The organism is Aliiglaciecola sp. 2_MG-2023 (genome assembly GCF_030548145.1).
Lineage (GTDB): Bacteria > Pseudomonadota > Gammaproteobacteria > Enterobacterales > Alteromonadaceae > Aliiglaciecola > Aliiglaciecola lipolytica_A.
In genome coordinates, this window is the sequence record NZ_JAUORY010000002.1 from 346030 (window position 1) to 403700 (window position 57671).

Genomic DNA, 57671 nt, shown 5'->3' on the forward strand with positions numbered 1-57671 from the left:
AATCCGCATAATTTCTGTTGCTAGCATTATTCCGATTTTGTAAGAATAGTTTTAGGTGTTGTTGGTTTTTGAATCAATAATTAACCTCATATTTTACTGAAATGTGCTATAAATAAGTTGAGGTAACGATTGGAACTTTCGAAATACGAACAGATTCCAAGTGGCTCCAGTTATGGATGTAGATTACAGAGCACAATAAAAAATGGTTTTAGAAAATAGTAGGGTTAAAAAAGCATTAGCCTTCCTCACAGTAATAATCTTTCTATTTTCAGTTGTTATGATTTGGAGTTTCTTTAAGCTCGACAAAAGTAGCCACTTCCATCAACTGAACATTCGTCATTTTAAACACACACTTGAATTGAATGGGTTAATTTCAGTTCCAAAACGCTTAGCGTCTGCAGGTAGCACGGCTGATATGACTGAGATTCGCTCTGTGATTGTGCGTATTCGTCAACAACCTTTTGAATGCCTTGAAATGGTTGGAGCTTCCGAACAATTTTTTATGGGCCTAATTGGCACCGATGAAGTCATTGCATTGTGTGAGAAGGATTTGGAGGTTGCCAACCAAACCCTGCAGGTAATAAGCCAATATGAAAACGGTGAGATTACGTCACAAAACGTGCAAGATCAGTTAGTTTTCGCCCTCAATGAATTTCGTAATAATTCAATTCTATTCGAACAGCCTGTTGAAAAAACGGTTGATTTCATCTCCCAAATTACCATTTTACTAATTGTGTTCACATCGATGATAGTGTTGTTTTTTACACATATAATTTCAAAGGCCGTAACTGCTGTTCTGAATAAAAGAGAAGAGGCAATGAAGGCCCTTGCAAAAAGCGAAGAACGCATAAAACAGCTAGCCTATAACGACTCTTTAACTGGTTTGCCCAATAGAAACTTATTAGAACACACGATTAACGCCGCAGTTGCTAAAGCACATAGAAATAAAGCTCAATTCGCTGTGATGTTTATCGATTTGGATCGTTTTAAAGATATTAATGATACCCTTGGGCACTCAGTGGGCGACAAATTGCTAGTTGAAATGGCCGAACGCATAGCGCATACCGTTCGCGAATGTGATTCAGTGTTGCGTTTTGGTGGTGATGAATTTGTTGCCGTAACGGATTGCTTCGAATTAGTTGAGACAATTGATAATATAGCCCACAGAATCATAGAAGCCGTTCGCCAACCAATCAAATTAGCCAACATGGAATCTTTTATTACCGCCAGTATTGGGATTGCCTGTTACCCTCAAAATGGTGAAGATACCAACTCACTTTTAAAGCATGCTGATGCCGCCATGTATCAGGCGAAAAATGCAGGAAAGAACCAATTTCAATCTTACGATATGCAATCTGGAAGTAAATTAAATCGCAGATTAACCTTGGCAGCGCAACTTCATCAAGCTATTAACAATGAGGAGCTAAGCCTTGTTTATCAACCTATAGTGGCTCTTGCTGATAATCGTACTGTAGGAAGTGAGACGCTGTTGCGTTGGACTAATGCAGAAAATGGAGCTGTTGGACCAGACGAATTTATTCCAATTGCTGAAAATGCGGGGCTAATTATTGATATCGGAAGTTGGGTGATGGAACAGGCTTGTCAGCAATGTAAAATTTGGCAAGACGCAGGCGCTACTGAGCATGCCATGGCAATTAACGTTTCGACTCTTCAATTGAAAGATAAACGTTTTAGTCAGCGCCTGTCTGATACGTTAAGTCGGCTAAATTTAGCTGCCGATTCTATCCATATTGAAATCACTGAAAACAGTGCAATCACAGAAGATAAAGTTAGTGTTCAGACGTTATATGAATTATCTGAATTAGGAGCCAAATTGTTACTGGACGACTTTGGCACAGGTTACTCATGTTTAAGTTATTTAAAAAACTTGCCGTTTGATGTATTAAAAATAGATAAAAGTTTTATGCCTGCAAATAACACTATTGCATCAACAATCATCGCTATGGGTCACGAATTGAATATGGAAATTATTGCTGAAGGTATAGAAACATATCAATGCTATCAATTTTTGCGTAACTTGAAATGCCAGTATGGTCAGGGGTACTTTTTCCAAAAGCCAGTTCCGGTAAATCAGTTCGATATTTTTAAAAATTTCACCGCTCAAGCAGTGTGACACACAATATTCCGGATTTTCTACTTTAAAATGACCTTTGACTAGAGTTGGCTAATCAGCATAGGTGTATTGATTGTGTCTGTTTCCTCAACGTTATTTTGGACATAAAAAAGCCCACTAGTAAGTGAGCAAGGGTGCGTTGGGAATTACACCAAAAATATAACGTACTGCGGATTTTCACATTTTGTGGTTTGTCCGCAGTGAAGTTTGAGATTTTTTGTACTAAGACGCCTGTTCAATCGTAATTAAGCCTTGTTTGTCCATAATCGAAGCGATTTCTGTGACACTTTCTGGATCATCAATAGTAGAAGGGATGTTATAAGATTCCCCTGCAGATATCTGGCGTAATAATTTACGCAGAATTTTACCTGAACGTGTTTTAGGTAAGCGTTGTACAACAATAGCACGGCTGAAACAGGCTATAGGCCCTATCTCGTGTCTAACATTTGCAATCAACTCTGCTTGCAGCTTAGCTTCATCGATATCGACACCGTCTTTGAGAAGCACCATACCGATAGGCACTTGACCTTTTAAACTATCGTGAACACCAATCACACTGCACTCGGCAACTGCCGGGTGGGCGGCTAAAATTTCCTCCATTTCTCCGGTAGAAAGTCGGTGACCAGCAACATTGATGACATCATCTGTTCGACCCATGATGAAAACGTACCCATCTTCATCTTTGTATCCACCATCACCAGAGCAATAATATCCTGGATTTTGCGTAAGGTAACCGGCGACGAAGCGATCCTGATTGCCCCATATCGTTGGTAAACAACCTGGTGGCATTGGCAATTTAATAGCGATTGAACCTTGTTTGCAAGGAGGCATTTGATTGCCCTCATCATCTAAAATCTGCACGTCGAAACCTGGTACTGGTAAGGTTGCAGAGCCGGGTTTTGCTGGCTTGCTTTCAATTCCCAGCATGTTTGCACAAATCGCCCAGCCCGTTTCTGTTTGCCACCAATGGTCAATAACTGGCTTACCGGTTTTTTCGCAAGTCCATTGATAAGTCGGGGGATCGAGTCTTTCTCCGGCCATAAAAATAGTTTGAAGATTTTGCAACGGAAAATCGGCTAATAATGTTGCTTCTGGATCTTCTTTACGAATAGCTCGAAACGCCGTTGGTGCGGCAAATAAGGTTTTCACATTATATTCTTGTGCGACGCGCCAAAAAGCGCTGGCATCTGGTGTTCTGATTGGTTTGCCTTCGTAGACAATAGTCGTGCAACCTTTTAAAAGCGGTCCATAGACAATATACGAATGACCTACTACCCAACCTACATCAGATGCAGCCCAAAAAACCTCGCCTTGCTTCATGTTATAAACCGCATCCATTGAGTAATGCAAAGCCACAGCATGTCCGCCATTATCTCGAACTACGCCTTTGGGTTTGCCGGTGGTACCGGAAGTGTACAGAATATACAATGGATCTGTGCCTTTCACCGGCACACATGAGGCTGGTGTCGCTGCTGAGATGGCAGTGTGCCAATCTAGGTCACGACCCGCTATCAGTTCTGCTTTTGACTGTTCTCGTTGTAGCACGATACAGTGCTCAACTTTATGTTTCGCTTGTCGAATAGCTTCGTCAACATAAGGTTTATATTCGATAATTTTTGATACTTCGATTCCGCACGAAGCCGTTACCAACACTTTAGGCTCAGCATCGTCAATCCGCATTGCTAACTCGTGAGGGGCAAAACCACCAAACACGACTGAATGAATTGCTCCTAAGCGAGCCACTGCTAACATTGCAATAACGGCCTCAGCAACCATTGGCATATATATAACCACACGATCGCCTTTTCCTACGCCTTGTTCGGCTAAAACCCCAGAAAATAGCGCAACTTCGTCTCTAAGTTGACGATAGGTGTAACTGCTTTTTGAATTTGTGACGGGGGAATCGTAGAAGATCGCAATTTGCTCGCCTAGCCCTTGCTCTACGTGGTAATCCACTGCCATATAACAGGTATTCATTACGCCATCTTCAAACCAGCGATGAACCCCGTTGTTATCCTTGCTCAATATGTTTTTGGGCTGGTTGTACCAAGGTAACTTCGATGCTTTTTCCATCCAGAATTTTTCTGGTTGAGTAATAGATAGGTCGTATTCACTTTTATAAGACATTTTGTTTCTCGCATTTGTAAGTTAACTCGTATCTTCTTTTCTACTTCTCTTGAAATTTGATTTGTAAGTCATCTTGAAAGTTTTCAGTTGTTAGATCATACAAGGGCAGGGAATTAAAGTAGATAAGACCTTGGGCGTATATAAGTCGTAATTTTACTGCGACGTTTTGATTATTAGGCTAACCGAGGGGGATTCGAGCTGAAAGTACGCCCGCCCTTAGATTGTTGACTTTAAGCTTTTGCTGTGGCGCGTTCCTATGATTAGACTCAAGTCATTTTCGCGACTGAAAAATAAATAGCTAAGATGATTTTATGCTGGCGCTTATAGGTTTTGTAGTCACAAGTAGTCGTGTAACGTCTAATTTTTTGAAGTTTGTGTTGAAAGTTTACGGTTTCTATTACGGGTTGTGCTTTGGTGAGCAAGGGACACACAATAACCCAGTCTTTTATACAATATTTTCCATAGGAATTAGGTATAATGCATTGCTTATGTCCTATCCTATTCCAGCAAAAATCACCGAACAGACCTATGAGGTCAAAAAGAGCAAGTTTATCGCCTGTGCTAGTTTCGCAAACAGTCGAGAGCAGGCTATGGAGCAACTTGCGTTAATAAAATTGCAATATCCCGATGCCCGCCATCATTGCTGGGCATACTTATTAGGTAACCCTGATTCACCTGCTAGTGTTGCTATGTCTGATGATGGGGAACCCAGTGGAACGGCTGGAAAACCAATTTTGAATGTACTCCAGCATAAAGGTATCGGCGATATTATGCTGGTTGTTACTCGTTACTTTGGTGGCATAAAACTAGGTGCTGGCGGGTTGGTAAGGGCTTACTCTAATTCTGCCCAACAAGTAATCGAAGCATTGCCCATTCAAGAGCAAATAGTGTTATTGCCTTTGCATCTGCTAAGCGACTTTAAACATGAACAATTTATACGGCACCTTACAAACCAGCATCATGGTGTAATCGATGAATGTGAATATGCGGAAATGGTGCGAATTCAGGTTTCCCTTCCTGATGCTGAAATACCTGCTTTTATTGCAAGTTGCCACAACGTAGGAATTCAAGTTATTCAATCATAAGAAAAAGTTATCCCAATGTATTTATAAATGTGTTTCAAATAGAAAACCAAAATCGAATTATTTAGTGAATATTTTAACTGCTTAATATGTATAAATAGCCTGTCCAATATAATTCCTCGTCGCCCTATATCCCTTGCTATCACTGCCCTTAGATGTAATTTGTCGTAATAATTGTGTTGTTCATCTCATGAATTTATTAAGAGTAACTTATCAATTTGATATTCTATATAAACAATATGAATAACTATTTCACAACATATACGGGCATAGTATCTACATTAAATCATTTAAATTAGGAGAGGGTATATGCCTGTTATTGCTTTTCCAGCTGAGTGTAAGCCTGGTGAGAAGCGTTGCTCAGTAATGCCAATCAACGTAAAAGCTTATACGCTATTAGGTGCTGATGTCTGTGTCCAGTCGGGTATAGGTGAGGCGATTCACATTCAGGATAGTGATTATCAAGACGCTGGTGCAGAAGTTATCACTGACCGAGATGAATTGTTAAAAAAAGCAGATATTGTACTTAGCCTACATAAACTTACAGCAGATGAGATTAGTTTGTTAAAACCAGAAGCGCTCATTGTTAGCTATTTGGACCCTTTCAATGAACAGAGTTTTGTAGATAAGTTATGTTCAGCCAATATTACTAGCATCAGTATGGAAATGATCCCCAGAATCAGTCGCTGCCAAAAAATGGATGCGTTGAGCTCTCAGGCGAGTTTAGCTGGGTATGTCATGATAATGCAGGCAGTTAATACACTCGACACAGTATTACCTATGATGATGACTCCGGCTGGTACTTTGAAGCCAGCCAAAGTGTTTGTGATTGGTGCTGGAGTGGCGGGTTTGCAAGCAATCGCCACTGCGAAGCGTCTAGGCGCTAGTGTGACCGCATTTGATACTCGCTCAGTTGTAGCTGAACAGGTTCAATCGTTGGGCGCTAAATTCCTTGATATAGATCTGGGGCAAACTGGCGAAACCGGTCAAGGGTACGCGCAAGCATTAACCCCTGAACAGATGCAAATTCAACAACGTGAACAAGCTAAATGCATAGCCGATTCAGATATCGTTATCACTACTGCACAATTGTTCGGTCGTAAACCTCCACAATTAATCGATGACGCTACTATAGCAATGATGAAACCCGGTAGCGTCATTGTTGACATGGCTGCGGAAACCGGTGGCAATGTCGCAGGATCAGTGGCTGGAGAAGTAGTTGTTAGACATGGGGTAAGTTTGGTTGGAACTGGCAATTGGGCTAATGGAGTGGCTAAGCATGCCACGCAAATGTATGCCAGCAACTTATATAATTTAATCAGTGAGTTTTGGTCAAAAGAAAACAACCGATTTGAATTGGATGTTGAAGATGAAGTCCAGTCTGGTTGCATCATTACCCACCATGGGAATGTTGTAAATAAGATGATTCAATCGTTCTACGAACAAGCTAGCAACCAGCAGGAGAAAGCATAGTGGAAGCCATATATTTATTATTTATTTTATTGTTGTCGATTTTTGTTGGTTTCGAATTAATTCAAAAAGTTCCGGCTACTTTGCATACACCTTTGATGTCTGGTGCTAATGCTATTTCAGGGATTACTTTAGTCGGCGCATTGGCCTTGGCTGGAGATGACAGTTTAGGTCAGTACGCTGAATTTTTAGGGGCGTTCGCGGTTTTTCTAGCCACGATTAACGTGGTCGGTGGTTATTTAGTTACCGATCGCATGCTTGCCATGTTCAAGAAAAAAAATTGATCCCAACTGAAGATTAAGAGGACTTTAAAATGATAGAAACTACTTCGACTTCAGCGTTGGTAATTAATCTTACTTATGTACTGGCAGCCGCGTTATTTATTTTTGGATTAAAACTTTTAGGTCATCCATCATCTGCACGAAAAGGTAACTTACTCTCAGCGGTAGGGATGCTTTTAGCCATTGTTGTCACCTTGTTTGACAAGAATATAGTCAGTTTTGAATGGATCGCTATTGCGATTGTTGCCGGCAGTATTGTTGGCTTCTTTGCCGCAAGATTAGTCGCGATGACGTCGATGCCAGAACTGGTTTCATTGTTAAATGGCATCGGAGGACTTGCGAGTGTGTTTGTGGCGTGGTCAACAGTGGAATCAAATGGCCAACTTTCTGGCTTCGTGATGTTGGTTACTTTTCTTGCGTTATTAATTGGTGCAGTAACCTTTTCCGGAAGTTTGGTGGCTTGGGCAAAACTAAGTGAGCGGATCACAGGCAGAGCGGTAACCTTTAAAGGACAGGTGATTTTCAATTTACTGTTAGTCACAGCCATTTTATTTAGCGGGTATTTATTTATTGCGCAGCCAGAGTTTTCACCTGGTTTTACCTTGGTGTTGTATAGCGTGATGGGCTTAGCTCTGCTGTTCGGTATTATGCTAGTTCTGCCTATTGGTGGAGCAGATATGCCGGTGGTTATCTCGCTGTTAAACAGTTATTCGGGTTTAGCGGCCTGTGCTGCAGGATTCGCACTGCAGAATAATATTCTCATTGTAGCCGGATCCTTAGTTGGGGCCAGTGGCATAATTCTGACCAGTATTATGTGTAAAGCGATGAACCGTTCATTATCAAACGTCCTATTCAGTGGTTTTATGCCGGTTGTAGAGTCAACTATGGTAATTGAAGGCGAAGTAAAACCTTTATCTGCAGATGACGCTTATTACGTTTTAGAAGCAGCGCAGTCAGTGGTTGTTATTCCTGGTTACGGTATGGCTGTGGCTCAGGCTCAACATGCGATGAAAGAATTACAGGTGTTACTGGAAGAAAATGGAGCGGAAGTGGCTTATGCCATTCACCCTGTTGCCGGCCGTATGCCTGGACACATGAACGTACTTTTGGCTGAAGCTGACGTTTCTTATGAGCAATTATTCGAAATGGATGAAATCAACAAACGTATCGAAAATTTTGATGTGGCAATGGTAATAGGCGCAAATGATGTGGTTAACCCCGCGGCTCGCGAAATGAAGGGCAGCCCTATTTATGGTATGCCTGTTATTAACGCTGATTTGGCTAAAAACGTCTTTGTACTGAAACGAGGTATGGCATCTGGTTTTGCTGGAGTTGATAACCCGTTGTTCTTTAAACCAAATTGCCGCATGGTATTTGGTGATGCTAAAGAAACCTTAGGTGCCATCATAAGGCAGTTCGCTGATTAATTTCAGCCTCGATTTGATGTAATACCACTGTGCACTTTTCATCTGGAAAGTGCACATTATTCCTCCCTTCAGCTATTTTAGTATTCCATTTTAGTGTTATTTAACAGCTATTGATTAGATGCACTTTGACATGATGGACTGCTCTACTTTACAAATACCCTTACCCTAGGATTCAGCTGACACTAAAGCTGTGCAAACATATGAAAATGTAAACCTAAGCTCTTTGCAGTCTGCAATTTTATGTACTTAGATTTTATACACATTAGGTAGGGCTGTGACTAGGAACCGGCACAGCCAAACACAATCAAAATTCGACAATGTGATGCCTGATGCCTACTCCAGCTTAAAAACTGACTCGCGACCAGAGCAATCTGCGCTGGTTACTCATCTTGTTTATTGAAATAAACGCAGTCTTTAAAAAATTATATGCCCAGCTAAAGCAATAATAGGCAAAGTAACAATAGTGCGCAGGATGAAAATAACGAATAGTTCGCCAAAATTAACTGGGATTTTACTGCCTATTAGCAGGGCACCCACTTCACTCATATAAATCAGCTGACAAACCGACAATGTCGCAATAACAAATCGGGTGAGATCAGATTCAATTGAACTGGCTAAAATTGATGGAATAAACATGTCGGCAAATCCCACCACTATTGTTTTAGACGCTTCAGTGGCTTCTGGTATCTGTAAAAGTTCGAGAAAGGGAATGAATGGCATGCCTAAGTAACTAAAAATAGACGAGTGCTCTGCTAGTATCAGAGCAATAGTGCCTATGGCCATTACCACTGGGATAACGCCGAATATCATATCGACAACATTTTTGATGCCTTCTATAAATACATATTTAAAACCGCCCGCTTGAGATGCTCGAGTAAGCGCTTGTTCAATACCCCATGAAAAAACATGGTGTTCTTTAGGCACAGTTTCATCATCCGCATGTCTTGGTGATTGATCAATGTAATGGTCTTTTTTCCAAGATAACGGGGGTAATTTGGGGACAATAATGGCGGCAACGATACCTGCAAAACTAATGGTAAGGTAAAAAGGAATAAATAAATGTTCTAATTTTACCTGAGTAATCACCACTAGACTAAATGTGATAGAAACCGCCGAAAAAGTAGTGCCGATGACTGCGGCTTCGCGCTCGGTATAAAACCGTGACTCATATTGCTTTGTGGTCATTAAAATCCCCACACTGCCATCACCTAACCAAGAGGCCATACAGTCAATAGCGCTTCGCCCCGGTAGGTTAAATATCGGGCGCATAATTTTGGTCATCAACGTGCCGCAAAATTCGAGTAGCCCGAAATTAAGCAATAATGGCAGTAACATACCGGCGAATAAGAATACTGAAAACAACACAGGAATTAAATCATTGAGTACCAAGCCACCTGTATCACTAGAGGTAATGATGGTGGGCCCTACTTGAAGGTAGGTTAACAGAATAAATACAGCGCCGAGCACTCGCATGAGTAACCAAAAAGGTGTGACCGTCAGCAGGGTATTAAAAAATGCACTTTGTTGCACGGCTCTAGGTTTACACAAGGAAACAACACTTGATGCTATGGCCATGAAAATCACGATAATCGTCATCACAAGTTGAATGTTCTTGCCCATTTCGGCTTGTAATGCTTTGGAGGCGACTGCAATGGGAATAGTAATGGCACCATCAATACTAATGGGTGTCATAAACAGTAGTAATCCAATGAGGGAAGGGAGGATAAAAGTCAGTAGTGTCTTTAGACTGTGTTGTTTATTCAATTTTATTACACCGGAATATTTAAGGTGGAAATCACCCTTTTTTCAAAGGCGATTAAACCTGCTTTATTGTGACAATTATGTCTCAGCAGTGTTGTTTGGGAGGCAAGGTTAACCGCTTATTTGGGCTATGTAAAATGTTAACTTATGCATTCGCAGACGCATGTGGATAATGCATAAAAATAGTCTGATTAGTAAAAACCTAGTGCTTAGCAATGGTAGCTATAGCTGAATAACGTAGATTAAATATTCCTGTTCATTTAACAATCTGAATCGGCTAAGTCGCTTTGGTTTATTCAAACCCGGTAGCGGCTACAGAAGCGTTGTCCTGAATATAGCTATTATCCCTCGCTACTTTCGATTTGAACGGTCACCGGGGATTCAGCATTGCTTTGCACAATAGCAGGGGAGGCACTTGCTTTGCGTGCCAAATTATGTGAAAACATGAAGGGTAAATATGGAAAATATGAGGCAAGATACATATTCATTTTAGGGAAATGAATTTTTATTTGCCCTGTACTTACTAGAGGAGAACCCGATGACGGATTGGCTTGAGTCACCCCTATTGACATTATCAGACGTGGAAAGATTTGAGACTGAAATGCCGCTTCTAGATCGTCTTGCCGGAGACAGTGTGTACGATGTCTTCGTCCAAGCAGCTGAGCGCCATGCTAATCGAACCGCATTGACGATGCTGATGACCGGAGATGACGACGAACAGCCTCGCCGAGTCAGTTACGCCGAGGTACTGGAACTTGTTCATCAGACGGCTAACCTTTTCACGAGTCTTGGTGGCGAGCGGCCCGGAGTCGCGTTCATGTTGCCGACGCTTATCGAGACCAACGCCGTTCTGTGGGGCGCGGAAACTGCAGGTTACGCGGTTCCGATCAATTTCCTACTTCAACCGGAGCACATCCGCGGTCTGATTGAAGCCTCTGGGGCGAAAATTCTGGTCACGTTCGGGCCACATCCGCAGCTCGATATCTGGGAAAAGTCACTCGAGTTGAAACAACAGATGCCTGATCTGATCGTTGTGCGCGTCGCTCCGCCAAGCACTCCGGCTGTTGATGGCGTGATTGATTTCTACGCCGCGATTGCGGCTCAACCGACCGATAGATTGACTTTCGAAAAACCTGGCAGCGGTACTGACGTTGCTGCGTACTTCCATACTGGAGGCACAACAGGCGTGCCAAAACTTGCTGCCCACACCCACGTGGGCCAGCTCACAGCCGCATATGGCTGTGCCGCATTAATGAACCTCGAGTCTGCTGACGTTGTGACCGGCACGCTTCCAATGTTTCATGTCGCGGGCACGATCCTAATCGGTATCAGCACATTCATCGCTGGAACAGAGGTAGTTATCATGTCGCCATCTGGACTGCGCAATCCTGCGATGGTCAATAATTTTTGGCGGATCTGTGAACGTTATGGTGTCACGGTCGCTGGTGGCGTGCCGACGTCAATCGGTGCGATCATCCAAGTTCCTGTCGATGGGGCAGACATCAGCTCAATACGAAGCGGACTCACCGGAGCCTCATCGCTTCCTGTTTCTGTGCGCGAAAAGTTTGAGTCGATCACCGGCATACAACTCAAGGAGATCCTAGGCATGACCGAGGCATCAGGTCTCATCTCTTGCAATCCGTTCAAGGGCCAAGGCGGTGCCGGTTCGGTGGGATTGCGTCTGCCGTACACTAAAGTAACCGTTCGCCGCCTCGAAGACGATGGTTCACTTGGTGCGGAATGCGAAGTCGGTGAAATCGGCGTGCTGACCATTGCTGGGCCAACGGTCTCACCGGGCTACCGGAACGCCGAACAAAACGAAGGGACCATAGTCGACGGTGTACTCAACAGTGGTGACCTCGCCTACACTGACGCTCAAAGCAGGATTTACATTGCGGGACGGTCGAAGGATCTGATTATTCGCAGTGGACACAACATCGATCCGCTGATGATCGAAAATACCCTTCAGCGCCACCCAGCGGTGGCGGTCGCGGCGGCAGTGGGGATGCCAGACGTATACGCCGGCGAACTGCCGACCTGTTACGTGCAACTTCTCCCGAACATGACTGCCACCGAAGACGAACTCAGAGCGTTTGCCCAAACCGAGATCAGCGAACGGCCCGCATGGCCCAAACATATTCATATTGTTGACTCAATCCCAGTCACGGCGGTTGGAAAGATCTTTAAACCAACGCTTCGTCGCGACGCGGTCAAGCGCGCCGTCGAATCTATCCTCACCCAGAATAAACTCACTGGTGACGTCAATGTTACCGTCGGTGGTCCACGAGGAATGCGAGTCGAGGTTAAACTGTTTGGCGCTCAGCAAAGCGACGCTACACGACTTCAGGATCTGTTGGATGCCTATTTGTTTGAAGCGACGGTTACCAGCTAGGCATTGGCAGTGAATGTAAGTCGCAGAAAAGACCAGCAACTGTTACACAGGGTGCGCAGATAGCGGTGATTAGAATGTAGAATAAAAGCAGCCTTTAAAAGGCTGCTTGATTTGCAAAAAATTTCCAATTAGTTACCCATCAAAATGTCCCACTTTTGTATATAAATCTTTGATTGATTGCTCATTGGTTATATCTACAATATGGTCAACATTTCCTGAGCGACCTGCGGCTGTTACAGGATTTTGGTTTGTAACACTCCAGTCCGGCCATTTAGGCTTGTGAACCTAAATGCTCCTTGTATCGATACACGGGGGTATTGCTTCCAAACTTGACTCAGATATCACAACGTTTTATTGTCAAACAAAACATATGGTTGACCTTCAATGTTGAGTGAAATTAACACCCTAAACAGCGGAAAGCGCGAGCGCATTTGGGCCAAGCCCCGCGAGTACTTTCCCGATGCTTTTGCTTGATATGGTAAGGTTAACTAACCCTTGTATATTTATATTCGCATGAAACTACTGCTGCACACAAACCGCTTAAACTAAGGCAAATTAAACCAGAAATAAAACTAGTAAAGCTTAGCGACCAAACAACTTCACGATACCCTAGAGTAGACATTGAAACTATTGGGCTATTGGGGTCTCCTGCAATAGTTTGGGGACCTGCAAATATACTTAAAATGAGAAGCCCTAAGGTTGCAACAATTGCTAGGTAACCAATTGCCCCTATAAGCCGCGACGCCAATAACAGTGTAAATAGGTTCTCGGTTTTAATATTTGAATATGGGTATAATTTCATTTAAATCCTTTTGGATTCCACTATAGCTCTCGACTTTATCGGCGTTATAACACTATTAATAAGCCGCAAATGCGCGTGTTTAAACTCGGGCCTTGTATGTGTATAAATTTTACCTATTTTAATCATAGAGTATAACTTTTTTCAATATATAGGCTTTTTCAGATACCTACTTTTTTCTCTTTAAAAATTCGGCAATTATCCGTGGGCTTGCATATGTCTGGTATTGGACGCTAAGATTTTAAACAATCACAGCAAGCGATGGTGCAGTGACATTGATTTAGTGAAGTTTGAATGTTTGCTTGGGGCAAGATCCCGATCGTCGCTGGTTAATACAAGTCTCGTCGATAACGTCCGTTTGCTAACAATGCTGATGTATTTTCCTGCCCTAGATACTCGGTTAACACTTGATGAACGCCGTCACCCATTCCGGCTTTATTACCACAGACGTATATGTCAGCTCCTTTATGCACCATGGTTTTCAGTTTTTCTGAATTGATATGAATAATATCTTGCACGTAGGCTGGCTCTTGAGGGGCTCTTGAGTACGCAAAATGTAAATCAGTAATCAAACCACTTTGTTGCCAACTCTCCAATTCACCCTTGAGCATAGTGTCGTTTTGTGGGTCGCGTTCGCCATAAATCAGCCATACCGGCCCAGTTTTTCTTTCAATCGCTCGTTGTGCGAGTTGCGCACGTAAGCCCGCTAATCCGCTGCCTGCGCCGATCAAGATTAATGGACGTATTGCACTTTTAATGTGACAGCGACTATTCGCGCGAATAGTTCCTTTGGAAATATCGCCAATTTTACTGAATTGAGTAAGCCAACCGGAGCCGATTCCAGGTTTACCATCAGGGGAGGTCTGTAGTCTGACAATTAATTTAAGTACGTTTTCATGGTGTGCAGAAGCGACTGAGTATTCTCTATTTGGCAGAGGGACTAATGAGCTTAACCAAATCGCTGGGGGAGTATGCTTAGAAGTAAAACGCTTTGGCAATACAACAGTGCTTAAGTGTTGTTTTAGCGGCTGACTCAAGCCATCTTTAGTTACCAGCATACGACCATCTAGCTGATGTTTGTTTAACCAATTCTCAATATTTTTTGCATCATTGCGTGGCTGAATAGAAATCACATCACCAGCTTGCCAACTAGGAAGTTCAGATTTCACGTTAAAAGTCAGTAAATACAAAGGCGGATTATCACTTTTAGGATTGAGACATTGGCGATCGATGAGTTGCCAATCGCAGAAATGATCCGCTGCCTGTTCAGTTTCAGTTAGCGGCATATTTTGACTATCAAGTTCAATCACTTCAGCTTTAGATTTAGCGCCCAAATTGGCTAAACCGCTATGCAAATTGTGACCAAATGCACAAAAGTGTTCATATGTACTATCGCCTAGAGCAGTGACTGAATATTGTAAATGTGACAAATCAATAGCTGACTTTTTGGATAGTATATCTTGATAAAAACGCTGACCATTATCTGGTGGCTCGCCGTTTCCGTAGGTGCTGACCACAAAATGGGCCTGTTTAGTGGCCTGCAAGGCTTGTTTGTTAACTTGGTCAAGAGGCAGTAAATTGACTGCCTCTTGCGTGCCGAGTTGTTGGGCTTTTTTAGTTGCTAATGCTGCAGCCGAACCACTTTGACTGGCATAGGCAATTAACGTTGAAGCGGCTAAATTAATTTTAGGTTGCGTGCGCTTGTGGCGCACATACAACCCGATACACCAAAATAACCACGCTAAGGTTAAAAAAAACGCCAGACTAATTCGCACTGTTTCGTTCAAAAGATATCTTCCGAGTTTGGTTACATTGGTAACACTTCAAGTGTTGCTGCGTAACTTCCTGTGCGCTTAGTTGCTGGCGCTGAAACCTGATCATCTTCATATTCAGCTTCTAAAAAGTAACGTCCAGCAGTTGGCCAAGTTACTACAAATTGACCTTTATCGTTGGTGGTTAGTTTAATTTCGTTTTGTTGATTACGGTAACGAACTCCATCAGGAATGATTTCAATAGTGGCACCTTTTGCGGGTTTGCCATCAATTAAAAGTGTAAATGTAGCGGCCTCACCGGCATATAAATCATTTGGGTGAGTCAGCGGGACCATTTCTAATCCTTGATTGGTAGGGGCAAAAACGTCGTCGCTTGGTGCACCTAAGGTTACAAAGGTTTCAACCCGACGATAACTGCGGCTAACTCGTAATTTTTTTGCGTCCTTAGGAACAGCTGTGGCGAATTCAGAATCCTGAGCTGTTTGTCCACGTCTTGGCCACATTTTACGTTTACCATCTTCGTCTTCCCACATAGCACGTAAACCGCCGCTGCTGGTGGCTAGCTTGTATGTGCCTTCTTGATTCAATTGAATATCAAAGGTACTGCGATATTGACCTTTTGACGCATTTAGAAGTTCTACGGCGTTACCTTGAGGCCCATATGCCTTCACGCCGGCTAGATTCATGGCTACGTGATCAGGAAAAAATAATGTATTGGAAATTGCTGCGTCAAAGGTCACATAAGGCGCATCGCCTGACAATACTGTCGAACTAGGCAACATCCATGCTCTATGCGCTTGGGCTTGCATCGCGACTGAAGCTGTTAGCATGCCCGCAGCTAAAAGTTTTAATAAATGTGTGGTTTTCATGTAATTTACTCCAGTAAATGGTTAATCGTTAGTCTGTAAATTCAAGCTAATATTACCCAGCTCTGATTTACCGCTTTTATAAATAGGTAAAGTAGAAGTATCTAGCGGTAACGTCAGTGGTATCTCTATCAACTCTCTGCCACCGACTTCTCGTGCCGCTTCAATGCGTAATTTATAATCCCCAGGCTCTAGCCCTTTCAATTCATCTTTATCTAGGTCGATACTAATTTGATGACTTCCAGGGCCTCTTGTGGCCGACGTTAGGCCATCATAGGGTAAATTCAAGCTGCGCCCCCCTCTGCGCCACCATTGGCGCATGTCTTTCAACCATTCCTGACCTTCATTGTCTGCCATCTTAACGTCATACCATACTGCGATTTGGGTAGATTTTCGGGCCTTGTTTTCCAACCAAACGGCGACGTAAGGACTATGATATTCAGCTACATTTAACTGCGGGATATCGATCTCAAGTGCTAACTTCTGACTATTCGCATAACTAGAAAACATGCTTAAAGTAGCGCTTATAATTAATAACTTTTTGGGTATGAACATATAGTTACTCTTTTAGTGAATAAACAGCAGCATAAGCACTAGCGGGATTAACACTCCTAAAGCCGCTAATGGCGCTGTTGACTGCCTATGGGAAGATTGACGCCACAACAAAATTAAGCCAGTGCCACTAAAAATAATGCAACCACCGGCAAAGATATCGATAAACCAACGCCAAACCGTGCCGCTGTCGCGGCCTTTATGTAAATCATTGAAGTATGCTAACCATCCTCTGTCCGTATCTTCGTAAACAAATTCCCCAGTTTCGGCATCGAGGGCCAACCAAGCGTCGCCCCCAGGACGGGGCAATGGCAAATAAAATTCTGTGCCATCCCATTCGCTGCTGTAGTGACTTGGCAGAACAATTTGATGATTTGAATAGAGCCAGTCTTCGATTTCAACAGATAGCTTTTGCGGTTGTTCACTTGCACTTAACCACTGCTGCATAATGACATCTGGCACCTGTTCTTCTAAGCTATTAAATGTAGGTTGGGCTGGTATGTCAGCTGCATGGTTAAGGGTAATGCCAGTTACTGCGAAAAGTAGCATACCCGCCATACATACAGAGGCGCTAATCCAATGCCACTGCCTAACTGTACCCAATGAAAATCCCATTGCCCTACCTTATGTCTAATATTGTTAAGCTAATTTACTTATAAACTTAATGGCACCGTCTGAAACATCAATGCCATTTAACAATGCTGGCAACCTCGATTTTTGTTGATTTGCGAGGGCTAAAATTTATCGCCGAAATACTACATAAAATTAACCGTAATGTAAATATGAATACGAACCATTCTCAATAGAAGGCGTGGAGAGGGGAGAAATTGCGTGTTACTGGATAATTTAATTAGGTTTTTTGCGGCTTTAAACAAAAAAGACCTTTTAACTAAAAGGTCTCTTAAACTATAAATGTTATTTAAGTTGGATTGTGTAAATTGGCTTTATTGAGATTGAGAAGGAAGTTCAGATTGAAATTTGACAATTTGATCTAACAACCCAATCAGCAACTGAGCTCCGGTTCCTGATGCAATTCCATCAAATACGTTTTCGACATTTTTACCTTGCTGACCACCTGCTAAATCACTCACTGAGCGTATTACAATCCAATCTACGTCATTTACAAAACACACTTGCCCAACTGCAGCTGATTCCATTTCTGCGACTTGCGCATCATAGACCCGTTGTAGCCAATTTCGATATTCGGCATTATCTAAAAACACTGAGCCGGTAACTCCATTACCACCTACCTTTATATTGATAGGGTGTCCAGAAGGCATTTTTATATCGTCCATTGAAGATAGGGCTTTGTGGGTTAAATCTAATAGTTCTGGGGTGACGGTGAAATAGGGCATCTGTCGCGGTTCTGACCAGCCTTGTTTAATCACTGACATTTCTTCAGGATGAATAAAACCAATATTTTCATATGCAGGCGCATTAGGATCATTCTGTTCACGTTCCTCGTAGCGTTTTAGCGCATGTTCGTAATAGTCTGGCAGTATATAACCCCCTTTATTATCTGCTTGTGGATTAGCGTAAACGGATTCATCATGAAAGTACCAACGTTCAGGAATGGCGATGTCACCGGGTTGAAAAGCCGGGTTCACGCCACCTGCTATTCCCATCATTACAACTCTATCAATTGGAAAGTAGTCTAATGCCATTTGCATCGTCATTGCTGCGTTAGGCACGCTAATGCCGGTGGTAAAGATCACAATAGGCTCACCTTTAAAGTGTCCTAACTGATATTTAACGCCTTTTATGGTCAATGTTTGCTCAATCTGGGCATCAGGTATTTTCGAAAAAGCCGCGTCGATAGCTTGGATCTCTGGTGAATATGCTGCGACTATTGCGGTCCATTTTTCGCCATCTGGAAACTCTCTAGGACCATATTTTTCTGCGCTTTGCGGTGAAGCAAAACAATTAACAGTGAAGATAACAATAAACAAGGTAGAAATTTTGAACATTTTTGGGATCCTGTGAAGGTTTGAACACGTCTAATCGCTAGCAGGTTGCTCGATTTGAATTTGAAACAGTGTCTGACGAGATTAATAGATCAATCAAGTGAAGTCTTTGAAGGATATGGAGCAACAACAGGACATCATTAAAAACGTCAGAAACAAAGTAAGTGCAGCTCAAAAAGCAAAAAGTACACCAAATTTAGAGTTTAAAATTTATGTTGAAAATATTTCCCAAATTGAGTGAGTTATGAGCATTAAAATAGTATCTCTGCTAAAATCGTATTGGTTCAAGTGAATTGGTAAATTATGAAATTACTATTGATTTTAATTTTTATATCGGTTGCATTCCCTGTGAAATCGAAAGATTACACTGTCAATATTTTGGATTTATTTAAAGACGATATTGAAGCGACGCATCTTACTCAATATTACACCGATATTTATCAGGCAGTGGATATCACGCCTTCGTTTACATTTTATCCGTCAAAACGAGGATTGAAGATGGTCAACGAAGGAATTTTAGATGCTGAAGGGTTTCGGCTTGATGTGGTAGGGGAGCACTTTAGTCAATTAATTAAAATCGATGAGTCTATCGGACATTTGCAGATTGGATTTTTTTGTTTAAATAAAAATGATTGTATAGTTGATGAATCTTCTATCGTCGGCGTTTTATCTAGTTTCCGCGGTGCAGTAGACTTTTGTGCTGAATCTAGCATTGAGTGCCATTTTATTGAAAACATTAATTCAATAGCAAAAAAATTGGATACCGGACTGTTGGATGCAATTTTTGCCACCGATATAGAAGCGCAAAAAATACTATGTGCATCTAGCTATGATTCGTTTCAATTTTTACCCAGCCAAGTATCTAAACTGCCACTTTATCACTATGTCAATAAGCGACATTTAAGCTTGAAACAAGGGTTGGAAAAATCCATACGTGAGGCAAAAAACAATGGCAAGCTTGCCATTCAATTTTCCAATCATACACTTACTAATCTAAGTTGCGAAAAGACTGTAACCTTCATCACTCCCTAATCTTTAGAGTATATTGGAATTGGGATTTGCTGTCTTTTTTTCGATACACGGCCAATATCTGAAACACTGCCAAATGTCAGTAAACTATGATTCTGAAAAGCTAAAAGGGAAATAGGGTGCACCAAAATGGGGCGATGGAGCTGGCAGTGTGCAATAAATATTGTTCGTCTTAGCCGATTCTCATATTAAAAAGTAAAAAATAGCCTGATATTTGTCAACAGATTGTTAGTTGTCTATTTAAAGTGGTTTTGCTTATTATCAATCAATGTCTTCCCGCATTTATATATCGCAGTGGCTTAATAATTGCTTTGTCAACAGTAATGTTGATTTTAAGCGCTTAAACAAATTCACAGTTCTAATTTATAGGTGATAAGGCCCGTCGACTTTTTATTCATTGGTTAAAAAGTGTTGATTAGTTATAAGCAATTTAGATTACAAAGCGATTAGCTTATTTTTCGTTCTGTTACCCAATTTAGGATATACATGTTAGAAACTTTTACCATCATATTAACCGTTTTAATATTCGCTTTGGTTTTCGTTAGAGCTTATACGAGAATTACGGACCGTATTAGGTTGATCCGCGCTCTGGATGTGATTACCCAACTCCGCAGTTTAATCGGCAACTTGCAGCGTCACCGAGGACTCAGTGTCGGCTATTTAAATGGTAATCTGCGAGTCGAGCCATTAATTATTGAGTTGCGCCAAAAAATTGATCTAGGGATAGTAAATTTAGACAAAGATGACGTATTTAACAAACAGTCTCGCTGGCTGAGTTTTATTGACCATTGGCCACGTCTTGAAAAAAATGGTTTTTCGTTAACTATCGCAGAGAGTTTTACGCAACATACTAGTTTGATAGAAAACCTCTTAAGGTTAATGGAAGTTGCTGCTGATGATTGGAAAAAGACGCACAAGTTACCCAGAGAAATTTTAGACCTGCAATGTATTTGGAAAGAGTTACCTATGGCTGTCGAGTTTATCGGTCAGGCAAGATCAATAGGAATCGCCGTTGCCTCCTCAGGTGAGATAACCAATATGGACAAAAACAAGCTGAAATATCTTGAACAGAAAATTCAAGAATACTCGATGACTTCTTTTAGCCTATTGGCCGGCCTTTCAAATGAGGAGAGCAAACGTTTAATCGTTGAAGCCAGAAACGCGTGTAAAATATTGACTGAGACTATTAAACAGGAACTCATCCAACCTACAGATATTAATATTGATGGCGACAGCTATTTCACTATGGCCAGCAATACAATGGAATCAATGAACAGCCTTCTAGATAACGAAATTAAGCGAATTAAAGCTTACACCTAAAATAGTCATGGTAGTAAAAGCCCCATTTCCCTCGTTGATTTTCCCCACTGACTTGCTAAAGTCAGTGGGGTTGCAGTTTATAAAGTTAATTCATGGAGAAGCAATGGTGTTTGGATTTCGCAATAAATTAGGTTTCGGACTGTTGATCTGCGCCAGCATTTTGAGCCATTCTGTTTATGCTGATACGTTGCGTTGTGGCTCAAAGTTAATTAAAACCGGTGACACTACCTTGGATGTAATTTTAACCTGTGGCGAACCTAGTTTTAAAGAAGACTTAACTACCCAGCAGAAAAAACACCGTGGCGTTAAACTAGAGCGCTATCTTTACAAGCAACCAAAAGGTCAATTTCATAAGATTTTGGAATTTCGAGACGGAGTGCTTATTAAAATAGAGAATGGCCCAAGAAGTTAAGTTGCTCGTCTTATTCCCCTTCAAAACCTCGTTCTGCTGTATATAAGTCGCTAAATAAACGCGTTTCAGCTGTTGCTAAACAACCTTTTTACTCTTGTTTTCGGTCTCATAAATTTGCTTATGGCTATTATTGTTACCTTTTAACTAGGCGTGCCGAGACGAACCTTAGTTTATGTTGTAGAGTTGTAGTTCAAGAGTTGTTAATTGACCGCATTTAGGGTTCATTGCTACTATGCAAAACAACAGATTAAAATGATTGTTTTTGATAAAAGTAATCGCTAAAAGATCAACTAAACTTCACATACTTTGCCCTTTAGACGTTTATTCCTGTCTCGGTTAAGCTAACGATTTTAGTTTAAATATTAAACGCGTGTTAGGCTGAGAATTCCTTCCATGAAAACAAAAGTAATCTTTAACAATGGCAAAATGCTGTAAGGACAAGGCTCCGCTTGAATGAATAACAATATTAAAAATGTTTTTGAAGCAGTACCAAATAATTTGTTAGTCATCGGAGAATATAATTTCTGGTTGGTTGCCCTGTCGGTATTTATTGCAATGCTTGCTTCTTTCATGGCATTTCAAGTGGGGTACCAAGCCGCTAATTCGTTATCGCCTAAACGGCGACAATTAGCATTGATGGTTAGTAGCATCGCCTTGGGAGGTGGTGTTTGGTCGATGCATTTTATTGGTATGTTGGCATTTGATTTATGTACTGATGTCAATTATGGCATGTCGTTAACACTGATTTCATTGATACCTGCGATCGCTGCGTCTTGGGTCGCTCAAAACCTTCTTATGCAAGAGAACATAAGTCGAGCGCAATTGATATTAGGCGGGATTTTGGTAGGGTCAGGCATAGGCTCTATGCATTATATTGGAATGGCGGCTATGGAAATGGCGCCATTACTTCGTTATGACTTACCAATGTTTATGCTATCTATTTTAGTCGCAGTTGGCTTAGCTTTTGTCGCACTTTATTTTCGTTTTGGCTTAGATAAGTTTACCCAAATTAAGTTAAGTGAATTTTCTAAGATGTGCATAGCCAGTGTGGTAATGGGGATCGCTATATCCGCTATGCATTATACCGGCATGGCCGCAGCCCGTTTTGTGCTACCTGAAGGAATGGAGTTATCACAGCAATCTGAACACATTTCACTTTTCCTCGCACTTACTATCGCGTTTATTACAGTTGTTATTATCGCGCTGGTAATTGCGCTGAATTTCGTTTTCAAATATAAAGATATTTCAGCTCGTTCGTTACAGAATGAAAAGCGCCTAGTAGCAACTATGGATACCGCCGTAGATGGAATCATCACTATCGATGAATGGGGCAAAGTAATCAGTGTAAATCGTTCAGTCGAGAGCTTATTGGGTTGGTCGGCAGAGGATTTAATTGGTAAAAACGTCAACAAAGTTGTTCCCGCTCCACATCATGACCAACATGATAGCTACATCAGTAATTATTTGCGCACCAGAGAAGCTAAAATTATTGGTGCAAGCAGAGACGTTGAGGCTCTTACTAAGCAAGGGCAAACTATTCCCGTCAGATTATATATAGGTCACGTTGAAATTGAAAACCAACACCTATTTGTTGCGTTTTTACGTGATTTACGTGGAAGACTAAAACTACAATCTGAGATACGCGAAAACGAAACGCGTTTTCGTTCGCTGTTGAGTAACCTACCAGGCATAGCTTATCGTTGTTTAAATCAAGCAGAATGGCCATTTTTATTTATCAGTGATGAAGTGGAGAATATCCTCGGCTACCCTGCAAAAGACTTTATTTTACCCAAAGGGCAACGTCGTTTTGCGGATTTTATTCACCCTGATGATAACGAACATATTATGGAAACCGATTTTGATAACCCTGATGGGTTTGTGATTGATTATCGAGTTATTGATAGGTTTGGTGAGACGAAATGGATGCTGGGCTATGGTCGCGCGATTAGCAGCGAAGATGGCAGTGAAAATTATCTTGATGGGTTTATTATGGATATCACCCAACGCAAATCTATCGAGCAAGAGTTGGTGCAGGCTAAGAACAAAGCCGAACAAGCAGCCTCTGCTCGTGCTGCTTTCCTAGCGAATATGAGTCATGAAATTCGCACTCCCATGAATGCTGTTGTTGGCTTTAGCGATATTCTGCTTGATAGTGAACTATCTTCAACCCAGAAAAAGCATGTCACTACGATTAATCAATCCGCTAAATCTTTGATGCATATTCTGAATGATATTTTGGATAGCGCTAAGTTAGATAAAGGCAAGTTTCAATTAGAATATCGCGATTTTTCTATCGTCGAAGAAATTGATGCCGTGGTATCAACTTTATGGCTACAAGCCCAGCGAAAAGGGGTCTCTATCGATCTTGAAATCGCCACTGATATCACCGGTAACTATAATGGTGTGCCTGATCGAATTCGCCAAATTCTAACCAATATAGTCGGCAATGCGGTCAAGTTTACCCACAAGGGTAGCGTCACTATTATGTTGTCAAAACATACTGATGAGATGGTCAAATTTGAAATAAAAGATACCGGTATTGGTATGTCAGAAGAACAATTGCAAAACGTTTTTGAAGCCTTTGAGCAAGCTGACGAATCAATGAGTCGACGCTTTGGTGGCACAGGTCTTGGCACGACTATCAGTAAACAGTTGGTTGAGCTGATGGGGGGAAGTATTTCCGCTACGAGTCAATTGAATATTGGCTCCGTATTTACCTTCACGCTGCCACTTAAGAAAGTCGACGGTAAAAGCCAAAAAGCCGCAAAACTATTGCCAACCAAACTGCCCAAGTTACGCATTTTAGTGGTTGATGATCTGCAACAGAACATTGATTTACTAACGATTTTGTTAACTCGTGCTGAGCATACTGTTATTACCGCTCGCGACGGGGAACAAGCCCTGATTCGGATGCGAAATGACAAACCTGACGTGGTACTGATGGATATTCAAATGCCAGTGATGGACGGGCTAAGCGCGGCACAAAAACGCAGGGAGCAAGAACAGCTAGAAAAATTACGGCATATTCCCATTGTTGCGCTAACGGCCAGTGTGCTAGAAAAAGATCGTCTGTCTGCTTTAGAAGCGGGAATGGAGGGGTTTGCTAACAAACCTGTTAACTTTGAACTGCTTACTTTTGAAATTGCTAAAGTATTGAAGTTACATCGAGATGTCGATGACACTATTTCTGTCGAACAACAGTTGGACCACTTATTATCAATAGATATTGATAAAGGCACGAAATTATGGGGCTCTAAAACCACGTTATTTCAACAAGTCAGTGAGTTTATTCGCGACTGTGAAGCCAAATTAGAACAATTAACGTTTTTTATTGAAATCGCAGAATGGTCTGAACTTGAACAAAGCGTTCATGCATTGAAAGGAGTTGCAGGCAACTTATCATTAGCTAAATTTGCGGGGATTGCGTCTGAGCTGGAAAATAATATCGAAAAAGCCGACGCTACAAACTTGCTTAAAATGGTTCAATCTATGATGGATGAGCTGCATAAAATTGCAAAAATTATCGGTATGCGAAATCAACAGATGAACCAAGGTTTGGTTGAAGAAGATGAATTCTTGAGTAATGACGCTTTGTTACTAGTATTAGATCAATTAGTTGAGATTGTCAGAAAAAATGAGTTTGATGAATTACTAATTGATAAATTGTCGTCACAGAATAAGCATCCATTGTTTGCAAAAATGGTTGAAATTGTCGAAGTCTTAAATGATTTCGAATTCGAAAAAGCAATTAATTTAATTGAACAAATGCAAAGTGAATTGCGCGTCAGTTAGAGATGGGAATAGACTATGTATACAGCAGTTAATCGACAAAAACTTCTGGTGGTAGATGATGAACCTGCTAACCTGAGGATACTGAATCAAATCTTAAGAGAGTCTTATTCTCTAACCTTTGCGAAAAGCGGATTTGAAGCACTTGATCTGGTCGAAAAAGTTAAACCCGATTTAATCTTGTTAGACGTTATGATGCCAGGAATGACTGGATATGAAGTATGCACCGCGCTTAAATCCAACGATTTAACCAAACATCTTCCAGTCATTTTTATTACTGCGTTAGTGGATGCTACAGACGAAGCTAAAGGGTTTGAAGTGGGCGCGGTAGATTACATATCCAAGCCTATTTCCCCAGCTGTAGTAAAAGCCCGTGTCGCTACTCATTTATCTTTAGTCGATGCAGAGGAGTTGCGTCGCACACGTTTGCAAGTTATCCAACGCTTGGGTCGAGCATCAGAATATAAAGACAACGAAACCGGAATGCACGTAGTTCGCATGAGTCATTATTCTAGATTATTAGCTCTGGCTTATGGATTTTCTGAGAGTGCGGCAGATGACTTATTTCACGCTGCGCCTATGCATGATATCGGAAAAATAGGTATCCCAGATAGAATAATGCTCAAACCGGCACGGCTTACTGTTGAAGAATTCGAGATAATGAAAAAGCACCCAGAAATTGGCGCTGAGATTTTAGGTGAATCGGATTCAGAACTCATCGATTTAGCAAAAGTCGTCTCTTTGACTCATCACGAAAAATGGGATGGTAGCGGCTACCCTAAAGGGTTGTCTGGAGAAGATATACCTATTCATGGTCGTATTGTCGCATTAGCCGATGTTTTCGATGCGCTCACTAGCAAACGTCCATACAAAGAAGCTTGGACAATTGAAAAGACCATGGAGTTTTTGCAAGAACAAAAGGGTAAACATTTTGATCCCAAAATCGTTGAGCTATTTCAGCAAAATTTAGACAAAATGTTGGACGTGAAAAACCGTTTTCAAGAAGACTAGTTTTAAACAACCAAATAGCCATTAGAACCTGCTGCGCAAAGGTTAATCTAACTTCTCTTGCATTGATTACTCCCAATATATTGTAATTCTTTAATAAAAGAATTTTTACCCACAAGAATTTTATGGGGAAAAATTAAACCCAACTGTCGGTAGTAATACTTACCATGATGATTTTTAACGTTTTATTCTAGCAATTAGCATACTGTTTGAATTGTTTTGTTTGGCTTTTATGTTAGTTTATTTTTAATAATAAAAATAAACAGCATCACTAAAGCGTATTTAGTCGGGGCTGGGTTGATTAAACAGTGTTATAAAATCTAATTGAGCAAAATTATTCGAGCTTTAGCTGAAAATACATGTCGCCTCATTGAGGCCGCAAAACACTGTCATATTCGCACTACACCGTCATATTGACGGTTCAAATTGAGAAGTTGTAATGTTTAACCGTGACCTAAAACAAAAAATAGTTACCTTAGAAAACTCCTTGAGCGAACAGGTTTCATTAGTCAATTCAATCCAAAATCATGTTGCTTATATTGAATTTACTCCCGATGGAACGGTTTTGATGGCCAACTCGTTATTTCTTTCCGTAGTTCAATTTAACAATGATGAAATTGTAGGACGACATCATCGTATGTTCTGCGACAATGAGTATGTTAATTCTAGAGGATATTATGAGTTTTGGCAGAAGCTGCAATCAGGCGAAAGTTTTTCAGGGACGTTTCCAAGGCTAAATAAACATGGCCAACAATTATGGTTAGATGCAACGTATTTTCCGATTGTTCATGCCGGTAAAGTGACTAAAATAGTTAAAATTGCGACGGATGTGACCCAACAATATACCGCGTTACAAACTCAACTTGCGATAAGTAAAGCCCTAGATTTGTCAATGGCGGTCATAGAGTTTACTCCTCAAGGGAATATTTTGTATGCCAATCAAAACTTTTTACAAACCATGGACTGCACGCTAGAAGATATACAAGGAGAACATCACAGAATCTTTTGTTCAGATCAGTTTTATCAAGACAACCCGACTTTTTGGGATGATTTAGAAAGTGGCAAGCTAACCTCTGGAATGTTTGTCAGGAAATCGTTTAGTGGTCAAGAAATATGGTTAGAAGCCACTTATAACCCCATAAAGTCAGAGACCGGGGAAGTTATTAAAGTCATTAAGTTTGCGGCAGATATTTCCGACCGGGTGAAACAAAACTTAGCTGTGTCTGAAGCAGCAGAAGTGGCTTACTCTACTGCAGTTGAAACTGCTCAAATTGCTATGCAAGGTTCAGAAACGTTAAAAAATGCCGTTCTTAATTCCAGCGCAATAGAGCAAGAAGTTATAGAGTCTGTAAAGTTAATTGAAAGCTTGGGCAATCAGTCAAATTTGATTGGTAGTATTGTATCGACAATAAGCTCTATCGCCGATCAAACTAACTTGTTAGCACTGAATGCCGCAATTGAAGCAGCAAGGGCTGGGGATACAGGGCGAGGTTTTGCGGTTGTCGCGGATGAAGTTCGTCAACTGGCTGCTCGCACAAGTAATTCTACCAATGAAATTGGCGATGTGGTGCGTTTGAATCAAGAATTGACGGATGAGGTTACTCGTCATATCAATTCCGTTTCTGATACCGCAAAAAAAGGCACAGACTTATTACAAGCAGTTGAAACGGCCATTCATGAAATTAAAGAGGGCGCTGAAAATGTATCTCGTTCTGTCGCAGGGTTATCTGACAATACTCAATAGTTTTACTCAGAAAATTGTAAAACTGGAATGTCATGTATTGCCTCTAAAATCGCAAAATGAGACATAACTCTAGCTTGCTGTTTTTAGTGGGGTGGGGGTTCCATAGGTCAAACCATAACCGATGGGGAATTTTATTTGGTAGCTGGCATTGTCTGCGTCTGTGGCATCCAGAGAATTTTCAGGCCAGCTGAAACTCAGTTGCCCTGAGAAGGAGGCATCACCAAATATAACATCTGCGATACCTGCGCCTTCTGATCCCGGCAGCCAAGCTGCTACAAAGGCCGCAGATTGGTCCAACTCAGGATTAATTAGCAATGGCCTACCGGAAACCAACAAAGTCACTACGGGTATTCCTTTGTTAACTAACAAATCAATAGTTTTCATCGCCAGAGAGTCAATCATGCTTAACGCTAAAGAGTTACCTGATGCCGACTGGATTTGTAGTTTTCCATTTATTTGTTTACCTGACTCGAACATCACATTGTCACTATAACGAATGTCGCCTAGTCCTTCTGCATAAGGCCGCTCGCCTACAATCACTATTGCGATATCAAAATCTTGCTGTTTGACTGCGGCTACTTTTGACTCGGGTATCAATTCAGCGTTAGCGTTGAGTGCTTTGATCCCCTGCCAGATTGAGGTTGCAGCTGGAAATTCTTGATTACCATCAATGCCTTGCCAAGAAAGTGTAAAACCACCGCATTGATGACCTATATTGTCTGCATTGGTTCCTGTTACCAACACCCTTGCTTGTTTGCTAATTGGTAAGATGGCGTGTTGATTCTTTAGTAACACCAATGATTTTTGAACCGCTTCACGGGCAATATCACGATGCAGTTTTGAACCAAAATTAGCATCTTTTGCCAATGCACGCTTTGATGGTTGAGGTTTATCAAATAACCCGGCAGCCATTTTGACTGATAAAATTCTTCGTACAGCGTCATTTATACGTTCAATAGAAACTGTTCCTAATTCCACATGGGCGCTTAAATGTTCAATAAACTCTTTCCAATTATCAGGCACCATGAACATGTCTATCCCTGCATTGACACCTTGCGCTACCGCCAAATAAAAGTCTGCAGCAAGATCATCGATTCCCTGCATATCGGAAATTAGAAATCCTGGAAATTGCATTTTTTGTTTTAAAACACTGGTGAGTAGATGGCCATGGCCGTGACACTTGTCACCATTCCAACTGCTAAAAGAGACCATAATAGACATTGCGCCAGCTTCAATTGCTTGGTAGTAGGGGCGGATGTGAATTCGTTCTAAATCTTGCCAATCGAGTAATGTATCGCCCTGATCGATTCCATGCTTAGTGCCGCCATCACCGATCCAGTGTTTAGCGCAAGCTAGCACTCCAGAATGGGTTAAGTCGGTTTGTAGGCCTGTGATCATTGCGCTGGCAAATTGACAGACTAAATTAGTATCCTCGGAAAAACTTTCATAGGTTCGCCCCCAATGATAGTCCTGAGCAACGGCTAAATTAGGTGAAAAAACCCAATCGACACCCACTGCGCAAACTTCTTTGGCAGTTACCCTTGCGATGTTTTCAATAAGCTCAAAGTCTGCACTTGCCCCTAAGCCAATATTGTGTGGGAAAATGACCGCATCTTTAACGTTGTTGTTACCGTGTATCCCATCGACACCATAAATAATCGGGATAGCTAAGTGGTTTTCATCGGCTTTCATTGACGCCAGCCAATAGGCGTCGGTCATATCCAACCAGTCTTGTAATTCGTTGTTACTTGGAGCTGAACCTGCTGCACTTAAAACTGAACCAATATGATATTGATATATCTCCTCTGCAGAGCAAGTAGAGCGCTCTGTTTGAGTCATTTGACCGATCTTTTGCGGCAATGTCATCGACGATAGAAGTGTCTCCACATGGTCAATTATTTGCTGATTAAATCCGCTATTTAGTTTAACCATTGGTTAATACAAACTCCGTTATTAGGCTCGCTTTGGCGCTACCTGAAATCCATAATTTAAATTTACCAGCTTCAATATTCAATTGCATGTGACGATCATAGAATGCCAACTCAGATTGTTCCAGTGTAAAAACAACATCGACTTTTTGACCAGAAGGAATAAAAACACGTTTAAACTGTTTGAGCTCTTTTACTGGGCGGGTGACACTGCCAACTAAATCTCGAACATACACTTGTACAATTTCTTCTGCAGCATAGCGTCCGGCATTTTTGATGGTCACTTGGGCATTGATTTGTTCGCCAGATGAGAAGGACTTTTTGTTCAAAGTTAAATTCGTATATTCAAAATAGCCATAGGATAACCCGAAACCAAACTCAAAAAGAGGCGAGAAATGGGTATCCAAATGCGTTGCTGCCATTCCCAGTGAGGTTTGTGGGGAGCGCTCTGGAACATCATTCATGTGAATGCATTGTTCTTCGGTAGCCGGTTTACCGCTATGCTTTTGGTTGTAATAAATTGGAATTTGCCCCACTTTTCGGGGAAATGAGACTGTTAATTTTCCCGATGGCGATGACTTTCCTAATAGTAAATCGGAAATCGCAGGTCCTCCCATAGTGCCTGGGTGCCAGGCATAAAGAATACTATCGACCTTATCCAAAATGGGTTCTATGGTGAGTGGTCTTCCTGCCATAATTACCAGTACTATAGGTTTACCAGTAGCGGCGATTTTCTCGATTAACCACTGCTGTTGTCCCGGTAAATCAAGCTCAGCGCGGCAATGGGCTTCGCCAGATAAAATGGATTCCTCCCCCAAACATAAAACCACAACATCTGACTTTTTGGCTATCTCGATGGCGTCGAAAGCTAAATCAGTATTGTGAGTTCGGGTATTTTGTAATCCTTTGGCGTAATTTAGCGTTACCTGTTCACCCAAGGCATCGTTAAGGGCCTGTCTAAGGGTAATACTATGTTCTTCTTCACCATCAAAAATCCAAGTGCCTAGTTGCTCGTAACCGTCATCTGCCAAAGGTCCAATTAAGCCAATACTGGTTAATTTTTTACAGTTTAGCGGTAACCTTTGGTTATTGTTTTGCAGTAGTACGCAGCTTTTTAGCGCTAATTGTTTGGCTATTTCTAAGTCGTTATTGTCGTAATACAAGGGGCCTTGTTGATGGGCTCTGCGCTTTTCGTGTGCCTCATAGTCAAGATCGAATAGGCCTAACTTTTCTTTTAAATGAAGTATTCTGAGTACCCGCTGATCAATTTCTTGTTCACTCACCTTGTTGTTTTCAAGCAAGCTCGAAAGATTTTCACGATAGGTAGTGCTGACCATTTCCATGTCAATACCCGCGTCAAATGCTGTGAAGGCGGACTCTTCAGCGTTTTCGGTCAAACCATGAATTTGTAATTGTGCTATGGATTCCCAATCACTCACTACAAAGCCTTGATAATGCCACTCTTTACGTAATATTGAGTCCATTAGCCATTTATTACCACTGGCAGGTAAACCGTCTAAATCACTGAAAGACGACATAAAGGTGGCAACACCTGCATCGGCGGTGGCTTTAAAGGGCGGGAAATAAATATTACGTAGCTCATTTTGTGGAATATTGGTGGTGCAATAATCTCGACCACTTTCCGAAGCTCCGTAGCCTACAAAGTGTTTCGCACAGGCGGCAATGGCTGTTGAACTCTGCAAGTTATCGCCCTGAAAACCTTCCACCATGGCCACTCCCATTATCGAAGATAACACAGGATCTTCACCAAAACTTTCAGCGATACGTCCCCAGCGAGGATCGCGACTAATATCTATCATCGGAGCGAACGTCCAATTAATCCCCACATTTGAGGCTTCTTTGCCGGCAATTTGTGCGGCTTTTTTTACTAATTCTGGATCCCAACTTGCTGCTTGGCCCAGCGGAATTGGGAATATTGTTTTGAAGCCATGGATCACGTCTCTGCCGACTAACAGCGGAATCCCTAATCGACTTTCTGTTGTGGCAATACGTTGCAGTTTCGACAGTGTCTTCGCACAGACTTCATTAATGACTGAGCCCACAAGCCCGTCTCTGACATCTTGTTCAAGTTGTACACTGTCGTTGCCCATTACTTGGCTAAGCTGTCCAATCTTCTCATCTATATGCATTTTTGAGAGAAGGTGAGTGATTCTGTCAGAGTAACTAACAGCTACACAGGTCGATGATGAAGGTTGGTCAGTTGAAAGCATAGATTTGCCTGATTCCATAAAGAAAAACTCTTCGCTAAGACGACAACGTCTTGTGAAGAGCATTTGTTAACGTTTTTATCATTAACCTTAACTCCCTTATACAACAATTCAAATTAAACAAGCCAAAGTGGACTAGCCGAGAGTTAAGGCGGTCGGTTGCTACTCTTCCTTCTGAATAGCCCTTTACACAAAGTTCCTTGCTTAATCACTTTGCCCGTTTGACCGCTTCGACGTGTGTATTGCCACAACTTACCGTTTTTCGTTTGTCTGGCGCTCGATAAAATGTAATTTTATTGTTAACTAGTTTTATGCTGCCCGTTAATTCGAGCGCTCAACCTTAACCTGATGCACACCGGAATCATTTCAATGACCAAGAGTAATGTCGCGACTTCTGCCCAAAGCGCTATTCAGGTAACCGCAAATCGAGACAAAATTCCCTTATTGCGCAAGTTCATTTACGGCCTAGGCGCACTGGTTAATAACCTGCTCGGTGCGGCAATTGGCGGAATGGTTATTGTCCTAAATTTAGGTTTAGCCATGAATCCGGCGTTGGTTGGTTTGGTAAGTGCGTTACCGCGGCTAACAGATGCGTTAACTGATCCATTGATGGGATATATCAGTGATAACACCAAAACTAAGTGGGGACGCAGGCGGCCCTATATATTTTGTGGGGCTATCGCGGCTGGGATTATTTATGCATTGATTTGGCAATTGCCTAGAGAACAAAGTGAAATGTTCTATTTCTGGTTTTTTCTCATCGGTTCTTTGTTTTTTTATTTGGCCTACACGGTATTTGCAACGCCTTACATCGCTTTAGGTTATGAATTAACCCCTGACTATCATGAACGCACCCGCTTAATGGCAGTGCAAAACTTCATGGGCCAAATGGCATATCTCATGGCTCCGTGGTTTTTGTGGTTCATGCAAAACGATAAGTTGTTCGATGACATGATTCAAGGCGCGGGGTGGCTGGCTATTATTATTGGTTCCTTTACGATTTTTGTGGGTATTTTGCCTGCGATATTCTTAAAAGAACCTAATTTGGCGATTTTGGATAAACCCGCTCAAACCGACACTGAAATTCTCAGTCCTGGTATTAAGGGGTTTTTCCAAGGGTTTGGCGAGGCCTTGAAAAATAAACCTTTTCTGTGCCTATGTGGCGCTACTTTCTTGGTCTTTAATGGCTTTATGATGGTTTCTTCGTTCCAGTTTTACGTGATTATTTATTATGTTTTTGCTGGTGATACTAACCTCGGTTCAGAGTACGCTGGTTGGGCGGGCACTCTTTCTGCAATCTCTACTTTTTGTGTCATATTCATCACCGCAAAACTCTCTACTTTATATGGCAAGCGTAAAGCGTTTTTCATTGCCATTGGATTTTCCATCGTTGGTTACGGATTAAAGTGGTTCTGTTATACACCTGAAAACCCTTGGTTGATTCTTATTCCGGTGCCTTTTATTTCATTTGGCTTAGGAGGTTTATTCACACTTATGGGCTCGATGATTGCTGATGTATGTGATTTTGATGAACTAAAGACATTTGCCCGTCGCGAGGGGATGTTCGGTTCGATTTATTGGTGGGTGGTTAAATTGGGCATGGCCGTGGCGCTAGCTGCTGGTGGTTTTATTCTGATTGCTACGGGGTTTGATGTTGAACTTGGCGGAGAACAATCGCACACGACTATCACCTTGATGCGTTTGGCTGATGCGGGCATCCCAATTGTATGTTCGCTGATTGCAATAGGGTTAATCCTGATTTATCCAATCACGGAAACCACAGCTAGACAAGTTCGCGACCAGTTAGAAGCACGTAGAGGTAAAGTATAGACTTTTCGTTACACTATCGGTTTAATTTGTTTAATAACTGACTGCGTAGCTGTCTCGCCAAGGTTTCATCTAAGGGGCTTAAAATTCCTTTTCTAGTGGCGGGAATATGCGCGTTTTCTGCAGGATTAAATACGTAGTGTTGAAAAACATCCTGCCACACCTGACGTTGCGATTCAGGTAGATCACGAATGGCTAATATTGCGTGATTGAGTGCATCTAGTGGCGTGCCCATGTAATCCGGAACTTGACGCCACCAGTAGTTCAGTAAAACGTTAAATTCAGTCAGCCCTTCAACATGATGCCACCACATACTGGGAATGAAGATACAATCTCCCGGCTCAAGTTCAACGATAAAACAGTGTTCAATTGCTTCGACAAACTTAGGGTATTTTTCGAAATCTGGATGATGAAAATCCACTAAACTCGCTGATTGTCCTGCCGGCGTATAATCCAACGGACCTATATACAGGTTAGCTAACTGATCGGGGGGGAATAATATAAACCTACGTCGGCCGACTACATTGCATGCAAGGTTATCTGGTATGTCGTAGTGCGCAGCTATACGAGAACGGTTACCAGCCCAAATACTGACTAACGGCGAGTCTTGCAATGGCGGTAATTTGTTATGTTCTGTGAATCCCGGCAAAATATGATTCACCGAGGTTGAGCCTAGATAAGTGGAAGGTGAATCCTTGCTCCCAGCAAGCGCAATAATTTCGTTAATCAGGGTTTTAAAAACGGTGGTTTTGGGCTGAAAATTGAAGCCTTGCAAATCGTCATTATAGAAAAACCGGCCAGCCACTTCTGGCGGTGCCACAAATGCCTGAACGGGATTGTTGTTGGCCCATTGATTTAAATAATCAGCTGCACATTGAGGTGATTCTAATCCCGCTTTTACGGATGGCCAATCTGCCACTAGACCTCTAAAAATACAGGGTAAAGAACTACTTAGTTGTGCTTGATTTAAGTCGACTATTGTACTGTTAAGCACTTCTTTTAAGCTATTTTTTGAATCGAAAGGCAATTTCATAGGGCTTACAACGACGCGTTTTTCTTTTCAATTAATAGTGATAAGTTCGACATGGACGCCTCCATCATATGCATCATTTGTAAGTATCCTTGTTGGTGTAACTTTTGTAAAACATCCCCTTGAAGGGCTGCTACTTTTTCTTCGTTAACACTGTAAAGACTATTTAACTCATGATTAGAGCCGTCTTTTAACTGCACTTTTATACTAACCGGTTCAATCAGCTCATATTGCATAATGGTGTCTATAAATTCATCAGTTTGAGAATGTCCTTGATGAATGGTTTGCAGTACAGAATTAATATTTTGCAAATAATCACTTTGCCCACCTTGTTCCAGAAATACCTTCTCTCCGGCAGTTTGACTGACTCTTGGGCTGTCCATATCCACAAATACCACGGGATCTTGTTTCAGCACACCATCAACTTGCACGTTTTGGAAGCCAATCAGAAAAGGGCGTCTACGAATAGTTAGCGGAATATAGTTGGCCTGCCAGCCTGAATCGTTTAGATAAAGGTTCTCTAGTGGGGCAAACCCAAAAAGCGCTATAGCTTCGAATTTTCCAGTGTCAGTATGTTTGTGAAAAAATAGTGGATACAAGCCCTGAGCTTCACGAAACTCAGATACAAACACATTGGTAAAACTAATATCATCGCCAAGGTTAGGCAAAAAATCCGTGATTACCTGCAAATCTTTGTGGGTGACATTATCCAGTAGTTGATGGTTGGCCATTAGCTTTTCCTAATTAATATTTGGTGAAGGTGATTCGCTTTAACAGTTGTGAACTTAAACCTAAATTCGTTGCAATCCATATTGATGAATTTTGTTAATCAGTTCCCGATTGGTGGGTAATCCTCTGAGTAACTTTTCTGTCATTTGCTGGTTTTTTCTAAAATTTTCCAGCGCAATTTGCTGATTATCAGAGCGTCTAATCGTTTTAGACTGCTGAGTTTTAAAGCCCATTCCGTATAATACATATTGATAACTTGCTGACGGGAATACCTCATCGGTTTGGGTAAAATCACTGTGCCATGGTGATTGGTGTTGCCACAATTCCATCAGTTCTGTGAGCCCCTCAGGAATAGTTTCAGCTCGGCAATTGTCAATCCAATAATCAGAATCAGTACGTTTGGTCAGTACATAATGCAATTTTAGAAAATCGATGATTCTGTCCCAGCGATAACGAAATTTATTGTTGAATCGTTTTGCGACTATATCCATTACGTTGCGATTGGCTGGAAGCTGTTCACTGATCATCGCCGCAGATAATTCGACTAATACCAATGCGGAGGCTTCCAGTGGTTCCAAGAATCCAGCCGATAAACCAACAGCAACACAGTTTTTATGCCAGAAGGTTTCACGATGGCCCGGCACAATGGGAATTTTACGAACATCAAGTTCATCAACTTTATTGCCAATACTTTCACGAATATACTGACGCAATTCCAATTCAGCTTGCTCATCACTGATATGTGCTGTGGAATAAACATGGCCAACACCGCGACGCGAAGGTAAACCAATGTCCCAAATCCAGCCGGCGCTTTGTCCAGTCGATATAGTATGCGAGGCAATCGGGCTTTGTTCATCAGGGTAAGGCACATGTACCGCTAGTGCGGCATCATTAAATAAAATGTCCTTTTTGTGTATAAATGGTATTTGATAGTGTTTACCAATTAATAATGCATGGAATCCACTGCAATCGATAAATAAATCACCGTTAAGATCATTATGTTGTTTCGTTGATAAGCTTCGAATATCGCCATTTTCATGGCTATTAATTGCGATTACAGTATCAAGTATGTGTTTGACTCCAAGCTTTTCAGTGCAATGCTGTTGTAGGAACGCCGCAAATTTACCTGCATCTAAGTGATATGCATAGTTGGCAACATGGGCGAATTCTGGGGTAGTGTTTTGTTTTGGTGCTAAGTCTCGCTCACATATTTGCCCCTGAAATGACACTGCATCGGCAAAGGGAATATGCGCAGCTTGCTGTTGCCAAAATGGCGCTAAATTAATTTGTTCATAACCTTGAGGCAAAACCAGTGGATGGTAATAGGCATCATCTTTTGCTCCGGTCACCCATTTAGCAAATTTAGCACCTTGTTTGAATGTTGCATCGCAGCAGCGGATAAAGTCGGTCTCGGTAACACCCATCTTACGCAGGGTTCCGCGCATAGTTGGCCAGGTTCCTTCGCCCACACCCACAGGTTTCACGTCCGGTGATTCAATTAGGGTAACTGATATACCTTGTTCTGAATGAGCCATGTGCTCAGCGGCAATTACGCCAGCGGTGAGCCAACCGGCTGTACCACCCCCTACGATGACAACATTGCGAATTTGATTAGTTGACAAATTATACTCCCAGCCACGCTTTACATTGATTCTATATTAAATGTAAATTTACAAAATAATAACAAAAAGCCGCCACTAAGACGGCTATTTCTTGCTTATTTGCGCTTAAAATGAATAGCGCGCACCAAAGTTATAACGGGTGCCGTATTGACGAGCAAACAAGAATTGCTCTTCATAACGTCCGTAACCTTCCTCGGTTTCATTGGTTAAGTTAAGCCCTTCAAAGAATACGGTTAGATTGTCGTTAACATCGTAGTTAATGCTCATATCGTACTGCTCATATTCTTTAAAAAACTGTGGAGGCGCTTCAGCTGTGCCTTGTGCCTGACCTATACCAATTAGGTAGGAATCACGCCATGCATAAGTGAGCTTGGCCGATAAACCGTCTTTTTCGTAAAACACTTGGACGTTTGCTGAATCACTTAGCCCATTTAATGGAGACTGTACCGAGAAGTTTTCAGTGTCATAGTTCACGTCACCATCAACTAATGTCATGTTAAAGGCAGCGCCAAAGCCACTTTCACCGAACAAATGTTGAATCGCCAATTCAATCCCGTCTACCATCTTTTTCTCGCCGTTTGACGGCTGACTGACTAGCCATTCAACTAGCGGATCGTCGTCACTCTGGCGAACGATTTGAGTTTCACAACAATCGTCATCTACGCCGCCGCCATTATCAATGATTTGTTGCCAAATCGCGCCATCGGTAGCTTGTATGCCATTAGCCACTAAATCTGCTTCAGCTTGAATAGCCCTTGGTCCAATATACGGGTCTCGGAGGCCATCAACTGTGATAGTAGTGAAGGTATTTTGAATAAAGTTCTTTACGTCTTTGCGGAAATAGCCAAGTGACGCGTAACTGCCTTCTTCATAGTAATATTCAAAACTGAAATCTAAGTTAGTGGACTCAAATGGCAGTAGGTTGGTATTCCCTGAAGAGCCTGTACGACCGCCGGGCTTGGGACTTCCTGATAGAGATCTCGCGCCTATCAAGTTGCCAAGAGGTGCTCGAGTGATAGTTTTACTGGCAGAGAATCTAGCAACAATATCGTCAGTAACTTCTAATTTAATGTCTAAATTAGGTAGCACTACATCATGCTCGCCGGTATAGGTCACAGTACCGCCATCACTTGCACGATAGCGCATTTGCCACTCAGTGGGGTTTGTCCAAACTAGGTAATCTTCCACGCTATCTTGTAACACTAAGCTGGTAACGTCAGTTTGCTCATAACGTACGCCTATATTCACATCTAAAGGCATATCTGCAATTTCAAAATACATATCTGCAGATAGGTAGGCGCTTTGGGTTTCTTCTGTTAAATCTGCACGGCTATTGGTACCAAAATCAGGATTAAGAGGGTCAGTTGAAAATCCAAAATAGTCCTGCATTCTAGCAATCACTTCTGCATAATCGAAGGTATAGTAATAGTTAGTGACGAGGTTACTCCCGCCATTTGAAAACTCATCTAAAAAGTCGCCGGTATCGGTTCGAGTGAACATGCTATCTGGGAAAATGGCTTGGTTTCCATTATAACCATTAGGTCCAACATTACCGTTATTGGCAGAGTATCCACCAAAATATTGGTCCGTGTTGGCTAGACCAAATTGCACTTTTGTCAGGAAGCTATCGTTGGGGTTAACCCACTCAGTATCTAATTGGATTTGTTCAATGGTTGACTTGCCTTCTGCACGTCCAAATTGAGCGAAAAGGGGATCAAAATCACCCGGATCGGCTTCTTCTGCGCCATTCGGCCAGGTGATATCAAACTGCGGGACGCCGCCACCAGAGAAATCATAGGTTTTTGTCACTATGTTATTCGGCCCTAAAATGACGTTGCCAGAGTGACCTGTGCCATTATCTGCGCCGTTATCTGTTGTGGTTTTAGAGTCGTGGTAATCAAGCTCAACATGAAAGTTGTCAGTTGCTTGCCATTCAAAGTTAAAGCCAATGGAGTCGCTTTCTACTAACAGTGTTTCAACGTTAGCTGAGTGGGCAAAATCGTTGCTTGATTCAGTTAAGCTAATTGCCGAACCTCGCTCATCTAACTCGTACGAATTTATGTTTCCGCCGAAGTTAAACCAAATTCCAAATCCTTGACCAGATGTGGCGGTTTCTGATTCAGAGTAGACATAATCTAAAGTGAAAGTCATATCGTCACGTGGCGCATATTGCAGCGTCGCCATGCCGTTTACACGTGTCCGTTCTACATTATTAATATTGTATGAGATTTGACGAGGTAAATAGGTGTGGCCAGCTTTCCCGTCTTCCAATGAGCCGTCTAAGGTATCTTCTTCTAAACTGCTCGCGTCAGGGCGTAAATCAATAAAGTCAGTGGTTGTGCCAAGAGATTGATCCGCTTGCCAGCCCGGAACATTTGCACTTTGTTGCTGGAAGTTACGTTCTTGCATTGATAACGAAATTGCCACACCAAACGTATTGTCAGCAAAAGTATTGCTATAAAGAGCTGATAATTCAGGCGTGATATCATCACCTTCTACATTCGATTCATCGTAAATGCCCTTGGCTGACACAACATACTTTAAGCCTGGACTGCTCAACGGTTTGGCGGTAATAATATTTACTGTTGCACCTAAACCACCACTTGGAACGTCAGCGCGTCCGGTTTTATATAACTCTAGTGCGCTCACACCGTCTGAAGACAAATTCTCTAAATCGTAAGAACGGGTGTTTCCTGTCCCTGGCATTTGTCGACCATTTAAGGTGACCAAGTTAAAATCAGGTCCAAAACCACGAACGGTGATTTGGCTACCTTCACCATTTTTACGGCTGATTGTCACGCCGGGAATACGTTGCAAAGATTCAGCGATATTGGTATCTGGAAATTTCCCCATTTCCTCAGCAGAAATAGCGTCAACTACCCCTTGTCCATCGCGTTTAATGTCCATTGCTCGTAACAATGAACCGCGAATTCCCTTTACTTGAATCACTTCTACATCATCTTGCGAAACCGCAGCGTCTTCTTGTGCATTGGCGGCGGGTACTAAAACCCCACCTAAAAGCATAGACATTGACGCAGCTAAGTATTTTTTCTTGAAGGTCATATGTTTCATAGTTGCCCTACTTAATTGTTCTTTATTCTGTGTAAACCCTTTGGGCTTTATATCTTTTGTGTAGACACAAAACCCAGTAAGCAGTAATTAGTTTTTATTTCGAGCTATCATTCAGACGTAATCTTTACGTTATCAATGCGGTAAATTGCGCCGTCACCGGTGCCCCAAGCTGGGAATATCATTAAGACGTCGATAGCACTGATATCCAGCCCCGCGTCGGAAAGTGTCAGAAGATCAAATGTGTAAGTTTGCCATTCGCCGGTTACCGGAACTTCGCCTTCTTTACTCGCTTCAAGGGCTAATTCCACAGCGGTTTCTGCGCCTAAAGACTCCACTTTAAACACCCAAGCTGTAGTTTCACTTGGTGTAGCAATTACCTTCATATCGAATTGAATAACCCCGCTTGTTAATAGGGTTGTTGCGTCAAACTCTGCGCCATCTTCTGCTAAGAAACCCATTACCGTTGGCGTTGCACCGATTTGGAATTCAGCCGTCGCTCCATGTGCTGCATCCCCATCTATTTCAACAGTTGGTGTTGAACCACCACAGCAATCCCACATTGGCCACTGGGCATTTTCTTGGTCAGCAAAAAGCGTAATTGAGGGAGGTGGTGGGTTGAATATCTTGGCATTATCGACGCGGTAAACAGCGCCTTCTCCTGCACCCCATGTAGGGAATATCATGACCACATCAATAGCGCTTAAGTCAAGGCCGGCATCCGCCAAATCTTGTAGGTTAAAAGTGTAGGTCTGCCATTCGCCTGTTACTGGGGCAACCCCTTCGTTGCTGGCAGATAAGTCCAGTTCTACAGCTTGTGCTGCACCATTACTCTCTACTTTAAACAACCAAGGCGTAGTGTCGCTAGCAGTACCTGTGACAACTTTCATTTCAAATTGGATTACACCAACGGCTTCTAACAAACTGGCATCGAATTTTACCCCGTCGCCAGATAGGAAGCCCATTACCGTTGGCGTTTCACCAATGCTAAATTCTGCAACTGTGCCGTGTTCTTCATCATCAATCGCTTCAACAGGTGTTGATCCGCCGCAACAATCCCACAGGGGCCATTCCATATTGGTTTGGTCCGCAAATAACACCAGTTCAGGATAGTCGATGGCAAATTTTACGTTGTCTACACGATAAGTCGCGCCTTCACCTGTTCCCCATGCAGGGAAAATCATGATGACGTCGATACCAGTTAAATCCAAACCTGCATCTGCCAAATCTTGCATAGAAAATGAATAGGTTTGCCATGTACCTGCAGTCAATGGATTTCCGTCAACGTCCTGTGTGATATCGAGTTCAACTGCCTGACTAGCACTGTTACTTTCAATTTTAAATTTCCACACCGCGTTAGCGTCGCTTGGCAATGAAACAACTTTCATTTCGAAAGTTAAAGCACCAGCTGTTAACATAGGGGATGCATCAAAACGCACAGGCGTATCAAGTAAGGTTGTGTTAAAACCCATCACTGTAGGCGCAGCTCCAATCACAAATTCAGCCACTGCACCATGCTCGGCGTCATCGGTCTCAATAGTAGGAGTAGAGCCACCACAACAATCCCAAATGGGCCAATCCGGATTGGCCGCATCGGCAAAAACGGTGAGTTCTTGAACCACTCCTGTTGAAGGAGGTTCAGGAATCGGAGCTTTGCCTGTTACCAAAGCATCATCTTCATCTTTATAACCACCGCGAACTGTTTCGCAACCTTTACCCGTCATCGGGTTGGTTGAACATTCGTAAACACGAACATAATCAATAATGTAACTTTGTCCGTTGGCAAATGCGGTTTCATCGATACCTAGGTTGTTTACGTTTGAAGGCCAATCTCCACCTACTGCTAAGTTGAGTAGAATGTGGAAATCTTGATCAAATGGCGCAGCGTCCCAATGTACTTCTTTTTCACCAGTGGCAATATCGAAGTATTCAGAGAACCAACCTTGATGAACTAAACCAGAGGCTTCTCCTTTACTGTTGTAACGGACTTCTGAAGCCATTTGAGTTGCATATAAATAGCCATCGACATACCAGCGAATTTCGCCTTCTTGCCATTCTATGGCGTAGGTGTGGAAGTCATCAGCTGGATTGGCACCATCTGGCAGAAGATATTCCTTACCGGATGATTCATTTTGCGGCCAGTCGCGACCATAGTGCAAAGTACCATGGACATATTTTTCTTCGTTACCGTCGGCATCTACTACACCCAAATTAACCGCTTCAATAATATCGATTTCACCTGACTTGGGCCAAGAGCCATAAACTTCGTCGGTAGGTAACATCCAAAATGCCGGCCAACTACCTTGTCCAGAGGGTAATTTAGCGCGCATCTCAAAGCGGCCGTATGTCCAGTCACCCTTATATTTCGTTCTTAATCGCGCAGACGTATAGGGTAGTTCGGCACCTTCTTCGGCAGGTTTTGCGACAATATTAAGCATACCATCTGCGACAAAAGAGTTTTCAGAGGAGTCGGTGTAACATTGTTGTTCATTGTTCCCGCCTCCGCTGCAATTGACTTCATGACTCCATTTGGTTGAATCGATACTATCCCCATCGAATTCATCATTCCAAATCATCACCCAGTCTTCGACTGGCGCGGACGTATCAACTGCTTTTAAATCTGTATCTGAATTAGAACCGCCGCAACCAGTTAAAGATATCGCGATAGCGGCACCTACAGATAGAGACAAGTTGCGCGTCGTGTGCTTTACGCTTTTTATTCTCATTGTGTTCTCCGAAAACAAAACCAAAGTGATTTTGACTGGTTATTAATCCGATGCTTCTGCGTTATGTCGTCACAGTGAATTATCAGATTCCAAACCAGATGTTAATTGCCTGATTTGATATGTAACACAAAGGTTAATAATCTGCGGGCGAAAATCGATAAGGCGGGACTAGTAGGAGATGGAACGGACTTATACACTAATTATACCAATTTTGAGAGCTGGGTATAAATCGCAAATACATTCTAAAGCCGCTATTTTAAAGGCTTTTGGGGTTTTCGCTGGGGATGAGGCCAGTTGGCCGCCTCACTAGTCCGCTTTGCCTCGTTTACGTTGCATGCCGCAAAAGTTTGCATACAGTTAGCAACAAATTTTTAATAATTTAACGTTATTTAAACAAGGGCTGTGTATGAAAAGTTATCATTTTTCGCGGTTTATCATATTGTGCTTTTCATGCTCCTTTATATGGGTAGGTGCAGGGTGTACAAATTCTCAAGTAACACAAAATAATCTTCAACCAGCATCGCCCAAAGGGGCATCTGAGGTTTTTGCAGCCTCAGTAGTACATGCGATTAATGTTGGCGGTCCTGAGTACCTTGGACAGGACGGGGTTCTTTATCAAGCCGATACGTTTACAGTCGCAAATACTAAAGGACAGTCAAAAGGAATAAAAGGAACTCAAGATCCTAGGTTGTTCGAAACCTATCGTATAGGCGATATGAACCTTCCTCTAGCAGTAAAGAATGGCATTTATGACGTTACCTTAAAGTTCGCAGAGCCGACAGATATGCGGGCATCGGATAGGCTGTTCAACATTAACATCGAGGGGCAAAATCAAATACAAAACCTTGATATAACCGTTGCTAGAGATGGTAAAAAATTATCAGCGCTAGTGCGCACTATACCGAATATTAAGGTACAAGATGGTGAACTGAATATTGTCCTAGAAGGGGTTAAAAATGCACCTGTTTTACATGCCATTATTGTCCGCAGTAAACAACGAGATCCACAGCATTGGCAATTGGTTTGGGGGGACGAATTTAACTATTCAGGCGCGCCAGATACTGAAAAGTGGAATTATGATATTTGGCCTGCTCGTAAAGTAAATGATGAGGATCAAACTTACACTAACAGATTGAAAAATGTGCGGGTAGAAGACGGTGTACTTGTTATTGAAGCCCATAAAGAGCAGTTTGCAAATGCAGAATATACTTCGGGGCGAATTCACGCCAAAGACAAAGGTGACTTCCTATACGGAAAGGCAGAAATTCGTGCTCGAATACCAGCGGGGCAAGGCACCTGGCCGGCAATCTGGATGTTACCTAGTGATGCCTTCAAATACGCTACTAAATGCAGTTCTGATAGCGAATGGCAAGGCAATAACGAATGTGACGCATGGCCTAACTCTGGTGAAATCGACATTATGGAGTATGTTGGTTACGACCCTCACAATATCCACGGAACTGTGCATAACAAAGCATACTATTGGGTTAACTGGGAGCAACGAAAAGCCAGTATCGACATTGGCCCTGAAGTCAATAACGACTTCCAAATTTACTCTCTGGAGTGGGGACCAGAGCATATCATTATTGCATACAATGATATTCCCTATTTCTACTATTCGAATCAAGGCGAAGGTTGGCAAGCCTGGCCTTTCGATCATCCCTATCACATCATTCTAAACCTTGCTATCGGGGGTGGCTGGGGAAGGGCTGGTGGGCCAATAGATGACAGTATCTTCCCTGTGAAAATGGAAGTTGACTACGTTCGAATTTATCAGCTGGAACACTAATCATAGATCTTCAACTTTTTAATCATGGGTGGCGACACCGGTTAACAACTTACTTAACAAAGCAGTTAAAAATATGAAAAATACGATAAACCAAAAGATTAATGGTTCATTTGTCAATTTGGCCGGTGAACGTTATTACAAAATTGAAAATGTTGATCAAATGCCGGCTTTTTTCATTAGTTTGGTATCCGATAGCGACCATTGGCTTTTTGTTTCATCAACTGGTGGCTTAACCGCAGGGCGCGTGTCTCCTGAAACTGCCTTGTTTCCGTATGTTACAGTAGACAAAATCCATGAAAGCAGTCATCACACTGGGTGTAAAACAGTGTTTAAAATCATTTTGGATGACAAAGTTAATCACTGGGAACCGTTCAATTATCTGCGCGAACACAATTACTCCCTGAGCCGTAACCTTTACAAAAATACCTTGGGTAATAAGCTGTGTTTTGAGGAAATAAATCATACTTTGCAATTGGTATTCCGCTATACCTGGGCTACTAGCGACGAATACGGATTCTGTCGCATCGCTGAGATAGAAAACATTTCAGAACAGCAAGTGAACGCTGAAATGCTTGATGGGTTGCTCAACATTTTGCCCGCTGGCACCCCACGATTTACCCAATCTCAGTCAAGTAATTTAGTCGATGCGTATAAGTTTAATGAACTTGACGAACACACTGGAACCGGCATTTTTACTTTATATTCAGGCATTACAGACAGAGCTGAACCTAGTGAGTCGTTGCGAGCTAATGTGGTGTTTTGCTTAGGCTTGCAAGAACCAAATATTTTGTTATCGGAAGAGCAAATTAACAGTTTCAAAAATCAACAAAAAATCGTGACTGAATCCTCTTATCGTGGAGTTCGTGGCGCATATTTGGTGAATAGTAAATTTGAACTAATGCCATCTCAGCATAAAAGCTGGATGTTAGTCGCAAACGTTGAACAAGACCAAAAACAAGTTACTGCTTTACTTGAGGAGTTAAATTCTCCCAGTACTTTGCAAAGCAAAATAAGCTCTTCGATTGCCGCAGGCAGTGATGCTCTTGCTAGAATTATGGCCAGTAGTGATGGTTTTCAGCAAACCAACGAAGAAGAAGTGTCAGTTCACCACTATGCGAATACCTTGTTCAATGTATTGCGTGGCGGTATTTTTAATGATCAATATCTGATTACAAAAGACGATTTTATTAAAACGGTGAAAACCTTTAATCAAGGGGTTTACCACGCCAATCAGAATTTCCTCGCAGCTCTGGATGATAAATTCTCTGTGCAAACATTAATAGCGGAAGTAGAGCAGGTGGGTGATCTGCAACTGCAAAGGCTGGCGTTTGAATATTTACCTATTACCTTTGGACGCCGCCATGGTGATCCAAGCCGCCCTTGGAATCAATTTGCGATCAATTTAAAAGATAAACAGGGCAATCCACTGCTTTCCTACCAAGGCAATTGGCGGGATATTTTTCAAAACTGGGAATCGCTCACCTTCAGCTACCCGCAGTTTATTGAAAGTGTCATCGCCAAGTTTTTGAATGCCTCAACAATGGATGGCTATAACCCTTACCGTATTACCAAACAGGGAATCGATTGGGAAGTGGAAGAGCCGGATGATCCCTGGAGCTATATTGGCTACTGGGGAGATCATCAAATTATCTATTTGCTGAAAATGTTAGAGCTGTCAAAGCAGTTCCACCCCGAAAAACTCAATCAACTTTTAGCTGCTGACATATTCAGTTATGCAAACGTGCCATATCGGATTAAGGATTTTGACGCGCTATTGGCGAATGCGAAAGATACCGTTTCATACGATGAAGAGTTAGCTGCAAAGATTGAGCAACGAGTACAGGCGATGGGATCGGATGGCAAATTGGTGTTGACTAAAAGTGGTGAAGTTTACCAAGTTAATTTAGTCGAAAAGTTGTTGGTTCCTTTGTTGTCTAAGCTCAGTAATTTAGTCATTGACGGAGGCATCTGGCTTAATACTCAGCGACCAGAATGGAATGATGCGAATAATGCATTAGTGGGGCAAGGTTTATCCATGGTCACCTTGTATTACATTCGTCGCTACTTACATTTCTTTAAAACGCTTATCGCTGAGCAGCAGCAAGACGTGCAATTATCATTGGAAGTGAACCAGTGGTTATTAGATAGCTGCGATGCTTTACACGCTATCGCGCAACAAATAACCCAAGGTTCGGTTTCAAACACTGCGCGTTTTGAGATGATGCAGCGCCTTGGCTTGGCCGCAGAAGCTTATCGCAAGCGCGTTTATCAAGCTGAGGGATTTACTGGCAAAACGACTCAGGTGATGCGCCGAATCCATGTCCTTATTGATGATGCTCTGTTAGCTATAGACCATAGTATTCAAAGTAATCGTGCTGAAAACGGGCTGTATCATGCTTACAACGTGTTGAAACTGGAACCGAAATGTTCACAAGTAGGGCATCTTTATCCTATGTTAGAAGGTCAGGTTGCGGCGCTTAGTAGCGGTGCAATTAAAGGTGAGGAAGCCATAGCGGTATTAGATGCGTTGTTTGATTCAGACATATACCGTGCGGACCAACAAACCTTCATGTTGTATCCCGATAGAGCACAAAGTCGATTCTTAGATAAAAATAAAATACCTAAAGGTGCATTAGATAAATCAATTCTTTGCCAACAAATGTTAGCCAACAACGATGAGCGTCTGATTATGCTAGACAATCGAGGGATACTAAGATTTAGTGCAGATCTCAAAAATGCCAATGATGTTGCCGACTTAATTGATACTTTGGTTTTGCAATACGGCGAACAACTAGGGGCTGAAAAAAATCTTATTTTAGCTGTCTATGAAGATGTATTTAAGCACAATGCCTTTACTGGTAGATCCGGTGGTATGTTTGGCTTTGAAGGACTTGGTAGCATCTATTGGCACATGGTTTCGAAGTTATTACTTGCGGTAAAAGAGCAGTTCTTTCAGGCAATTGAAGAGCAGCAAAGTGAGCACCTAATTAAGCGCTTAGGTGAACTTTATTATCAAGTGCGTAAAGGTATCGGCTTTAACAAAACCCCTGAACAATATGGTGCTTTCCCTACCGACCCATACTCACATACGCCAAAACATGCAGGTGCTCAACAACCTGGAATGACTGGCCAAGTAAAAGAGGAAATTCTCACCAGATTTGCTGAGTTTGGCTTGCATGTAGCCGATGGTAAAGTGAGTTTCAATCCGGCTTTATTGCGCAGCCAAGAATTTTCTGCAGATGCCACAAACTTTACATACCTCGATATAGACGGAAACTGGCAAAAGCTGGCTTTACCTTGCAAAAGCTTAGGATTTACCTGGTGTCAGGTACCATTTGTATATCATTTGAAAGAGCAGGGGGAAGGTGAGATTTGCATTCAATACGCAAATGGCAAGATTGAAAGATTGCAGCAAAACTGCCTAACTAAACAACAAAGTCAGATGTTGTTCGATCGTTCAGGGCAAATCCGAAAAATAGACCTGAGTTTAAATAAACAGCAATTGTTTAGCTAAATTTGGATTCACCGCTGTACTTGCGTGATATAGATATCGTGTGTACAGCGGTGATACTTGGATAACAAGTAAACAATATTTTAAATAACTAGCGTGTTATTCACTGTCAGCGGATTGTTGCTCTGCTGCTTGTTTTTGTTTCTCTGCTTCTTTTTCTTGCTTTTCTTTCTCTGCAACAGCAGACAATAAACTTTCGTATTCAGCTTGCATGGCGGCAATGTCCATTTTGACGTCGCTGCTCCATGTTTGACCAAAGTCATCGGTACTGACGATTTGTCCTTGATCGCACAAGAAGTAAATACGCTGCCCGTTAGTTAATTTAGGCAAGGCTATTTCACAATCTGGTTTAGCTGTGCCACGCATAGTCCAGTCTTTTCTTGAAACATCCTCACTATTCGCGGTGGTACTAATAATTTGCAGTTGTTTAACTGTTTTATCTGCTCGTCCAAGGGTAATAAGGGTTTTGTCTTCCAGAACAATGGGTAACGAACGATCTGTAGTATTGTCCCCAAAAGTTTTTAAACTGCGGTTAAGGGATATCCAGCTTTGTCCGTAATCAAAGCTAACGGCCTGATCGCCTATACCATCCCATTGACTAACCTCTAAGCCAACCAATACGCCATTTTCCAGTTGTGAAACTTGCACCATTGGTGAGGATTTCACGCTACTCCACTGGTTAGATTCGACGTCGAAATCATGAAGCTTGTTATCGTTAAGCACTCTGAGTTGACCATCGGCGCTTAAAATCGGAAATAACCCACCGTTTTGCACCCAAAAATCATTCGGGTTTTTCCGTTCAAAATCCCCTATACGCTGCCAAGATAAATCGTCTTTATTGATGCTGTAGAAGTAATGATTTTTTGCCGAAGCGGTCACTGCAAATAGCGCCTCCTTGGCTTTACCAAACCAAATAATGGACTCTGCTGCTGAAACTGGCTGAGTTGCTGTCCAACTTCCTTGCAAACTGTCGCTAACAAATACTTGTCCGCGTTCGGAGCCAACTAAAATTTTGCCGTCTAACTCTAAAACACTGGTTAGTTGTCCGTTTGTCGGTAAATCAATTTGAGACCAACTATTGTCTTGGTTTACAACGTGTAACTGACCGAACTTAGCGGCCACAGCCCGTTGTTTATGGTCTTCTAAAATGAGGGCTTGGCTGCCATAGGCATTGTTGCGTGAGAGGCTACTTAATTTGTCGCGAAATTGGACAAACTTGTCATCTTCCCAACCAAGTGATTGATTGAAATTAACGCTGCTGGCTAAATTGGGGAAATGTTCAATAATAAAATCTTGCAGATTTTCCGCTTCACTAATACGCGTGACATAGGCTTTGCTAGAAGAGCGATTACTCCAAAAGGAGGTTTCTTTAATATTCAACAAAGGTTGGAAAACCAAACTACCTAAATTGGTAAACTCACCGGCTTTTACGTTAAACGTACCAGCTGAAGCATATACGGGCATAGTCAACCAAGAGCTCATATTGCCATCGGAATAAAAACTATAAAGAGAAGCAATTATGTATTGCCCTTCTGGCATGCTGCCGGCAAATAACTGACTATCTACAACACCTTGCGAGTTAGGTGAAAAAGTATAAGCTTCAGGATCCCACTCCACTTCATCTTCATTGAATGCTTTGTTTTTGGCCGCGGCTTTCGCTTTTGCCTCTTCAATCGCGGCCTGCTTAATTTGCTCGTGATTGTCCATTCTAACTGCTATAACTTCGGTCCATCCTGCATGCAGTGGTGCTAACCGACCTGTGTTATTTATTACTTGAAGTGCAACTACACCGTGATTCTGGGCAAGTGGCTGGCTACTATCTAAACGTGTTGATTTGATTTCATAAGTAGCGCATCCATTCAGAAAAGCGCCAATTACAAAAATGAGAATCAATTTTTTCATCGATTTTTCCATTAAAATATTAAAAATGCGACCAGCCACTATCATTCAATAGGTTAGTTGTACTGACCAAAAACTTAGGGAAATGGGTTTTGATAGGAATCAAGCTCCATTTCTACCGCAAGATAGAATGGTGCTTTAGGTGGGGGAGTAAATTCTTATTGTTTCGCAAGCTGCAAAAAGCACTGATTGGTTTGAGCATCTTTATTCGTCAACGTTTGCACTGCTTTACCCTTTTCATCGAGGGTAACCACTAAATCAACATTCTTCTTAGCGCATTTATGCGCGTCCGCATACAATGCCTCGATCTGATAATTATTGCCAGAAGTTTGCTCATAATCTTCGGCGGTTAACAATTGACTTTAAGCTTTCCGTTGTTCATAAGTCTTTAAATAGCGTTATCACCTTCGCTTGGCGGCGTAGAGGCACATCCGTAAATAACAACCGTTAGTAAAATCAGAATAACTTGTTTCTGCGTAACTCCTTGTTTTGTCTCTAATATCCATAATCGAGAACTATATGAAATGTTAGCTGGTTAGCCTACATCAAGACTTTTTTTAGAAACTAAATTATTATTCTCCTTAATCTGGTTAGGTTTAGCGCAAGGCTCGTCTCTATGTTTTGGCTTTTTAGCGCACCAAAATGTGCTCCAGCTCTTCCAGAGATTTGCCTTTGGTTTCAGGTAAGTAATAGATGATAATCGCTAAGCCAATAAGCGCAAAAATTGCATAAAAAGCAAAGGTATAAGTGACACCTAAGGTGGCTAATTCCCATGGGAAGATGAGTTGCACTAAAAAGCTTACCGCCGAATTAATTAAACCCACAAACGAGATGGCAATGCCGCGAATTCGGTTGGGAAACAGTTCTGAAAATAACACCCACATGACGGGGCCAAGAGAAATGGCAAAGCAAGCGACAAAACCTAATAAACTGATGAGCACCCATTTCTGGTTGACGTTGATCGAAGCAGCAATGAGTTCCGATTCATGTTTCAGTGCTATATCAGCGCCTAAATGCGTAACCAGTGCGGCTTTAAATTGCAAATCGTTCATGTACGTTGTTTGGGTCAGCGCCGTTTGACTTTCGTGGCTAATCTCAACAGGGATTTCGGTTAATGCTTTAGCATCTAACTGATAACTTGCTTGACCAAATTGAAACGCCATCATGGCCATACAAACAGCGATGCCTGATACACCAAATATCAATAATGCCTTCCGTCCCACTTTGTCGATTAGCAATATGGCAAACACGGTAAACAGTAAATTAATTAAGCCCACTAAAACGGCTTGCATAAAGGATGCGTCGGTACCGAATCCACTTTGCTCAAATATCATAGGCGCATAAAAGAACACCGCATTAATTCCGGTAATTTGTTGTAAAATAGCAATTGAAATACCGATGATCATTACCAAGCGCATTTTCGGTTTAAGCAATGTTAGAAGTGAGGCTTGCTGTTGCTGGTTATCCTGTTTTAAGCCAGCTTCTATGCTATTAAGTGTATCTTCTAATTCGGCTTCCGGAACTGTTTTACAAAGCACTTGTTTGGCTTCGTCCGGCCTGTTTTTCAGTAATAACCATCTTGGACTTTCTGGTACAAAATTCAAACAAAAGAAATATAACAACGCTGGGATTGCTTCTAGGCCTAACATCCAGCGCCAATTCCATTGTTGAATATTCCACGTATCTTGTTCCGGTGTTGTTGCAGAACCAAGTTGTAAAATCAAATAATTAGTGAAAAAAGCAGCAGAGATTCCAATAACAATGTTCAATTGATTGAGTGATACCAGTCGACCACGAAACTTGGCAGGGGCAATTTCAGCGATATACATAGGAGCGATTATCAATGCTGCGCCAACACCAAAACCACCTAGCATTCTCGCCAGAACTAAAATCAGAAAACTGGGGGCGACTGCCGATAATACGGCAGATAATAAAAATAGGAAAGCGGCGACTTTTAGTACCGTTTTTCGACCAAACTTATCTGCTAGTGGACCTGAGATCATCATTGCTAGAGTAGCGGTAAGGGTAAGTGATGCAACGGCCCAGCCTAGTTGTAATTTGGTTAATCCAAACTCGGGCTCGATAAATTTCACCACACCAGAAATAACCGATGCATCGAACCCCATTAAGAACCCACCTAATGCAGCAATAAGTGAAATAAAAGCGACGTAAAAAAGTGAAAATGAAGTGTGTTTTGACATATTAATCGCTCTTGTTTTAGGGCTGGATTAGCAAGTATCAATTTCGTGATATTAGTGAATTTAACGATTTACGTTAACTTATTTTTTACTTTTAAAGGTGAATATACGGTAAAGTGGTTCGCCGCTGCGGTAGGGCGGACTGCAAAACTGGCGGTTCGATCGGGCAGAGTGTAAAATTTTGATTCACCTTCGAAAGGTTCACTATGTTGCAAAAAATAACGGATTTTACAAAACGCTTTATTGCTAATCAGCCGAGTCGGAAGTTTTGGTTGTGGCAAGTTGGTTTTTGGTTATTTGTCAGTGTTATGAGTTTTGCGGTACTCACCCTTTGGTACGGTCCATTTTCTTGGCCTCACATCCTGCATATTATACTCCAAGCTCTGTTAGGACTAATGTTGTCCTTGGTGTTGTATTGGGTATTCATGCACATTTGGGACAAAAGTACTCGTTTTCGAGCGCTAGTTGGTTTTATCACCGTCATGCTGGTGTCGTTTGTTTGGACGATGGCTCGTGTATATGCCTTTATTTCTCTTACTGGCGATGGCACCGAATGGACGCAGTTTGGTGGTTGGCATTTTGCAAGTATTTTCATCTTTCTATGCTGGGCCGGTCTGTTTCATGGCATTCGATATTATGAATTGTTGCAGACTGAACACATTATATTGTTGCAAGCGGAATCAGAAGCCAAAGAAGAGCAGTTGAAACGCATGAAAGCACAAAATGTGGCAAGAGATGCACAACTTAAGATGCTTCGTTATCAGCTCAATCCGCATTTTTTATGCAATACCTTAAATGCAATTAACTCGTTGGTTGAAAGCAACGAAACTGTCAAGGCTCAAAAAATGACAGTCCAATTGAGCAAGTTCTTGCGCTATTCATTGGATAATAATCCAGATACTAAGATTCCGTTGGAAACCGAAGTCAATGCGTTAAATTTATATTTGGAGATCGAGAAGACCCGTTTTGAAGATCGTTTGAGATTAGATTTTGAGATTACAGCTGAAGCCAAATCGGCTTTGTTGCCCAGTCTTTTATTGCAACCCATTATAGAAAACTCAATGAAACACGCTATTGCGCAAAGTGAGTCTGGTGGCACAATTGAGTTTAGAGCCGATGTTGTTGATCATCGTTTAATACTACAATTAAGTGATACTGGCTCTGGGGCTAAAATCGCTAAAAGTAAATTGAAAAGCTCTACCGGACGTGGTGTTGGTTTACGCAATACTGACGAACGTCTCAAAGCACTTTATTCTGATGATTATTCAATGGATATCAAGTTATTACCATCAGGTGGCCTGAAAACCATTATCAATATTCCTTGTGAATACAATCTAGCGGATAAAGTAGACAGGACCAATACCAAGGAAAAAACTGCATGAACAAGATTCGAGCCGTTATTGTCGATGATGAGCCGCTTGCCCTTAATGTACTGCGAGCAAAATTGAACCAGTTACCACAAGTGGAAATTGTTGGTGAAGGTAAAAATGGTCGTCAGGCGATTGAATTGATAATGGACTTAAATCCCGACTTGGTTTTTCTCGATATTCAAATGCCTGGGTTGAATGGTTTTGACGTGGTGAAAAACCTGCAAAGTGAACTGGTTCCTTTGATTGTTTTTACCACGGCATATGAACAATATGCATTAGATGCTTTTGATGTGCATGCGGTTGATTATATTCTCAAACCCATTGATACGGAGAGAATTCAAAGAGCAATTGAACGAGCCCAAGAACGAATGGCGGCAAATGAACAGGTGGATTATAAAATACCAATTATCGGTGCCATTGATACCATTAGTCGCAGAGAAAGCAATTTTGAACAAGACGAAGAACTTGCGGCTAATCATGCAAACAATAACCTAGAACGTAAAATTGTGATTAAAGAGCGGGATGAAATTACCTTGCTCAAACAATCCGATATCGAGTGGATTGATGCCGCTGGGGATTACGTGTGTTTGCATGCTGAGGGAGAAACCCATATCAAGCGTATTACTCTCAAAGAATTGCTAGAAGAGCTTGATGATACAGTTTTTAAGCGGGTCCATCGCTCCACTATCGTCAATCTGAACTTCATTGAAAAAGTCATACCACATACTAAAGGTGAGTTCTTTTTACAGCTCCAAGGGGGCACGGAGCGGATTAAAGTAAGCCGAAATTACAAAGAATCAATTCGTACCTTTCTAACTGAAAAATAACCATTTATTATTTTTATTATAGTGAATTCGACCAACGCCTTTTTTATGCGTTATTCTCAGTTGTATTTGATAACCTCTAATGCTCTTATAACATTCCATTAACGACTGACTACATCAATAACTACAGGTTAGATGAAAAACTCTGTTATTTCAGATATCTAACTGAGTTTTTAATTTTTATGATGAAAATAAAATCAAAATGGCCGTTAGTTACGTAACACTTCAAAACTTTACATGGTGAATAAACGGATGAATTACATCACTACAATACTGTTGCTTCCTATCATACTTGTCACATTGACGATTTTTCATTCTGCTCATGCTCAGCAATTTGGCGCCAAAGGACCAACAGAAGTTATTGTAAATAGCGTTAGTTTAGACACTCAAAGCTCTTCGGTGGAGGCCGTGGGTTCAGCTGAAGCTATAAAATCTGTGGATATCTTTCCGGCTACCGCAGATAGAGTTGTGGCCGTAAACTTTGTACCTGGACAAAAAGTTGTGCAAGGTCAGGTATTGTTAGAGCTTGATTCTCGTCGTCAAAAAGCGGCTTTACAACGGGCCAAGATTCAACTTCATGATGCGACTAGGAATTTAACTAGGTTACAGCAAAGTAGTAGCAAAGGTGCGGTAACAGAAAGCGCACTAGATGTGGCGTCAACTGCTAAAGAGTTAGCAAAAATGGATGTGATTGATGCAGAGATAGAATTACAAGACAGAATAGTCATCGCGCCTTTTACAGGTTATGTGGGACTCACTGATGTGGAAGTTGGCGACCGCATTACCCAACAAACCTTAATCACAACTTTAGATGACCGAAGCCAATTGTTTATCAATTTCCGTGCCCCAGAATCTGCCGCCAATACGCTAGCAAAAGACAGTTTAGTTACCGTACAACCATGGACCAATCGAGAAGCCACACTAGAGGCTGAAATTGCCCAGTTAGATTCAAGAATCAGTGATACTGATCGCACTATTTTAGCTCGCGCTATTTTAGACAATGCACAAGATAATTACCGTCCAGGAATGAGCTTTCGCGTCAACATCAGTGTGCAGGGGCAATCTTATCCAGTTATTCCTGAATCAGGCCTTTCATGGGGCGCAACCGGTGCATACATTTGGAAGATGGTAGATGGTAAAGCGGTGAAAGTAGAGGTGCAAATTAAACAGCGTATGCGCGGTTATCTGCCGGTAGAAGGAGATATAAGCGAAGGTGAGCAATTGATAGTCGAAGGTATTCAACGTTTGCGACCAGGGCAGGCTGTTAAAGTCCGAGCACAGGAGACAAATTAATGAACTCATCTTCCCATCATCAACAAGACTTACCGTCTTTGTCGGTGCGCCGACCCGTACTTATCGTGGTAATCAATTTGTTAATCATGATAGCGGGAATTGCTGCACTAAGCGGTCTTGAAGTGCGTGAGTTACCCGATGTAGACCGTCCTAGGTTAACTGTTTCTGCTAGCTATCCGGGAGGTTCCCCCGAAACTGTTGACATGGAGGTAACGAGTCGACTAGAAGGCGCTATTGCGCGTGTAAGTGGGGTTGACTCCATCAGAGCACAAAGTGAAGAGGGCAATTCACGAACCGTTGTGGAATTTCGTCCCGGTATCAATTTAGAAGACGCTGCCAATGAAACCCGTGAAGCAATTAGCCGAGTGCAACGGGAATTACCCGATGAAGTTGAACGACTTTCTATTATCAAAGCGGATAACGACGCTCAAGCAGTAGTTAGCTTAGCTGTTTCCAGTGACAACATGAGTATGGAAGCAATGACCGAAATGGTTGAAACTGACTTAGCGCCGATGTTTCTGAGTATTCCTGGAGTCGCCGATGTGCGGCTTAATGGTGACCGAGAGCGGGTGTTACGCGTCACAATCGATCCTTTACGATTAACCAGTTTTGGCTTATCGGTAACAGATGTGGCTGATGCCCTCAGACTTGCCCCTTTCGATGTTCCAGCGGGTAGCCTCAGGTCAACCGACCAAACACTGATTGTTAGAGCAGACGCGACCTCGGTGACCACAGATCAAGTTGAAAATATTGTTATTAGAGGCGACACCCGTGTGGCAGATGTGGCAAGTGTGTATTTTGGTCCCGCGGACGCGCAAAGTCTGGTGCGTCTAGACGGTACCCCTGTCATCGGGTTGGGGGTTTTACGGCAAGCCAGCTCAAACACCATTGAAATTTCAAATGAAGTTCTGAAAATGGTCAAGCAACAACAGTTGCGATTTCCAGAGTTAAATATCGTCGTCACCTCAGATGATGCGGAATTTATCCGTGGCTCTGTAGAAGAAGTAATTACCTCGTTGACGTTTACTATTGGCCTAGTTGTATTAACGCTTTGGGTGTTTATCGGCTCCGGTCGGGCAACAATTGTACCTGCACTTGCTATACCTGTGTCTTTAGTCGGTGGCTTGGCGGTGATGTGGATGTTAGGTTTTTCGATAAATATTCTCACACTGTTGGCATTGGTGCTGGCCACAGGTCTGATTGTTGACGATGCTATTGTGGTCTCAGAAAATATACAACGACGGCGCTCGCTCGGTTTAGGGGCAAGAGCGGCGGCGGTTATCGGCAGTCGCGAGGTGTTTTTCGCTGTAGTAGCAACCACAGCCGTATTGGCCGCAGTGTTTATTCCTATTGCATTTTTGCCGTCAACGGCGGGACGTTTATTTCGTGAATTTGGTGGTGTCTTAGCCAGTTCAGTGATTATTTCATCTTTTGTGGCTTTGTCTCTAGTGCCGGCATTAACTGCGAGACTACCAATTAAGAAAAATAGTAAGCATTTTTTGGGCGGTTTTGGGCAATGGTGCTCTCGGGGTTACGAGCGAAGTCTAGCTTGGAGCTTACGCTATGGCTGGTTAATTTTATTACTCTCATTGGCTGCTGGGGCATACGCCGGTTATTTATATCAATCATTAGATAATGAGCTTTTACCCAACGAAGATCGCGGTAATATCCGTATTTTTGCCCGAGGTCCCGATGGTGT

The 57671-nt window shown here is 42.0% G+C and carries 37 protein-coding genes and 1 pseudogene (1 of these 38 running past the window's edge); 20 read left to right on the forward strand and 18 right to left on the reverse strand.

Features of this window, described 5'->3' with window-relative positions:
* Positions 1-277 precede the first annotated feature (277 nt).
* Entirely contained in the window at positions 278-2134 is a 1857-nt protein-coding gene (locus tag Q4567_RS03430) for a bifunctional diguanylate cyclase/phosphodiesterase (RefSeq protein ID WP_303499368.1), read from the forward strand.
* A gap of 222 nt (positions 2135-2356) precedes the next feature.
* Here Q4567_RS03430 and Q4567_RS03435 read toward each other — a convergent pair whose 3' ends face one another.
* On the reverse strand, positions 2357-4261 hold the full coding sequence (locus Q4567_RS03435) for a propionyl-CoA synthetase (RefSeq protein WP_303499369.1): 1905 nt from the start codon (positions 4259-4261) through the stop codon (positions 2357-2359).
* A gap of 488 nt (positions 4262-4749) precedes the next feature.
* On the opposite strand from Q4567_RS03435, the gene Q4567_RS03440 reads away from it, so the two are divergent.
* The 4 genes from Q4567_RS03440 to Q4567_RS03455 all read left to right on the forward strand — a co-directional run bounded on the left by Q4567_RS03440 (position 4750) and on the right by Q4567_RS03455 (position 8521).
* Entirely contained in the window at positions 4750-5346 is a 597-nt protein-coding gene (locus Q4567_RS03440) for a YigZ family protein (protein ID WP_303499425.1), read from the forward strand.
* Positions 5347-5652: 306 nt separating this feature from the next.
* Positions 5653-6816 (forward strand): NAD(P) transhydrogenase subunit alpha, encoded by a 1164-nt coding sequence (locus Q4567_RS03445; protein WP_216049595.1) that lies wholly within the window; start codon positions 5653-5655, stop codon positions 6814-6816.
* Complete coding sequence (locus Q4567_RS03450) at positions 6816-7097, forward strand: NAD(P) transhydrogenase subunit alpha (protein ID WP_216049596.1); 282 nt, start codon at positions 6816-6818, stop codon at positions 7095-7097. The genes Q4567_RS03445 and Q4567_RS03450 overlap by 1 nt, the downstream gene beginning before the upstream one ends.
* A gap of 29 nt (positions 7098-7126) precedes the next feature.
* Positions 7127-8521 carry an NAD(P)(+) transhydrogenase (Re/Si-specific) subunit beta gene (locus tag Q4567_RS03455; protein WP_216049597.1) on the forward strand — a complete coding sequence of 465 codons (1395 nt, stop codon included), beginning with the start codon at positions 7127-7129 and terminating at the stop codon, positions 8519-8521.
* Positions 8522-8935: 414 nt separating this feature from the next.
* Here Q4567_RS03455 and Q4567_RS03460 read toward each other — a convergent pair whose 3' ends face one another.
* Positions 8936-10213: a YjiH family protein gene (locus Q4567_RS03460; protein ID WP_216049598.1), complete on the reverse strand. Its 1278-nt coding sequence runs from the start codon at positions 10211-10213 to the stop codon at positions 8936-8938.
* A gap of 607 nt (positions 10214-10820) precedes the next feature.
* Here Q4567_RS03460 and Q4567_RS03465 point away from each other — a divergent pair.
* Positions 10821-12674 carry an acyl-CoA synthetase gene (locus Q4567_RS03465; protein WP_303499371.1) on the forward strand — a complete coding sequence of 618 codons (1854 nt, stop codon included), beginning with the start codon at positions 10821-10823 and terminating at the stop codon, positions 12672-12674.
* Between the two features lie 138 nt (positions 12675-12812).
* On the opposite strand, the pseudogene Q4567_RS03470 reads toward Q4567_RS03465, so the two are convergent.
* The 6 genes and pseudogenes from Q4567_RS03470 to Q4567_RS03495 form a co-directional block, all read right to left on the reverse strand.
* Positions 12813-12929, reverse strand: a pseudogene (locus tag Q4567_RS03470) (short chain dehydrogenase); the annotation flags it as partial.
* Positions 12930-13802: 873 nt separating this feature from the next.
* Positions 13803-15260 carry an NADPH cytochrome P450 oxidoreductase family protein gene (locus tag Q4567_RS03475; protein WP_303499372.1) on the reverse strand — a complete coding sequence of 486 codons (1458 nt, stop codon included), beginning with the start codon at positions 15258-15260 and terminating at the stop codon, positions 13803-13805.
* Positions 15261-15280: 20 nt separating this feature from the next.
* Positions 15281-16114, reverse strand: coding sequence for a DUF4198 domain-containing protein (locus Q4567_RS03480; RefSeq protein ID WP_303499373.1), 834 nt, complete (start codon positions 16112-16114; stop codon positions 15281-15283).
* Between the two features lie 21 nt (positions 16115-16135).
* Positions 16136-16666, reverse strand: a complete 531-nt coding sequence (locus Q4567_RS03485; protein WP_303499374.1) for a DUF2271 domain-containing protein — start codon at positions 16664-16666, stop codon at positions 16136-16138.
* Between the two features lie 12 nt (positions 16667-16678).
* The gene (locus tag Q4567_RS03490) at positions 16679-17278 is read right to left on the reverse strand and encodes a PepSY-associated TM helix domain-containing protein (protein ID WP_303499375.1); all 600 of its coding nucleotides are present in this window, start codon (positions 17276-17278) and stop codon (positions 16679-16681) included.
* A 329-nt stretch (positions 17279-17607) separates the two neighbouring features.
* Positions 17608-18630: a 5'-methylthioadenosine/S-adenosylhomocysteine nucleosidase gene (locus Q4567_RS03495; protein ID WP_216049604.1), complete on the reverse strand. Its 1023-nt coding sequence runs from the start codon at positions 18628-18630 to the stop codon at positions 17608-17610.
* A gap of 97 nt (positions 18631-18727) precedes the next feature.
* On the opposite strand from Q4567_RS03495, the gene Q4567_RS03500 reads away from it, so the two are divergent.
* From Q4567_RS03500 to Q4567_RS03530, 7 genes are all read left to right on the forward strand, one after another.
* Positions 18728-18868 carry a hypothetical protein gene (locus Q4567_RS03500; protein WP_216049605.1) on the forward strand — a complete coding sequence of 47 codons (141 nt, stop codon included), beginning with the start codon at positions 18728-18730 and terminating at the stop codon, positions 18866-18868.
* Between the two features lie 62 nt (positions 18869-18930).
* Positions 18931-19659 carry a hypothetical protein gene (locus Q4567_RS03505; protein ID WP_303499377.1) on the forward strand — a complete coding sequence of 243 codons (729 nt, stop codon included), beginning with the start codon at positions 18931-18933 and terminating at the stop codon, positions 19657-19659.
* A gap of 483 nt (positions 19660-20142) precedes the next feature.
* Entirely contained in the window at positions 20143-20976 is an 834-nt protein-coding gene (locus Q4567_RS03510; RefSeq protein WP_216049607.1) for a nitrate- and nitrite sensing domain-containing protein, read from the forward strand.
* A gap of 7 nt (positions 20977-20983) precedes the next feature.
* Positions 20984-21388 carry a DUF2845 domain-containing protein gene (locus Q4567_RS03515; protein ID WP_216049608.1) on the forward strand — a complete coding sequence of 135 codons (405 nt, stop codon included), beginning with the start codon at positions 20984-20986 and terminating at the stop codon, positions 21386-21388.
* Positions 21389-21841: 453 nt separating this feature from the next.
* Positions 21842-25180 (forward strand): MHYT domain-containing protein, encoded by a 3339-nt coding sequence (locus Q4567_RS03520; RefSeq protein ID WP_303499379.1) that lies wholly within the window; start codon positions 21842-21844, stop codon positions 25178-25180.
* Positions 25181-25195: 15 nt separating this feature from the next.
* On the forward strand, positions 25196-26188 hold the full coding sequence (locus tag Q4567_RS03525) for a two-component system response regulator (RefSeq protein ID WP_216049610.1): 993 nt from the start codon (positions 25196-25198) through the stop codon (positions 26186-26188).
* Between the two features lie 436 nt (positions 26189-26624).
* Positions 26625-27929: a PAS domain-containing methyl-accepting chemotaxis protein gene (locus Q4567_RS03530; RefSeq protein ID WP_303499381.1), complete on the forward strand. Its 1305-nt coding sequence runs from the start codon at positions 26625-26627 to the stop codon at positions 27927-27929.
* Between the two features lie 69 nt (positions 27930-27998).
* Here the strand turns inward: Q4567_RS03530 and Q4567_RS03535 are convergent, their stop codons facing one another.
* Positions 27999-29861 (reverse strand): glycoside hydrolase family 3 N-terminal domain-containing protein, encoded by a 1863-nt coding sequence (locus Q4567_RS03535; protein WP_303499382.1) that lies wholly within the window; start codon positions 29859-29861, stop codon positions 27999-28001.
* Positions 29854-32106, reverse strand: coding sequence for a glycoside hydrolase family 3 N-terminal domain-containing protein (locus Q4567_RS03540; protein ID WP_303499383.1), 2253 nt, complete (start codon positions 32104-32106; stop codon positions 29854-29856). The genes Q4567_RS03535 and Q4567_RS03540 overlap by 8 nt, the downstream gene beginning before the upstream one ends.
* Positions 32107-32454: 348 nt before the next feature.
* Here Q4567_RS03540 and Q4567_RS03545 point away from each other — a divergent pair, with 348 nt between their 5' ends.
* The gene (locus Q4567_RS03545) at positions 32455-33915 is read left to right on the forward strand and encodes an MFS transporter (RefSeq protein ID WP_216049614.1); all 1461 of its coding nucleotides are present in this window, start codon (positions 32455-32457) and stop codon (positions 33913-33915) included.
* A gap of 13 nt (positions 33916-33928) precedes the next feature.
* On the opposite strand, the gene Q4567_RS03550 is transcribed toward Q4567_RS03545, so the two are convergent.
* The 5 genes from Q4567_RS03550 to Q4567_RS03570 all read right to left on the reverse strand — a co-directional run bounded on the left by Q4567_RS03550 (position 33929) and on the right by Q4567_RS03570 (position 43088).
* Positions 33929-34945, reverse strand: a complete 1017-nt coding sequence (locus Q4567_RS03550; RefSeq protein ID WP_303499385.1) for a cupin-like domain-containing protein — start codon at positions 34943-34945, stop codon at positions 33929-33931.
* A 5-nt stretch (positions 34946-34950) separates the two neighbouring features.
* A complete protein-coding gene (locus Q4567_RS03555; protein ID WP_216049616.1) occupies positions 34951-35673 on the reverse strand; it encodes a SapC family protein in 723 nt (240 codons plus the stop codon).
* Between the two features lie 60 nt (positions 35674-35733).
* On the reverse strand, positions 35734-37293 hold the full coding sequence (locus Q4567_RS03560) for a tryptophan halogenase family protein (protein WP_216049617.1): 1560 nt from the start codon (positions 37291-37293) through the stop codon (positions 35734-35736).
* A gap of 105 nt (positions 37294-37398) precedes the next feature.
* Complete coding sequence (locus Q4567_RS03565; protein ID WP_216049618.1) at positions 37399-40365, reverse strand: TonB-dependent receptor; 2967 nt, start codon at positions 40363-40365, stop codon at positions 37399-37401.
* A gap of 107 nt (positions 40366-40472) precedes the next feature.
* Entirely contained in the window at positions 40473-43088 is a 2616-nt protein-coding gene (locus tag Q4567_RS03570) for a glycoside hydrolase family 16 protein (protein ID WP_303499387.1), read from the reverse strand.
* A 406-nt stretch (positions 43089-43494) separates the two neighbouring features.
* Between Q4567_RS03570 and Q4567_RS03575 the strand changes: the two genes are divergently transcribed.
* Both Q4567_RS03575 and Q4567_RS03580 read left to right on the forward strand, forming a co-directional pair.
* Positions 43495-44877 carry a malectin domain-containing carbohydrate-binding protein gene (locus tag Q4567_RS03575; protein WP_303499389.1) on the forward strand — a complete coding sequence of 461 codons (1383 nt, stop codon included), beginning with the start codon at positions 43495-43497 and terminating at the stop codon, positions 44875-44877.
* A gap of 73 nt (positions 44878-44950) precedes the next feature.
* Positions 44951-48391: a hypothetical protein gene (locus Q4567_RS03580; RefSeq protein ID WP_303499390.1), complete on the forward strand. Its 3441-nt coding sequence runs from the start codon at positions 44951-44953 to the stop codon at positions 48389-48391.
* Between the two features lie 96 nt (positions 48392-48487).
* Here the strand turns inward: Q4567_RS03580 and Q4567_RS03585 are convergent, their stop codons facing one another.
* The 3 genes from Q4567_RS03585 to Q4567_RS03595 all read right to left on the reverse strand — a co-directional run bounded on the left by Q4567_RS03585 (position 48488) and on the right by Q4567_RS03595 (position 52488).
* Positions 48488-50290, reverse strand: a complete 1803-nt coding sequence (locus tag Q4567_RS03585; protein WP_216049622.1) for a hypothetical protein — start codon at positions 50288-50290, stop codon at positions 48488-48490.
* 155 nt (positions 50291-50445) lie between these two features.
* A complete protein-coding gene (locus Q4567_RS03590) occupies positions 50446-50643 on the reverse strand; it encodes a hypothetical protein (RefSeq protein WP_216049623.1) in 198 nt (65 codons plus the stop codon).
* A 273-nt stretch (positions 50644-50916) separates the two neighbouring features.
* Positions 50917-52488: a sugar porter family MFS transporter gene (locus Q4567_RS03595; protein ID WP_303499393.1), complete on the reverse strand. Its 1572-nt coding sequence runs from the start codon at positions 52486-52488 to the stop codon at positions 50917-50919.
* A gap of 203 nt (positions 52489-52691) precedes the next feature.
* Here Q4567_RS03595 and Q4567_RS03600 point away from each other — a divergent pair, with 203 nt between their 5' ends.
* The 4 genes from Q4567_RS03600 to Q4567_RS03615 all read left to right on the forward strand — a co-directional run.
* On the forward strand, positions 52692-53867 hold the full coding sequence (locus tag Q4567_RS03600; protein WP_303499394.1) for a sensor histidine kinase: 1176 nt from the start codon (positions 52692-52694) through the stop codon (positions 53865-53867).
* On the forward strand, positions 53864-54682 hold the full coding sequence (locus Q4567_RS03605) for a LytTR family DNA-binding domain-containing protein (RefSeq protein ID WP_216049626.1): 819 nt from the start codon (positions 53864-53866) through the stop codon (positions 54680-54682). The genes Q4567_RS03600 and Q4567_RS03605 overlap by 4 nt, the downstream gene beginning before the upstream one ends.
* A gap of 249 nt (positions 54683-54931) precedes the next feature.
* On the forward strand, positions 54932-55972 hold the full coding sequence (locus Q4567_RS03610; RefSeq protein WP_303499396.1) for an efflux RND transporter periplasmic adaptor subunit: 1041 nt from the start codon (positions 54932-54934) through the stop codon (positions 55970-55972).
* Positions 55972-57671, forward strand: the 5' portion of a protein-coding gene (locus Q4567_RS03615; RefSeq protein ID WP_216049628.1) for an efflux RND transporter permease subunit. The gene runs 1405 nt beyond the window's last position; only the first 1700 of its 3105 coding nucleotides appear in the window; it begins with the start codon at positions 55972-55974; its stop codon lies off the right edge, out of view. The genes Q4567_RS03610 and Q4567_RS03615 overlap by 1 nt, the downstream gene beginning before the upstream one ends.

What these genes read in the sequence shown, in the direction of transcription:
- Q4567_RS03600 (WP_303499394.1), top strand. Translation starts at nt 52,692, where the DNA reads ATGTTGCAAAAAATAACGGATTTTACAAAACGCTTTATTGCTAATCAG.
- Q4567_RS03480 (WP_303499373.1), bottom strand. Translation starts at nt 16,114, where the DNA reads ATGAAAACCACACATTTATTAAAACTTTTAGCTGCGGGCATGCTAACA.
- Q4567_RS03530 (WP_303499381.1), top strand. Translation starts at nt 26,625, where the DNA reads ATGTTTAACCGTGACCTAAAACAAAAAATAGTTACCTTAGAAAACTCC.
- Q4567_RS03430 (WP_303499368.1), top strand. Translation starts at nt 278, where the DNA reads ATGATTTGGAGTTTCTTTAAGCTCGACAAAAGTAGCCACTTCCATCAA.
- Q4567_RS03585 (WP_216049622.1), bottom strand. Translation starts at nt 50,290, where the DNA reads ATGAAAAAATTGATTCTCATTTTTGTAATTGGCGCTTTTCTGAATGGA.
- Q4567_RS03495 (WP_216049604.1), bottom strand. Translation starts at nt 18,630, where the DNA reads ATGTTCAAAATTTCTACCTTGTTTATTGTTATCTTCACTGTTAATTGT.
- Q4567_RS03605 (WP_216049626.1), top strand. Translation starts at nt 53,864, where the DNA reads ATGAACAAGATTCGAGCCGTTATTGTCGATGATGAGCCGCTTGCCCTT.
- Q4567_RS03540 (WP_303499383.1), bottom strand. Translation starts at nt 32,106, where the DNA reads ATGGAATCAGGCAAATCTATGCTTTCAACTGACCAACCTTCATCATCG.
- Q4567_RS03555 (WP_216049616.1), bottom strand. Translation starts at nt 35,673, where the DNA reads ATGGCCAACCATCAACTACTGGATAATGTCACCCACAAAGATTTGCAG.
- Q4567_RS03520 (WP_303499379.1), top strand. Translation starts at nt 21,842, where the DNA reads ATGAATAACAATATTAAAAATGTTTTTGAAGCAGTACCAAATAATTTG.
- Q4567_RS03580 (WP_303499390.1), top strand. Translation starts at nt 44,951, where the DNA reads ATGAAAAATACGATAAACCAAAAGATTAATGGTTCATTTGTCAATTTG.
- Q4567_RS03460 (WP_216049598.1), bottom strand. Translation starts at nt 10,213, where the DNA reads ATGACACCCATTAGTATTGATGGTGCCATTACTATTCCCATTGCAGTC.
- Q4567_RS03435 (WP_303499369.1), bottom strand. Translation starts at nt 4,261, where the DNA reads ATGTCTTATAAAAGTGAATACGACCTATCTATTACTCAACCAGAAAAA.
- Q4567_RS03565 (WP_216049618.1), bottom strand. Translation starts at nt 40,365, where the DNA reads ATGAAACATATGACCTTCAAGAAAAAATACTTAGCTGCGTCAATGTCT.
- Q4567_RS03575 (WP_303499389.1), top strand. Translation starts at nt 43,495, where the DNA reads ATGAAAAGTTATCATTTTTCGCGGTTTATCATATTGTGCTTTTCATGC.
- Q4567_RS03505 (WP_303499377.1), top strand. Translation starts at nt 18,931, where the DNA reads ATGAAATTACTATTGATTTTAATTTTTATATCGGTTGCATTCCCTGTG.
- Q4567_RS03610 (WP_303499396.1), top strand. Translation starts at nt 54,932, where the DNA reads ATGAATTACATCACTACAATACTGTTGCTTCCTATCATACTTGTCACA.
- Q4567_RS03525 (WP_216049610.1), top strand. Translation starts at nt 25,196, where the DNA reads ATGTATACAGCAGTTAATCGACAAAAACTTCTGGTGGTAGATGATGAA.
- Q4567_RS03465 (WP_303499371.1), top strand. Translation starts at nt 10,821, where the DNA reads ATGACGGATTGGCTTGAGTCACCCCTATTGACATTATCAGACGTGGAA.
- Q4567_RS03510 (WP_216049607.1), top strand. Translation starts at nt 20,143, where the DNA reads ATGTTAGAAACTTTTACCATCATATTAACCGTTTTAATATTCGCTTTG.
- Q4567_RS03595 (WP_303499393.1), bottom strand. Translation starts at nt 52,488, where the DNA reads ATGTCAAAACACACTTCATTTTCACTTTTTTACGTCGCTTTTATTTCA.
- Q4567_RS03545 (WP_216049614.1), top strand. Translation starts at nt 32,455, where the DNA reads ATGACCAAGAGTAATGTCGCGACTTCTGCCCAAAGCGCTATTCAGGTA.
- Q4567_RS03570 (WP_303499387.1), bottom strand. Translation starts at nt 43,088, where the DNA reads ATGAGAATAAAAAGCGTAAAGCACACGACGCGCAACTTGTCTCTATCT.
- Q4567_RS03490 (WP_303499375.1), bottom strand. Translation starts at nt 17,278, where the DNA reads ATGGGATTTTCATTGGGTACAGTTAGGCAGTGGCATTGGATTAGCGCC.
- Q4567_RS03550 (WP_303499385.1), bottom strand. Translation starts at nt 34,945, where the DNA reads ATGAAATTGCCTTTCGATTCAAAAAATAGCTTAAAAGAAGTGCTTAAC.
- Q4567_RS03440 (WP_303499425.1), top strand. Translation starts at nt 4,750, where the DNA reads ATGTCCTATCCTATTCCAGCAAAAATCACCGAACAGACCTATGAGGTC.
- Q4567_RS03535 (WP_303499382.1), bottom strand. Translation starts at nt 29,861, where the DNA reads ATGGTTAAACTAAATAGCGGATTTAATCAGCAAATAATTGACCATGTG.
- Q4567_RS03445 (WP_216049595.1), top strand. Translation starts at nt 5,653, where the DNA reads ATGCCTGTTATTGCTTTTCCAGCTGAGTGTAAGCCTGGTGAGAAGCGT.
- Q4567_RS03485 (WP_303499374.1), bottom strand. Translation starts at nt 16,666, where the DNA reads ATGTTCATACCCAAAAAGTTATTAATTATAAGCGCTACTTTAAGCATG.
- Q4567_RS03515 (WP_216049608.1), top strand. Translation starts at nt 20,984, where the DNA reads ATGGTAGTAAAAGCCCCATTTCCCTCGTTGATTTTCCCCACTGACTTG.
- Q4567_RS03455 (WP_216049597.1), top strand. Translation starts at nt 7,127, where the DNA reads ATGATAGAAACTACTTCGACTTCAGCGTTGGTAATTAATCTTACTTAT.